Origin of the sequence: Pseudomonas sp. A-RE-22, assembly GCF_019956035.1 — a bacterium.
GTDB classification, from domain to species: domain Bacteria; phylum Pseudomonadota; class Gammaproteobacteria; order Pseudomonadales; family Pseudomonadaceae; genus Aquipseudomonas; species Aquipseudomonas brassicacearum.
This window is the reverse complement of sequence record NZ_JAHBCZ010000046.1, coordinates 1-43216: the sequence shown is the minus strand read 5'-3', so window position 1 is coordinate 43216 and position 43216 is coordinate 1. Positions and strand designations below refer to the sequence as shown.

38 protein-coding genes and 1 pseudogene are annotated in these 43216 nt (G+C 57.6%); 16 read left to right on the top strand and 23 right to left on the bottom strand.

The genetic code is table 11. The features are described from left to right. Positions 1 to 34: 34 nt before the first annotated feature. Together KGA89_RS22065 and KGA89_RS22060 are read left to right on the top strand one after the other, a co-directional pair. Complete coding sequence (locus KGA89_RS22065; protein WP_223472537.1) at positions 35 to 364, top strand: hypothetical protein; 330 nt, start codon at positions 35 to 37, stop codon at positions 362 to 364. Positions 365 to 449: 85 nt separating this feature from the next. Beyond that, complete coding sequence (locus KGA89_RS22060) at positions 450 to 1499, top strand: hypothetical protein (protein WP_148262329.1); 1050 nt, start codon at positions 450 to 452, stop codon at positions 1497 to 1499. Between the two features lie 25 nt (positions 1500 to 1524). Here KGA89_RS22060 and KGA89_RS22055 read toward each other — a convergent pair whose 3' ends face one another. Together KGA89_RS22055 and KGA89_RS22050 are read right to left on the bottom strand one after the other, a co-directional pair. Further along, positions 1525 to 1860, bottom strand: a complete 336-nt coding sequence (locus tag KGA89_RS22055) for a low molecular weight protein tyrosine phosphatase family protein (protein ID WP_223472536.1) — start codon at positions 1858 to 1860, stop codon at positions 1525 to 1527. Then, positions 1857 to 2051 (bottom strand): hypothetical protein, encoded by a 195-nt coding sequence (locus tag KGA89_RS22050; RefSeq protein WP_123351256.1) that lies wholly within the window; start codon positions 2049 to 2051, stop codon positions 1857 to 1859. The genes KGA89_RS22055 and KGA89_RS22050 overlap by 4 nt, the downstream gene beginning before the upstream one ends. Before the next feature lie 338 nt (positions 2052 to 2389). Here KGA89_RS22050 and KGA89_RS22045 point away from each other — a divergent pair, with 338 nt between their 5' ends. The 3 genes from KGA89_RS22045 (at position 2390) to KGA89_RS22035 (ending at position 5673) form a co-directional block, all read left to right on the top strand. Further along, positions 2390 to 3535, top strand: coding sequence for a ComEC/Rec2 family competence protein (locus KGA89_RS22045; RefSeq protein WP_200967987.1), 1146 nt, complete (start codon positions 2390 to 2392; stop codon positions 3533 to 3535). After that, the gene (locus KGA89_RS22040) at positions 3532 to 4356 is read left to right on the top strand and encodes a hypothetical protein (RefSeq protein ID WP_060613391.1); all 825 of its coding nucleotides are present in this window, start codon (positions 3532 to 3534) and stop codon (positions 4354 to 4356) included. The genes KGA89_RS22045 and KGA89_RS22040 overlap by 4 nt, the downstream gene beginning before the upstream one ends. Before the next feature lie 255 nt (positions 4357 to 4611). Continuing rightward, a complete protein-coding gene (locus KGA89_RS22035; protein WP_060613389.1) occupies positions 4612 to 5673 on the top strand; it encodes a ComEC/Rec2 family competence protein in 1062 nt (353 codons plus the stop codon). Between the two features lie 260 nt (positions 5674 to 5933). Here KGA89_RS22035 and KGA89_RS22030 read toward each other — a convergent pair whose 3' ends face one another. The 5 genes from KGA89_RS22030 to KGA89_RS22010 form a co-directional block, all read right to left on the bottom strand. After that, a complete protein-coding gene (locus tag KGA89_RS22030) occupies positions 5934 to 6605 on the bottom strand; it encodes a uracil-DNA glycosylase (protein WP_060613387.1) in 672 nt (223 codons plus the stop codon). Continuing rightward, the gene (locus KGA89_RS22025; RefSeq protein WP_060613386.1) at positions 6602 to 7816 is read right to left on the bottom strand and encodes a nucleoside triphosphate pyrophosphohydrolase family protein; all 1215 of its coding nucleotides are present in this window, start codon (positions 7814 to 7816) and stop codon (positions 6602 to 6604) included. Before KGA89_RS22025 ends, KGA89_RS22030 begins: the two co-directional genes overlap by 4 nt. Before the next feature lie 61 nt (positions 7817 to 7877). Then, on the bottom strand, positions 7878 to 8489 hold the full coding sequence (locus KGA89_RS30880; RefSeq protein ID WP_158510920.1) for a hypothetical protein: 612 nt from the start codon (positions 8487 to 8489) through the stop codon (positions 7878 to 7880). After that, positions 8486 to 8932: a hypothetical protein gene (locus tag KGA89_RS22015; protein WP_223472535.1), complete on the bottom strand. Its 447-nt coding sequence runs from the start codon at positions 8930 to 8932 to the stop codon at positions 8486 to 8488. The genes KGA89_RS30880 and KGA89_RS22015 overlap by 4 nt, the downstream gene beginning before the upstream one ends. 334 nt (positions 8933 to 9266) lie before the next feature. After that, positions 9267 to 9626, bottom strand: coding sequence for a DUF6124 family protein (locus KGA89_RS22010; RefSeq protein WP_223472534.1), 360 nt, complete (start codon positions 9624 to 9626; stop codon positions 9267 to 9269). A gap of 492 nt (positions 9627 to 10118) precedes the next feature. Between KGA89_RS22010 and KGA89_RS22005 the strand changes: the two genes are divergently transcribed. Together KGA89_RS22005 and KGA89_RS22000 are read left to right on the top strand one after the other, a co-directional pair. Beyond that, the gene (locus KGA89_RS22005) at positions 10119 to 11348 is read left to right on the top strand and encodes a colicin E3/pyocin S6 family cytotoxin (RefSeq protein WP_223472533.1); all 1230 of its coding nucleotides are present in this window, start codon (positions 10119 to 10121) and stop codon (positions 11346 to 11348) included. Positions 11349 to 11355: 7 nt separating this feature from the next. Beyond that, positions 11356 to 11610 carry a colicin E3-like toxin immunity protein gene (locus KGA89_RS22000; RefSeq protein ID WP_223472532.1) on the top strand — a complete coding sequence of 85 codons (255 nt, stop codon included), beginning with the start codon at positions 11356 to 11358 and terminating at the stop codon, positions 11608 to 11610. A gap of 37 nt (positions 11611 to 11647) precedes the next feature. Here KGA89_RS22000 and KGA89_RS21995 read toward each other — a convergent pair whose 3' ends face one another. The 4 genes from KGA89_RS21995 to KGA89_RS21980 form a co-directional block, all read right to left on the bottom strand. After that, positions 11648 to 11881: a hypothetical protein gene (locus tag KGA89_RS21995; protein ID WP_003197955.1), complete on the bottom strand. Its 234-nt coding sequence runs from the start codon at positions 11879 to 11881 to the stop codon at positions 11648 to 11650. A 4-nt stretch (positions 11882 to 11885) separates the two neighbouring features. Then, entirely contained in the window at positions 11886 to 12368 is a 483-nt protein-coding gene (locus KGA89_RS21990; protein WP_003197952.1) for a hypothetical protein, read from the bottom strand. A gap of 72 nt (positions 12369 to 12440) precedes the next feature. Beyond that, entirely contained in the window at positions 12441 to 13043 is a 603-nt protein-coding gene (locus KGA89_RS21985) for a hypothetical protein (RefSeq protein WP_003197950.1), read from the bottom strand. Between the two features lie 68 nt (positions 13044 to 13111). Beyond that, positions 13112 to 13597 (bottom strand): DUF3592 domain-containing protein, encoded by a 486-nt coding sequence (locus KGA89_RS21980; protein ID WP_043043070.1) that lies wholly within the window; start codon positions 13595 to 13597, stop codon positions 13112 to 13114. 356 nt (positions 13598 to 13953) lie between these two features. Between KGA89_RS21980 and KGA89_RS21975 the strand changes: the two genes are divergently transcribed. After that, a complete protein-coding gene (locus tag KGA89_RS21975; RefSeq protein ID WP_223472531.1) occupies positions 13954 to 15597 on the top strand; it encodes an alkaline phosphatase D family protein in 1644 nt (547 codons plus the stop codon). A gap of 199 nt (positions 15598 to 15796) precedes the next feature. Then, positions 15797 to 16882: a sensor domain-containing diguanylate cyclase gene (locus KGA89_RS21970; protein WP_223472530.1), complete on the top strand. Its 1086-nt coding sequence runs from the start codon at positions 15797 to 15799 to the stop codon at positions 16880 to 16882. Here KGA89_RS21970 and KGA89_RS21965 read toward each other — a convergent pair. The 5 genes from KGA89_RS21965 to KGA89_RS21945 form a co-directional block, all read right to left on the bottom strand. Next, entirely contained in the window at positions 16866 to 19214 is a 2349-nt protein-coding gene (locus tag KGA89_RS21965; RefSeq protein WP_223472529.1) for a TonB-dependent receptor, read from the bottom strand. The two genes, KGA89_RS21970 and KGA89_RS21965, sit on opposite strands and share 17 nt — an antisense overlap. A 1-nt stretch (position 19215) precedes the next feature. Next, positions 19216 to 21606: a hybrid sensor histidine kinase/response regulator gene (locus KGA89_RS21960; RefSeq protein ID WP_223472528.1), complete on the bottom strand. Its 2391-nt coding sequence runs from the start codon at positions 21604 to 21606 to the stop codon at positions 19216 to 19218. Beyond that, the gene (locus KGA89_RS21955; RefSeq protein ID WP_223472527.1) at positions 21606 to 22442 is read right to left on the bottom strand and encodes a DNA-binding response regulator; all 837 of its coding nucleotides are present in this window, start codon (positions 22440 to 22442) and stop codon (positions 21606 to 21608) included. The genes KGA89_RS21960 and KGA89_RS21955 overlap by 1 nt, the downstream gene beginning before the upstream one ends. A 351-nt stretch (positions 22443 to 22793) precedes the next feature. Further along, complete coding sequence (locus KGA89_RS21950) at positions 22794 to 24458, bottom strand: ShlB/FhaC/HecB family hemolysin secretion/activation protein (RefSeq protein ID WP_223472526.1); 1665 nt, start codon at positions 24456 to 24458, stop codon at positions 22794 to 22796. Between the two features lie 97 nt (positions 24459 to 24555). Continuing rightward, a complete protein-coding gene (locus KGA89_RS21945) occupies positions 24556 to 30675 on the bottom strand; it encodes a filamentous hemagglutinin N-terminal domain-containing protein (protein ID WP_223472525.1) in 6120 nt (2039 codons plus the stop codon). Positions 30676 to 30974: 299 nt separating this feature from the next. On the opposite strand from KGA89_RS21945, the gene KGA89_RS21940 reads away from it, so the two are divergent. Next, positions 30975 to 31379 (top strand): DUF488 domain-containing protein, encoded by a 405-nt coding sequence (locus KGA89_RS21940; RefSeq protein ID WP_223472524.1) that lies wholly within the window; start codon positions 30975 to 30977, stop codon positions 31377 to 31379. Positions 31380 to 31704: 325 nt separating this feature from the next. After that, on the top strand, positions 31705 to 33213 hold the full coding sequence (locus KGA89_RS21935; RefSeq protein WP_223472523.1) for a hypothetical protein: 1509 nt from the start codon (positions 31705 to 31707) through the stop codon (positions 33211 to 33213). 92 nt (positions 33214 to 33305) lie between these two features. Here KGA89_RS21935 and KGA89_RS21930 read toward each other — a convergent pair whose 3' ends face one another. Next, complete coding sequence (locus KGA89_RS21930; protein WP_223472522.1) at positions 33306 to 33851, bottom strand: DUF4256 domain-containing protein; 546 nt, start codon at positions 33849 to 33851, stop codon at positions 33306 to 33308. A 165-nt stretch (positions 33852 to 34016) separates the two neighbouring features. Between KGA89_RS21930 and KGA89_RS21925 the strand changes: the two genes are divergently transcribed. Together KGA89_RS21925 and KGA89_RS21920 are read left to right on the top strand one after the other, a co-directional pair. Next, on the top strand, positions 34017 to 35162 hold the full coding sequence (locus tag KGA89_RS21925) for a hypothetical protein (protein WP_223472521.1): 1146 nt from the start codon (positions 34017 to 34019) through the stop codon (positions 35160 to 35162). After that, complete coding sequence (locus tag KGA89_RS21920) at positions 35156 to 35917, top strand: hypothetical protein (RefSeq protein WP_053118569.1); 762 nt, start codon at positions 35156 to 35158, stop codon at positions 35915 to 35917. The genes KGA89_RS21925 and KGA89_RS21920 overlap by 7 nt, the downstream gene beginning before the upstream one ends. 82 nt (positions 35918 to 35999) lie before the next feature. On the opposite strand, the gene KGA89_RS21915 is transcribed toward KGA89_RS21920, so the two are convergent. The 4 genes and pseudogenes from KGA89_RS21915 to KGA89_RS21900 all read right to left on the bottom strand — a co-directional run bounded on the left by KGA89_RS21915 (position 36000) and on the right by KGA89_RS21900 (position 38766). Continuing rightward, a complete protein-coding gene (locus tag KGA89_RS21915) occupies positions 36000 to 36593 on the bottom strand; it encodes a DUF1353 domain-containing protein (protein WP_069971153.1) in 594 nt (197 codons plus the stop codon). Between the two features lie 101 nt (positions 36594 to 36694). Next, a pseudogene (locus KGA89_RS30875) lies at positions 36695 to 36850 on the bottom strand (isomerase); the annotation flags it as partial. Positions 36851 to 37042: 192 nt separating this feature from the next. Beyond that, on the bottom strand, positions 37043 to 37522 hold the full coding sequence (locus KGA89_RS21905; protein ID WP_069971155.1) for a DUF6998 domain-containing protein: 480 nt from the start codon (positions 37520 to 37522) through the stop codon (positions 37043 to 37045). 83 nt (positions 37523 to 37605) lie between these two features. Next, positions 37606 to 38766: a hypothetical protein gene (locus KGA89_RS21900; protein WP_223472520.1), complete on the bottom strand. Its 1161-nt coding sequence runs from the start codon at positions 38764 to 38766 to the stop codon at positions 37606 to 37608. A 217-nt stretch (positions 38767 to 38983) separates the two neighbouring features. Between KGA89_RS21900 and KGA89_RS21895 the strand changes: the two genes are divergently transcribed. Next, positions 38984 to 39400: a VOC family protein gene (locus KGA89_RS21895; protein WP_003197916.1), complete on the top strand. Its 417-nt coding sequence runs from the start codon at positions 38984 to 38986 to the stop codon at positions 39398 to 39400. A 55-nt stretch (positions 39401 to 39455) separates the two neighbouring features. Here KGA89_RS21895 and KGA89_RS21890 read toward each other — a convergent pair whose 3' ends face one another. After that, entirely contained in the window at positions 39456 to 39827 is a 372-nt protein-coding gene (locus tag KGA89_RS21890; RefSeq protein ID WP_013692294.1) for a PH domain-containing protein, read from the bottom strand. A gap of 117 nt (positions 39828 to 39944) precedes the next feature. Between KGA89_RS21890 and KGA89_RS21885 the strand changes: the two genes are divergently transcribed. Then, on the top strand, positions 39945 to 40994 hold the full coding sequence (locus KGA89_RS21885; protein WP_013692293.1) for a hypothetical protein: 1050 nt from the start codon (positions 39945 to 39947) through the stop codon (positions 40992 to 40994). Positions 40995 to 41056: 62 nt separating this feature from the next. Here KGA89_RS21885 and KGA89_RS21880 read toward each other — a convergent pair whose 3' ends face one another. Next, a complete protein-coding gene (locus KGA89_RS21880) occupies positions 41057 to 41770 on the bottom strand; it encodes a FadR/GntR family transcriptional regulator (protein ID WP_223472519.1) in 714 nt (237 codons plus the stop codon). Positions 41771 to 41867: 97 nt separating this feature from the next. Between KGA89_RS21880 and KGA89_RS21875 the strand changes: the two genes are divergently transcribed. Further along, positions 41868 to 42611: a FadR/GntR family transcriptional regulator gene (locus tag KGA89_RS21875; RefSeq protein ID WP_013692291.1), complete on the top strand. Its 744-nt coding sequence runs from the start codon at positions 41868 to 41870 to the stop codon at positions 42609 to 42611. The last annotated feature ends 605 nt before the right edge of the window (positions 42612 to 43216 follow it).

Below are 43216 nucleotides of genomic sequence, written 5' to 3'. Positions count from 1 at the left end.
ACCCTCCCCACCCAGTCACAAAGGACTTCACCCCATGGAATTGCTGCTGGAAACGGTCGCTCTTTACTCCCTCAAGCTGGCTTATGAGACAGAGGGTCACAGCCCGATTCTGCGGGATGATACGTTGATGGGGGGTTGTGATCGGGAGGTTTTTGGGTTGTTGGTGCGTAGGGAGGATATTCAAGGTATTCAGGCGAAAGTGCAGCGCTGCCTGGATTTGGCACTGGAGGCAATTGGGGGCAGGAATACGATTTTGGGGCGGGAACTGGGGCGGTTGGCGACTGAATTTGGCGCTACCCAGACGATGGAGGAGCTTCAGGGTCCGCTTCTCAAACTTAGGGATTACCTGAAAGATATCCAGTGAACCTGTGGGGCGTTGGGGGAAAAGTCAGTTTCTTCTCCCACATAATGCGCGCCTGGCGCAACCGAACATATTGGAGAAGAACGCTTTGCTGAAATGGATCTCTGCACTGTTTGATAGAAGCAAAGAGTACGACACTCTGGGTGAGTTAGTGATGGAGAATCGACGCTGGCGCATGTTCGCCAAGGTCGGGTTCACGATACTGACGTTGATGCCCATACTCACATACTGCTCATGGATAGCCCCTCGCTTTGAGGACTCGGGCGTTACCAATCCCGCAGTACTTGAGGTGATCAATAGCGAGGAGTATCAGCAGGCAACCCAGGAGATTTTTGCTCTGCTCGATCTTTATAACCGGGGGGAGATTGGCCTGGATTCGCTACATGGTTTACAGGGCGTTCACCGAATTGGCGGGGTGATGGTCACTTTTAACCTGAAACTGGTACCACGAGACGAGCCTAGGCAGGGAGGAGGCAGTAAATACAAGCTTGATGGCCAGTACAAAGTTACAGTCGCCATAGGCTATCTGGTTTTGTTTCTGACCATCGAATTGCTTCTGATCGGGATAGCAACCTGCGCAATTTTCCAAGGACCACCAAAAGCGCAACGCCGGCTTGAAGAACAGATATTACAAGATCACTTCTCCCTCGATACGCCTGTGCTACCCGCAACCGTAGAGCAAGCCGATCAGATCATCGAGCGCATGCTGCTGCGTTTTCATCGTTTTGCGAAAGATCTGGAACACCGCCCACGCGGCCGAAAGGGAATTCAGCTCGACGATGAATACGACGTCCAGTTCCTGGTCAATGCATTGCTAAGATTGCAGTTTGACAATGTAAAACCTGAAGAGCCGTCCCCGAGCATGGCAGCAGGCGCCACCCGCGCAGACTTCCTCCTGCCTGAACATGGGCTCTTTCTGGAGCTCAAGATGACGCGCGATGGTATGACTGCAAGATCGCTAGCCGACGAGCTTATTCTGGATATCGCACGCTACCGGGCCCATCCCGAATGCCATGCAATCATTTTCTTCGTTTATGACCCTCGCGGCCTTGTTAAAAACTCTGTGGCATTGCAAACGGAGCTATCGGAAATTGCAGGTGAGTTACCTGTCAGCCTGATCGTTTCGCCTAGCCATTAGGAGAGGGCCGCTCGTGGAGATTGGCCTAAATGCTCAAATTACACAGGTACGACGTCACCGCTCGCTCAAGCATGTCCACCAGCCCAGGATCCATGAAGCGATAGTCATCGGGAATATCCAGAACATACAGCCGCTTGTGTTCAAGCAGCCGGGCGTACTCTGCCCGCAGACGATGCTCGTGCTTGCGCTCCATTACAAAAATGACATCGGCCCAACGGATATCCGCTGGGCCGATAGGCTTGCGTGCATTGGGGCTGGTGCCCGCCGAACGAGCCCCGAAACCAGGACGCCGACGCCAGATCGCCTCCCCGGTAGGACTACGCCATTGGTTACGACTGCAAACGAACAGGAGATTGGTCACTCTTGATCCAACAGTTGGCGAGTCGTGCAAATGGGATAACTCATACCGAGCTGACGCGCCCGGTGCAGCTTATCGGCACGGGTGTAGATCAGCTTCCAGTTCTTTTCTGGCTTGAAGTCCTGCGGACTAATCGCTTCGCGCCCACCATGTTTGCGGGACTGTGCGCGTCTCCAGCTACGGGTTCTTTTCATGGTCATTTCCTCGTGAGTACCGGGTTCAGCAGCCGCGGTAATACGAGTTGGAGAAATGGTAAGCGTGAATTGGGGTTGTGGCTAGTGTGGGCGGTGTTGGATAGCTGCGGAGGGAGGTCCGTATTGGCTATCGATTCGGGATGCAGACGCAAAAAGAAGGGACGGATTACTCCCGGCCAAGGCTAAAGTAAATAAATCCGTCCACTTACTGGCCCCCTTATTTGCTTTTTCAAAATAAATTACTCGCCTCCCCTTGAAGAAATTGGATCCATCCCAAAATTGCCTGATCAGTACTGGCAAATGGCTGCTTTTTTTGCTCTTGCAGCACCGGAGTTCCGGTGGACACCTACGACAATTTTGGGCTGCGAACGCTTAATGAAACAATACTCGGGGAGCGCGGCATGGCAGAGAGCATTGAGATTGACTTTCTCGCGGTGGGAAAGGGAGAGCATAGCGGGGATGCGATCGCGATTCGCTGGCGAGAAAACGGCGAATACAAGGTGATGATTTATGACGGCGGTACGCAAGCTTATGGTGCAAAGCTAGTCAAGCATGTCCAAGAGCATTTCGAAACCAGCTACGTCGACTATGTCGTCAATTCCCACCCCGATAATGACCATGCTGGGGGGTTGCTGCATATCTTGGAAACCCTCACGGTTGGAGAGCTGTGGATGCATCGCCCTTGGGAATACAGCGATCAGATTCGAGAGTATTTCCACGACGGCAGAATGACCGATGAAAGCCTGGCACAGCGACTGAAACAGAAAATGTCGGCTGCCTACGCGTTGGAAGAGGCCGCATTGAAACGGGATATTACGATCCGGGAGCCGTTTGCGGGAGACCAGATCGGGATCTTCACAGTCCTGTCACCTGGGACGTACCGATACGTGCATGACTTGGTTCCGGCATTCGAGAAGTCTCCTGAGCTAAAAGAAAACCAGAGTGCTATGGCTTCTGTGCTCGACGCCGTCAAAGGCGCTGCTGGTTATGTAGCTGCGAAATGGGGTATCGAATATCTGCCTGAAACGGTGATCACTTCAGCAGAAAACGAAAGTAGTGCGATCCTATTCGCGGCGATCGGTGAAAAGGGGTACCTGCTTACTGGGGACGCAGGCATTGAATCGCTACGGGCCGCTGCAACCTTTGCCTCTGAAATTGGCATTGATCTGCCCACACGCGTGACCTTCGCCCAGATTCCTCACCATGGAGGTCGCCATAATGTATCGACTGAAACGTTGAACCTGCTGGTAGGCAAGCCGCTAGAAACAGCACCTGAAAAACCTGTTCGTAGGGCGTTTGTATCGGCGGGAGCTTTGGCACCACGTCACCCCAAGAAAGCCGTGACAAATGCATTTGTTAGTCGGGGTTTCAAGGTAGTTAAGACAAAAGGCCAGAATATTTGTCACCGCTCTCATGGCGCGGTTAATCGTCAGGGGTGGGGGCCGGTTACCTACGAGCCGTTCTATGAGGAAATCGAAGAATGAGTGAAGGAGCCAGCGTCTCAGCCGTTGCCAAAGCCATCAATCAGTTTTCTGACCCTTATGAACGCCAAGCCCGTCTTTACCCCGCTCTGCTGGCGCTGTCACCCATTATCGTGACGGCGATGGCACTGTACGGAGATAAGCTCGGACTGATTTCAGGAGTCGTATCGCTGCTGGTTGCGTTCGGACTGCTTCACCTGCTTTCCGACTATGCCAGAAGCAGGGGAAAGGAAAAAGAGCAAGCGTTGTGGGGAAAATGGGGCGGGGCGCCCAGCACCCAAGTACTGCGCCATCGCGATGGGACGTTCGAACTTGGTGAGCTACGAGGTTATCACGGCAAACTTGCCACACTGATGGGTAAATCCTTCCCCTCAAGTGCTGATGAAACATCAGACCCGCAAGGAGCAGATGCGGTATACGCAGAGGCATGCGGGATGTTGCGTGGTGCCACGCGGGATACCAAAAAATTCAATCTATTGTTCAAGGACAACATCTCTTACGGGTTCCGAAGAAATGCTTTAGGACTTCGAAATATTGCCGTCGCTTCGTGTATCGCCAGTTTGCTCTGGGTAGCTATTCGCCAAGGCCCTTCGATGTGGATATCTCGTTATCAAGCAGCAACGACCCCTGAATCGTTTTTTTTGGTTAGCGAAGTCACAGCCATTGGGGCGTCGCTAGTCATGCTGCTGATCTGGACGACATTTATCACGGAAAAGTCGGTACAAGCGGCAGCATTTTCCTATGCCCGAATGCTTGTTTCGGCTTGCGAGGTTTTGGCTGTAAAGCCAAAAGCCGGTAGCGCGAAGAAAGAAAAGGTCAAGTGAGTCACCCTGCTCCGTCTTTGGCGCATGGAAATGCTTCGAGCTGTGAAAGAGTCGATGCCTTCCGAGGCACCTTGGCAGCCATGTCTGGCCTGGTGGCATTGGTAGATATGGCGGCCATGCGAAGTGCCTTCGATCGTTCCTTTTTCGCGAACGTTTTGAGCACCGATCTCCGATTGGCCTTTAAAAAAACACCCCACAACGGCGTCATTCGCAGACGTACCTATAACTGCATACATCACAAAGCAGGAAGCTACCATGTCGCACATAGAGATCGATTTCATCGGTGTAGAAACCGCGAAAAGTGGTGACGCAATCACAATACGTTACGAGAAAGATGGAGTTGCCGGCGTTCACGTAGTGGATGGTGGCTACATTGATACTGGCGCTCAGGTCATTGAGCAGCTCCGCCAATTTTACGGTACTACTCAGATTGAAAACGTAGTTCTCACACACCCAGACCTTGACCATGCAAACGGTCTGCGGGCAGTGCTGGAAGAGTGCGATGTCGGTACGCTCTGGCTCAATCGACCTTGGCTCTACGCTAGCGAATTGATAGACAGATTTGCCACTTATACGTCCGTAGATGCGCTTGAGCGCAAGCTTCGATCAGTGTACAGCGCTAGTGCAGCGTTAGAAGAGATCGCAATTCGCAAAGGAATACCTATTCAAAGTCCCTTTCAGGGAAGCACGATCGGAATTTTCCAAGTCTTAGCACCGAGCAAAGCTCGTTATCTCGACCTGATCGTGGAATCGGATAAAACACCCGAAGCGGAAACTTCTATTGCTGCAGAATCATTTGAGGCCGTCGCCAAGGCGTTCCGGGCAGTCGCAAATCTAGTTAAATCTGCGTGGGGCGACGAGTATTTTCCTTCTTCTGGAACAAGCACCGAAAATGAGATGAGTGTTGTTCAGTATGCGCAGGTGAATGGGAAGACCATCGTCCTGACAGGTGACGCCGGACGTGAAGCTCTGACCGAAGCGGCAGCCTATGCGCCTTATGCTGGCCTGAGTCTTCCTGGTATCGATATGTTCCAAGTCCCTCACCACGGGGGGCGACATAATGTCTCTACTGAGTTGCTGGATAGTTGGCTCGGCACCAGACAGGACTCCCCTGGAGCATACACTTGGGCTGCACTATGCAGCTCCGCTAAAGCAGATGAAGATCACCCCAGAAAATCGGTTATGCGAGCGATGATGCATCGGGGCGGAAGTTTTGCTGCCACCGAAGGGCAAAACATTGCTTGGATGGAAGGTATTAGTCGTGAGGGCTGGGGCCCTGTGCCGCAGATTCCATACCCCGAAGAGCAAGAGGATTAGAACTGATCAGAAATAAGCCTGAGGATCGCTTTTTATCTTCTTGATTTGTCCGAAGCTTTTGCGTCCTAGATTGATCTAATGGACCAAAGCTTCACGACAAGAACCGATCAGCGTTGGTGAAAAGAGGACGGATTTATTTTCAGCATGATAATAAATCTGCCCGCTTTTCTTCATCAGTCTTATTTCAGATACTGAGATATTGAAGCTGTCGGCGGCACTCGTGCCGCGAAAGAGATGCTTAACTCCGTTACAGATCAATCTTAGAACAATGAATGCTGATACTTTGGGTTGAGTACCTCTACTGGGATGTCGTATAGAGCGCTCATCCCATTGCGGAAATCCTTGACTCCACCATAGCTAGGGTGACGGATCGCAACCACCTCGACGCCGAACCGGCTGGCGTAGCTGAACGCGTCCTGCCCAATCGCAACTACCCGACGAACCTTCAGCCACTTGATCAGCGTCTCGTTCAGCATGTCTACCTGCTGAAGCTCGCGGGCCGTAAACTTTCGATTGGTGAACGGATTCCCAGGCTCATGTGGATGAAATGGAAACACGTTCCATAGCAGGGGCGGCAGATCAACCGCGCGCAACACCGACCAGATTTCAGAGGCTGTACGCTCCGCTAGTGCTGGGCCATTGGTGGCCTGTTTGAAGTTCGAGCCTGGGTATCTCTGGGTCATTTCGGAGAGATGATACTCATCAGTAAGCGCGAGGCCCGTTCGACGGCCACCGCGGTAACCTAGATCGCGCCCCATCCAAATCGTATCTACGCCGATCTCAGCGGCCGCTTTGAGATAACCACGTAGATTGCGACGGCGCGCCGATACAGCATCCGAGCGGTCGTGGACGGGGCATGTGTCAGCGTATGGGTTGAACACGTTGTCCAGTTTTAACTCAGACAGTGCATTCACGAAGGCTGTGGGGGTCATTGCTGCTCATTTTTTACAGGAGGTTCAAATTGCATGGAGTGCGCACGCACGTTGACAATTACGGTACCGCCGCGGTGCGTCTGCAATTCTCGGAATATCTGAAAGCCGGTCAGTATGGCTTTTTCCCACTGCCATAACTTGCATTTTTCAACCTCGTAGCCCTCGACCATGCTCTTGATCTGTTTCAGGACCCCGTAATCGAGGGCTCCTGGCTTGGCTCCGACGTAGAAGTTATGGCCTTTGGCGTGGTTGAATATCCAGGTTGCAATGCCTTCTTCGATGATCATCGCCCGAGCGCCGTCCTCGTTCTCATCCTTCTTCGCATCGGATTTACGTTTACGTTTGAGCAAGGCTCGGAGCACTGGGGACCATCCTAGAAAGGCAACGTATGCTAAGTGGAACACGTCATGAAAGCGGTAGTCATCAGGTTCGTTGCTGTTATCCGTCAGACGGTCGCCGATGAAAACTCCTCTTAGGCTCTGGACCACATATCCGTTGGCCGAGGTTCCGCGCTCAATGAACTCCACGGCTAGGTCGGACGGAAATTGCTCGTGCTCCGGAGCATCGCTGTCAAAGGCAGGGGGATAGACAGTGTCATCTTCCGGCCACCTACTGTGAATTTTTTCTAAGTTCGCCCGAGCTATATCTTCCAGTTTCAGATTGAAGCTCGCACATACAATTGAAAGCTCTGCGAGGTGCATGCCAAGATTTTCGCCTCGACTGTGCGGAGGCATGGAGATGTAATTCTGATAATTCATCTCAGCCATTGAGCCGGCGTGGTTTGCTAGTTTTCCAAGCTGCACCGATCGATCTATCGATTCGGGGCTTCGGCGAATTTCCATTAAGCTGTCGATATGACGGAATGTCACAGGAGTAACGGGGTCCTGCTCCTTCTCTCCGTAGCGAGAACGCAAAATCGCAATGCAGCACTCCCCAATTTGGTTGGGTTCGACGTCAACCAAAGCCGCGATATTTATCAGATACCAAAGAGCATCTCCCAGCTCTTCAGCTGCCAGCTCAGTAACCGTCGTCGCCAAATTGTCACGACGTACTTTTTTGACTGCCGATAACAGGCCGCCAACTTCACCAAAATAGCCGAACTTGAGCTGCTGAAAGCCTTCAGCGTCCCGATCGAACTGGTTTGTCTCGGAGGCCTTTAGCCTGTAATCAAGGATAGGTAGCGGTACGATCTGCGGCATAGGTTTGGGCATGGAAAGTCCCTTCGTCCATTGTGTTCCTTTGCATAAGCGACGCTTCCCGCAAGAACCCATTTCAGGGCCAAGAAGCCGGTCGACTCCGATAGCCACGTATAGAAAGTGATTCGAACCAACTAACCACTTCGATCCTAAAATTTTCCGAAAACTTACTCCGACAGCCGCGGGGCGGCGGATAAAGATCTTCTCCCTCGAAGTTACGTAGCTGATCAGGTATCGCTACCGCATTGCTTCCCCAATAGACGAAATCGTTTCCGACAAGGACATTGTTCGAACTGGTGTCTCTCCCAAGGTTAGCTTGGTTGATCCGACCGTCGGCATGGCTGTGATGGGAGTCTTCTTGCACCCACGCATCATCCACATGGTGATAAATATTGTCTCCGTACGCCATGCTCTCGCTGCTGTAGAGGTCCGGCCGTTTTACTCTGAATCTCTCGTCTTCCCAATATTGCTGGAACGAGAGTTTCTCCGAGACCCTCATTGCAAAAATGAGTCTTTCAGGACGTTTAAGGCCAACGCTACCACAACCGACGATAATATCGCCCACCTGAGCCGCTTTCCTAATTTGCGGTTTGCATGTTCCTAGTGTGCAAATTCCGTGAAAGGGATTCGGGGCGAAACCATAATCTCGTACGAGTCTGTAGGAAAACACCCTCGGCACCCGATTCATTGGCACTCGATCCGCTTGATCTTACGCTTCGGGCTTAAACTGCCATCCGCACACTCCCAGACCTGTTGACCCTTAATTACATCTCTCAAGCGTGGACTATCTACGATGAGCACAGAACTGGCGAGGTCATTGAAAATTTGCGGTAGAGATTCAACGCTCTGCGCAACTGCGACAATCCTTTTCCCCGATGTCCCAGCGTGCCCTGCCGCACCGGTTAGACACTCATTTACATCTTCAGGAATCAGGAATATGCAGATGACCGCATTATCAATGCAGCTTTTGATTTCTTCTGGTACAGCGCCTGATTGTGCGGCTTCTACGATTTCGCGGTCAGCTTCGGCCGTGCAAACGTCAAAGCCTTCTTCTACAAGCTGCCCGGAGACTGACTTCACCTCTGCGTCCATACCTGTCGCGAAAACGACACATGCTTTTTCATTGCCCATGGCTCAATTCCTTTCAACTGCCTGCTATTAACAAAGCAACAAAAGCAACGGATTTATTTAAAAGCCCCGCTGCGAATCCATTCCTGAAAGAATTTTTATCCTGAAATTTTCCGTCGCGCCGAATATGCTCGAATCAGGTATAGCATCAAAACGCCACTGCCGCCCTGCGAAAATTGGTCACACCTCATCTTGCTGAAAAAAAGCTCACATGCGTAAAGAATGCGGACCTTTGGGGGCTTAGGGTTTGCTATAGCGCTAAGCCTTCGGGTGAACAAAAAAGGCCTTGCTGGGCAAGACCTTTTTTCCAATCCAGGCTGCGCGTAGCGTTGCTGCCCTACCTCACCTCAACAATATCCAAAGCCCGATTCGCCAACAGCTCACTCACCTCAATCACCTGCAAAATCCCCATCGCAACACGCCGCCTCGACCCATCCAGATCAAACGCCAAATCACTGATCATGGCATTCGCCGAAGCCAGGTTCTCACTGAGATTCGCAAGCAAACACTCCGAATCCACACCCGGATCAATCCGAAAAATGGAGTCAGACTTGTCAGACGTTTCGCCCTTAGGCTTGGGTTTCAGGTAGTAATCCAGGGCACGAGTGGCCGCGTCGTCGAGCTTTTTGTTACGGGCAGACTGGGCACGGGATGTGGGTTCGTCTGTTACTGGAGGATTCGGTGTAATTTTGACCATAGCCTTAGCTCTCTTTGGTTGAGGCTACTTCCCGTTCGCGACTAAACGATTGGGAGGCAGCTGTACGCAGGTTAGTCGACCGACGAGCTAAGATATCGGCGCGCCCGGAGGCGCCCTGCGCACAGCCACCATCGAGTGCAGGGATGGGGATTCCTGACTGATGGACGCTTGAGCGACTTAGCAACGACGGGCGACTAAACCCGATCACTGATGAGCAGTGACAGGTCCCAAACTACCGACGCAACCCAAGGCGAACAAGCCGGCGGATTCTGGCGTAGTTGTAGGCAAAGGCGCAAGGCGACGTCGGCTGACGAGTTGCGCGCGCCCAATGACTGACAGCCCCATCTGACACTTCACATTGTTCCGGCCCAACATAGCCAGCCCTACCTGTTTTGAGGAAACCGGAACGACCACTTCAAGAAACCTCCTACATCGCGCCCCTCTCTTCCCGCGTTAGCGTCTGTGCTGCATTTAGCGGACGAGATTCACTACGTGGCGACACGCAAAAAAGACATCCCCCAGGTTCGAAACCCGCCCGGCGGCGACGGGCATCACGTCACCTATCGGGACATGACTGCCAGCGAACTGGCCGAGCGCGAAGCCCGGCAGTTGGCTTACGAAGCCATGCTTGCCCGGCAGGCAGCCTATGAACGAGAGCGCTGGGCCACGGTGGATAAAAAGCCCGTATTCAGCGTGACCGGAAGTGTGTTTGCCAAGAGCTGCAAGCTCCCCAACGGCATCGTCGATTACAGCAACCCCAACGGCTACGTCCCGGCAGACCTGGTCAAGCAGTACGGCGAACTCATGTGGCTCGGCGGTCGCAGCGCCGATCCATCCGGCACGATCCCCCTCAAGCGGATCGGTGCGGGTACGGCTCCCGTTACTTTGGGCAGGCTCGCGCTGGGTGGTTCGGCGACTTCCTCGGCTGCAGTTGCCGGTGGCACCGTCGGCGCTGCCCTGCTGACAGGCATCGTCGCCCTGCTCTGGCCTTCCAACCTGGGCGACAGCGCGCTTTATAGCGAAGACCAGCTACGCGACCTCAAGCAGGCCCGCAGCCGCATGCGCCTGAGCGTCGAACAACAGGCCGACGGCAGTCTCAAGGGGTATGGCTTCTATACCGGTCAGCATCCCGATTGGGAGATGGTTGATGTTGTTCAGTTCACGTCGCGAGCCGATCAGTTCATCGCCGACCTGGGGGATGGCATCGAGCTGATCTGGACGCCGGCTACCAATCCGGCTGACACCCCCGGCATTCCCGCTCTGGAAGCAGCACCCCAGGCACCGCCTATTTGGATCTACCCGCCGACGCCGATGGCCGACAGCATCATCGTCGACCCGATCTATCCGCCGGAGTACAGAGATTTCATTCTGGTGTTTCCGGCGGATTCGGGGGTTCGGCCGGTTTATGTGGTTTTAAGTGTTCGTCGAAAGGGTTTGGCCGAGACCGGCCACGACTATCATCCTGCTCCGAAAACCCATGAAATTGTTGGCTTCCCTGGATTGAAAAGAGGCAAGAAAAAAACACCTGTACAAGGAGGTGGCGGCCTACGGGATCGCTGGTTTGATGCGAAGGGCAGAACCATTTATGAATGGGATTCTTCACATGGTGAATTGGAAGCCTATCGTGCGAGTGATGGAAGCCACCTAGGAGCCCTCGATCATATTACGGGCGAGCAGACAGACGGTCCCAAGAAAAACCGTAATATCAAAAAATATTTGTGAGGATCAAATGGGACTCAAACTCAGACTTGAGTGGTATAGCAAACAAACCGAATCCTACGAGGGGGAGGAGTATTCCGAAGACTTGGGCGATGACGGCTCTGTCATTGAAGCCCTAGGGATTCCAGTCAAAAACAATGTAAATAACGGAGGGTTTGATGTCCCCCAAGAATGGGTAAAAACCCTCCAACCTCACTTTCAACACTCAATTGATTCGAGCCGCTACGACTATCAGATTGCTTTCGACTATCGAGACAGCTGGTAGCCACGGAGTGAGTGGTCAATCAAAGAGAAATACAGACTCACGCCACATACCGTGCCCGGCTAAAAAACAGTGCCGCACCGATAGCAATAGCACTGGTTGAAGCGATACCCACATCAAAGCCCGAGATGAAGGATGGCAGCGCAAAAATACTCGCGAATCCCAGCGCAAGCAGGGTTATGCCGAGCCATTTCCTGAGGTCGTAGGATTTCATATAGAAGAACAGCAGCAGGAACACCGCGTATGCCAAGGCGTACAGGCCATATTCGCTCATAGTCCTAACCTCCTTGAGCCTTGATGATCATGGAGGATCCGGAGCGTTGCGGACCTATGCCACCGCTAACTTGTGCATCCAAGCTAACGATGACATCACCGGCGTGATAGGTCGGCAACTTGCCCAGTGTGAACTCGCGGACCGCCCATCCCACAGGGAGGGCTGCGCCGGGCATTAATTTGCCGGCCGCCGTGGCGAAAACGCCAGTAGTTAGGTTGGCGATACTCATTCGTTGGGCGTTGAGTAAATCACCTTGTTGCCGGGTCAGGGGTTTTGAAATCCCGATCATCATTTGGCAGGGTAAATCCTTGGCGAGCATTTTGTCGTAGAGCTCCACCACCTGGTTGCTCACTTCATAGTGGGCGGATTTCGCTTCGCCAAAGTGCAGTGTTCTGAGGCTACCCCGTTCATCGGCTGACAGGGTGAAGCGCGATACGCTGAAGATAATTCCATGGTTGCCAGAAAATTGGCCTGTTTCAAACTTCAATGCTCGCATCCTTATCGAGTCTGTGAAGGCGGGATTCTGTCTTAGCCGGTGTGCTTTTCGCAAATGGTAAAGCTACGGCTCGGATTGCCCTGCTACCTGACGATCCGCAGTCACGATAAAGGGCCTGCCCTCAAGATCCATTTGCTCCAGGACCATCCTGTTCTTATCCACCTCCTTGATGCGCGCCTGCCCCGATCCCCCTTCGGGGTAGATATCACTGAGGTTGGGCATGCTGGGGCCGATAAATTGCGCCACTGTCAAAGGCGAAATATCTTGGCCGTCAACCGAGTAGGTCTTGGGTAACGTCTTCATCTGCTGCAGCGTGAACGACAGGTTTTCGCTGTCTGCGCTCCAGGTGCCGGCGCCATTGGCACTGTATTCGAGCCTGAACGGCTTCGAAGGCTCTGTCCCAACCAGCGCGACGACGCCGCTGACGTTGTAATGATTGTTGGCGAAGTATTCGATGGTGCCCTTGAACTCGAACTTCATGCCGTCGCCGTTGGGATAGCTGAACGCTTCGGTCCAACGACCAATGAAGTGGCTTTTGTAGTAGTCGGCCCTCATTTCGGCCAACCAGGATGAAATGCTGGGGAACCCGGCCAACAAGCCAACAATCGCCACGATCGCGGCCCAGCTTTTTAGCGAGTACTGCTTGAGTGTCGAGACAGCGGTCATCCATAACTCCTTATCCATGAGGAGGCGCGCAGCACTCCGGTTTGCCTGAGCGGTTGTTGCCAGACCGCTCAATAGAAGCGGTCTTCTTCTTTCATGCGGTAAATGCGACCGAACGTCATGAAGGAAATTCCGAAGAACACCAATGTCAGCAATACCCCGCCAGCCATGACGAAGAAGCTGGCGCGATAAGTGTGTAGCTCGGTGGCGATGCTGCTGATTTGGGGAAACCAACGTGAATACAGCAGGGGAACGTCACCCCCTACCTCGTACTGATCATGTTCGTTATAGCGTTGGTCCACGTATTCGTCTTCATGGACTTGCTGATCACCGTCGGTATATCGGTAACGAATGATGATGCCATTTTCATTCATCGGGATGCTTTCCAGTTGCGTCACGGTGCCGTTTACCTCGACAGCGCTCCACCGAATGGCCCCATAAATGGACCCTGAGTGTTTTGCCAGGGAGGCTAGAAATAGCAGTACACAGCAAGCAACGGTAAGCAGGACGATTCGGTTATACAGGTGGTCTTTTTCAGCTTCGCGTGGGTAAAACATGCTCCGGTCCTTCGAATGGGATTGCTGCGCAACCTATTGGCGAGCGACAGGGCAACTTGAGTTTTTATTGAGGCCACGGCCCGTTCGTTGCTGTCGGCCTGTCGATAAGCAGGGTTCAACGGATTGTTATCCTGCCAAGTGTTTCATTTACTTAACAGCACGCCGTCAACACTTTCAATTATCGCCAAAAACAGGCGAGTCGATTCGACAAGCGAAGCGGTACGGCTATATTCACAATGCCTCCATCCTGATTGGATTTGAATCCTTCGCTGTAGATCCTGCCGGAGGGACGTAAGCATCCGAACCGGACTCATCTCCTGTTCTGAGATAACTATGCTCGGACAAAGGAATTCCCCATGGCCTTGGTCGACCCTAGAAATAATGAGTACGACGTTTCCAAACTACAAAGTGCAAGTATTATCGGACACGTCACCACCCAGTCTGCACGCATTTGGATTCGCGTCTATACACCAGGAAACTGGAGTTTGGTTTGGTCAAAAAATGCAATCGAAGGCGATTTGGTAAAGCTGGATGGCAAACCGCTGGCCGAGTTTTTGAAACCGTATAACTGTGCTCATGACTCATATGCATTCAGTTGGGAAGATGATCTGACCCATACCTTCGACCTTCAGGGCCTGGATCAAGACACGACTTATTTCTACTATTTAATGACCGACGAGACAGACGGTACGGACACATTCCGCAGGACCGAAATCGGTTGTCATAAGTCACTCGCCTTCCGGACCATGGCAGACGAGATGCTTGATTTCAGCTTTGGATTCTATAGTTGCCATGATCCGTTCAACGCAAATGGAAGTTATGGCGCCTGGCCTCTTTTTCTGGAAAAAATGGATGTTTCAAACGCCAGATTCGCTATAGGGGGTGGCGATCAGGTGTATGTTGATTGCCAGGAAAGCAAGCACTTTCCTGACATCTGGGAGTGGTTGAAAGACAACAAGGACGACTTGATCGCAGAGTGTTCTACAAAAGGTAAGCTTGACCTTAAAAAGCTCGACGCGTACCTGCTCAATCTGTATCGCTGGTACTATCGAGTGTATTGGAAATTTCCACACCTCCAGGAAGCGTTCTCCAAGTACCCGCAATACATGATCTGGGACGATCATGAAATCATGGATGGCTGGGGTTCTCGTACCGACGAAGAGCGAATCGCAATAATTTCCAGGTATTTCGAACGCGATGACAAGGTAATAGATAGAAAATTGGTTAATTCAATGTGGACGGCTGCGCGGACGGCTTACTTTGAATATGCGCACAGCCACAATCCCGAGACTGGCGTTTCCAAAGGCTCCTTGAAAAAACCAGAGACCTGTATCTGGGATTACGGTTTTGAAAAAGGCGGCATTCCATTTTATATGCTTGACATGCGTGGACATCACGACGTCGAAACCCCGGAAAAGAAGAACTTTCTTCTCGGTACAAAACAAATCGAACGATTCCAAGGATGGTTGAAAAGTAGCGCGAACTCATCCTCTCCCTTGTTATTTGTGGTTAGCCCGGTGCCATTCGTTCACTGGAAATCGGTGCTCTTGACGGCTGGTTCCTGGCTTGACTCCGCCAAAGATGATTGCATGGATGAGTGGGACCATAGCAGCAACCATGCAGAGCGAAACATCCTGCTGGATTCCATCTTTCCAGCGCTGGACAAAAGCGGCAAGACATTGGTGTTCATCAGTGGCGACGTTCACTGTGCCGCTGCGTTTCGACTGAGCCATGATAAATATCGTAAAGCCAGTATTTATCAGGTGACCTCCAGCGCTATTTCCCGAATGCCCGCCGGGCAGTTCGCCGGAACCGGGATCGCAAATTCTGGAAAGATCAACGGTCATGATTCCATCTATTTCGAGCACCTTTTCAGTCACTCGGAAGACAAGAACTTTGCAATATTCCACGTAGCGGGTGGAGCCTCGGCATCTGTCGATCTCTGTTGGCCTGGTGGCTCACAAGGCGAAGCCGTGGTGAAAACCCTACGACTTCGCTGACTCCCGCTTGACGCAAGGCCTTGATAAAACCTGCGCACTGTAAGCCACTATGGTGCGCAGTCATGTCCCGAAAATCTTTCCACTCCATCCCTTCCCGCAAAGCTCCCATCCGCTCCAGCAAACGCCCCTCCAATCCCCCCGCGTCGATAATCCCCGCTTCACACACCCCAGCGTTGCAACCGAGCACCGTGTACCCCCCATGACCCTACGCACCTTCATCCGGAGCTATTGCCTCAACTCCAGGCTCGCCACGCATGCCCTGACCCGGCTGCACCGAGCGCTGTCATCCCTGGCCGCCTACCTGGCCCAGCAAGGCTTCGATTCCAACATATGGCCGGCCACCCGTGACGAAGCCACGCTGGACCGTCGCCTCAACACCGTGTGCCCAGAACTGGCCGCCACCGTGTTCAGCCACGCCCGCGAAGGCATCATCCTTGTCGACCCCTTCGGCCGGGTCATCACCGTGAACGAGGCCTTCACCCGCCTCACCGGCTACGGACAAGAAGAGATAGAAGGCCGCGAGTTGAACTCCCACCGCATGGTCCGCCGCCTCACCGCTTTTTACGCGCCAATGAAAAACGCATTGGATTTCCACGGGCATTGGTCCGGTGAGATTCAGAGCAACCACAAGGATGGCCGGGAGATGACGTCGCGGATCAGCATCAGTGCGGTGCATGACCGTCACGGCAATGTTCAGCACTACGTGGCGCTGTTCAGCGACATGACGCAGATGAAGCAGCGTCTGCAGTTGCTGGAGCGCGATGCCCGGTATGACGCGCTCACGCAGTTGCCCAATCGGTTGTTGTTGGCCGAGCGGATGCGTCAGGCGTTGGGCAAGGCGCGTATTTATCAGCAGAAGGTGGCGATTGCGTTTATTGATCTGGATGGGTTCAAGGCGCTGAACGACAGCTACGGGCATGACTGGGGGGACCGGGTGTTGCAGATTGTCGCGGCGCGGATCAATGCGACGTTGCATGAAGGGGATACGTTGGCGCGGCTGGGTGGGGATGAGTTTGTCGCGGGGCTGGTGGGGTTGCAGGCGGTGGAGGACAGCGAGCCGTTGCTCAAGCGGATGCTGGCGGCGGCGAATGCGCCGATTTTGATTGGCGCGCAAACGGTGGAGATCGCGGCGAGTATCGGGGTGGCGTTTTACCCTGAGCATGGGCATGAGGTGGATGGGCTGATCAGTAAGGCGGATCAGGCCATGTACCTGTCGAAAAAGGCTGGCGGTAATCGTTTGGCGTTTTGTCCGACGCGGTTTATTTCGGTCAATAACGAAGTCTGACGGTGGTGCCGAGGGTGCGTTCGCTGCCGGTTATGACGCCGTAGTCGCCGGTGCCGAGCAGTGAATAGACGGCGGTGATGTAGTTTCGGTCGAAGACGTTGCGCACCCAGCCTTCGACTTCCCAGGCGCGGTCCTGGCTGCGCAGGCCCAGGCGCAAATTGGTGAGGCCGTAGCTGGGTTGATCGCTGCCTTCGCCGCCTTCGAGGGTGCCGGAGTAGCCGGTGCGAAAGCTGTAGTCGATGCCGCTGAAGGCTTCCAATCCGTAGGGCAGCGGGTGGGTGTGGTCGAGGCCGCTGCTGAGGGTCCATTCCGGCGCGTTGTAGAGGCGCTCGCCGCTGAGGTCGCAGGTCCATTGGCCCGAGGCCGGTGGGCACGGGGCGTTGGGGAAGCTGCGGTAGCGCGCATCGCTCCAGGCCACACCCAGGCGCCCGGTGAGTTGGGGGGTGAGTTGCCAGGCGGAATCGAGTTCGATGCCGCGCAGACGGACTTTGCCGACGTTGATCAGGTTGTCCCGCAGCGGTGGTGCGAACAGCGACGTCGGCGGGCTGTAGGTGAGCGCTTGGTAGTTGTCGACGTCGGTCTGGTAGACGGCGAGGTCGAGCAGCGCGCGTTCATCCCAGAACCGCGTTTTCATGCCCAGTTCCAACGACGTAGCGCGCTCCGGTTCGAAGGTGGGCGCGGTGAACGGACCGACCACGTCGAAGTTGATGCCGCCGGCCTTGTAGCCCCGCGACCAGCTGACGTAGCCCATCACCGCCTCGCTGAAACGGTAGCTGGCGCTGAGGAGGCTGGAGACGTTGTGTTCTTCAATCGAATCTTCGCGGTAATAAGCACCACCGAGGGCAATGTCGCGCAGCAATTGTCCACCGGCCTGGAACACCGGGGGCAAGCCGGTCAGCGGGGCGAGGTTGCTGACGTCGCGGGAGATCCAGCCGTCCTTGCGCTCCTGGCTGTAGCGCACGCCGCCGGTGAGTTCCAGCGGGTCAATCGGGCGCCAGGAGAGCTGGCCGAAAATCGCTCGGCTGTCGCCCTTCTGCTCGCCGTCATAACGTTGTTGGGCGCCGTCCAGCAGCATGGCCGGCACCTGGCTCGGATCGGTGATGGTGATGCCCAGTTTCTTCAGTTGCTCCAGTTGATCGCCGACGAACCAGGGCGCGGCGTCCTTGCCATATTCGGCGTCGATCTGCCGGTCGAGCTGCTGGCGCAGGTAGTAAAGGCCGGCGACATAGTCGACGGACGAGCCGGCTGTGCCGGACAGGCGCCATTCCTGGCTGAACTGCCGGTGGCCCAGCTCGGTTTCGGACTGGATCACCGACAGCGCGGTGCTGTCGCTGTCGCGGGTGGCGCGGTAGTCCCAATCGCGGTAGGCGGTGATGCTGGTGAAGCGCATCGCCTCGTCGAGGTCCCAGTTCAACTCCAGTGAGACGCCGTTCTGCAGGGTTTGCGGATGGCCCGGCGCGTCGATGCGGGACTCGCGTTTGTAGGGGTCGGGCTCGGTCAGTGGATAGCCGAGGAATTTGGCGCGTTTGCGGGTTTGCTCGCCGTAATGATTGACCAGCAGGACGTTGCCGGCTTCGTTTTGCTCGGCGTAGTCGGCGATCAGGCGGGCGCTGAAGTCCGGGTTCGGCGTCCACAGCAATTGGCCGCGCAGGCCCTGGCTGTCGGCGTCGCCGAGGCGGCTGCCGTCTTGCAGGTTTTCCACGGCGCCATCGGAGGCGCTGTCGAAAACGTTGAGGCGGCCGGCCAGCACGTCGTCCTGCAGCGGCCCGGAAATCGTCCCGCGATATTCCCGCAAACCGCGCTCGCCATAGCTGGCTTCGAGGTTGGCTTCGGGCTGGAACGTCGGTTGTTTGGTGATGATGTTCAGCGCGCCGGCGGTGGTGTTCTTGCCGAACAAGGTGCCTTGGGGCCCGCGCAAAACTTCGATGCGTTCGATGTCCATCAACTCGGTGAAGGCCATGCCCTGGCGCGCCTGATAGACGCCATCGACGTAGGTGCCGACGCTGCCTTCCAGGCCATCGTTGTAGGCGGTCGCGCCGAAGCCGCGCAGGCCGAAGCCGGCGTAGCGGGCATCGTGGCCGGACACTATCAGGCCCGGCACGCGTTGTTGGATGTCTTGCAGCCGGTGCAGGCCGGCCTCGTCCAGTTGATCGCCGTAGAGGACGTTGATCGGGATCGGTACGTTTTGCGGATCTTCTTCGCGGCGGCGGGCGGTGACGGTGGTTTCGTCGAGCGTGAGGGTGCTGGGGGCCGCTTGTTCGGCATGGGCTGACGCCCAAGGCAACGCACAAAGGCTGCCGAGCAAGAGCAGCCGATAACCCAAACCCGACATGCTAGAACTCCCGAGCCATTTCGCGACGCACCGTGTCCGGGCAACAGGCCAGTGTCTTGACGCAGGCCAGCAATTCGCGGCTGTCGGCGGGCTTGAGCAGTATCGCGTCGAACGCCAGGTCCTTTGGGTAGTTCTCCGGTCTGCGTGGCGGGACCGCGGAGTAAAGCACCACGGGCAGATGATCCCAACGCTCGCGCACCTGGCGCAGCAGTGCCCAGCCGTCCATGCCCGGCATCATCTGGTCGCTGATCAGCAGGTCGATTGGCTGTTCAGCCAGGCAGGCCAAGGCGTCTTCGCCGTTCGCCGCCAGGCTCACGTCAAAACCGTAGCCGGCCAGCAGGTCGTAGAGCCATTCGCTGTTTTGTTCGACATCGTCCACCAGCAGAACGTGTTTGCCCTGGCCGTCGAGCGGCGTGACGTTGTTGTCGACGAGGCCGTTTTCCAGGTCGTCTTCGTGGGCGCATTTGAGTTGCAGGCGAAAACTGAAGTGGCTGCCCTGCCCCGTGGCCTGGGGTTCGAGGCGGCTGTCCATGCGTTCCAGCAGTTGCGTGACGATGGACAGGCCCAGCCCGCTGCCCTCGAAGCGCTGGGCATTGCGGCCGCGGCGGAACGGTTGCAGCAGGTGTTCGAACTCTTGCGGGTCGATGCCGATGCCGGTGTCGATCACGCTGAAGCGCAGCTCCACGGTGTCGGCGGTGGCGCCTGGACACGAGCTCACTTCGAAACGGATCTGGCCATTGCGGGTGAATTTTGCCGCGTTCGCCAGGAGGTTCATGAGGATCTGTCGAAGGCGCTTGAAATCGGCCTCTACCAATGGCGGCAGGTCATCGGCCAGCACGGCCTCGAAAGTGTTGCCTTGGCGGGCGGCGAGAAAGCCCGCCTCGTCTGCGATCTCTTGCAGGAAGCCGTACAGATAGTCCGGTGCGAGGGTCAGTTGCATCTGCTCCAGCTCGCCACGGGAGAACTCGAGCATCTCGTCGATCAGTTCCAGTTGCTGGCGGGCGTTGCGCTCGATGGTGGCTTGATAGTCGCGGTTGGGGCCGGCGTGCAACAGGCGCGCGTAGTCGATGATGCGCACCAGCGGCGAGCGCAGGTCGTGGCTGATGCGCGCCATCAACGCACTGCGCGCCGCTAGGGATTCGCGCAGCTGCGAGGTGCGCAGGGCCACGGTGCTTTCCAGGCGTTCGTGCTCGGCTTGGCGTTGCTGTTCGAGGGTGGACAGGGCGTGTTTTTCGCGGTGGCGGCTGCGGGCGACTTCCATGATCAAGGTGCAGACCAGCAACACCACGCCCGGGAGTGTGGACGATAAGCTGTATTTGCTTTGGGGCGACTGCCAGGGCAAGTATTCCTGGGGGAAAAGCGTCCGCATCAGCAATTGTGCAAGCAAGAGCCCCGACACCAGCCAGGCCATCCAGCTGTAGTTCAGTCGTCTGCGCCAAGCCATGAACAGCGTGGCGAGCAGCGCGCCGTAGAAACTCAGGAGGGCGATCTGGACGATCTGCGCACCCTGGACGGGATCGATTTTTAGCCACCAGAGTCGGCCGAGAATACAACCCAACAGCGGCACCCAGTAGCTCCAGCCAATGACTCTGGGCAGCACGGAGACCTGCAACAGCACGCGGAAGTAGCCAAGGAACAGGACGAACGCGATGGCGCTGGCGCAGGTCAGCAGCTCCCGTGTCCAGCCCAGTGCGGTGGGCCAGTAGATCAGGTAGCCGTTGAGGATGCAGGTCAGCAGGATGTAGCTCAGGACCGCACCCGCGTTCACGGCCAGCAGTCGGGAACGCAGGATCACACTGACGATCAGACCGAACGGGACGACCAGCAGGACGATGCCTAGGGTGAGTCCGTCGCTGAGGTAGGTCTGTTGCTGACTGCGCAGCAGTGCCGGTTCGGACCAGAGTTCCGGTTCCAGCAACATCTGGAAGTTGCTCGTCACGCGGACGAACACCGTGACGCTCTCCCCCGCCGCCACCGACACTGGAAACGCCGGCTGACGCGCCACTGGCTGGAGCCACTCAACCAAGGGATAGGCGCCTCCGCCGTAGGCAACACGCCCCGGTTGGTAGACACGGATGTCTTCCAGGCGCGGCGCGCCGACCTCCAGCAAACGCGAACACGCCACAGCGCTTGAGTTGGTGAGCGGCACTTTCAACCAGAAGGCGGAGCGGCTGTAGCCTTGGGTCGGCCAGCTTGGGGTGGCGGGGTTGAAGCGTGTTTCGGGCAATTGCGCGACGTCTTCCAGGCTCAAGCTGGCCTGGGGGTCTTCGAAAATCTGTATCGCGGGCATCAGGTCCAGGTGGTCAGCCCGGCAGATATCCACAGGCGCGGCGTGCAGCAAGCCTGTGGATAACAACGCTGTCGCCAGCAATAAAACCTGTAGGAGCCGCATCAGGCGCGCCCGGCCAACTCGGTTTCGGTGATGCCCAGGGCTTGCTGGCGAAACTGGCTGGGCGTCATGCCGATTCGCTGGCGGAAGGCCGTGGTGAAGTTGCAGGCGTTGCGAAAGCCCACCAGTTCGGCGACGTCCTGCACGCTCATGGCGCTTTCGGAAAGCAGATCCTGGCCGCGCCGCAGTCGTGCGTCGCGAATGTAGGCGAACACGGTCAGCCCCAGATGCTCGCGAAAGATCGCGGTGAGGCGTTTTTCATGGGTGCCGACTTTTTGCGCGAGCAGGCCCAGGGACGGCATGTCGTCCAGGTGGTTTTCGATCAGTCGCATCGCCGCGCGCAGCACGATCTCATCGCCTTGCGGCTCCGGATCGGCCGGGCGTTCCTGGACGGCCGGTGGCGCGCGCCAGGTCAATTGCAGGTGGATCCTGATACGCGCCAGCACTTCTTCGGGGGCGCAGGACTTGGGGATGTAGTCCACCGCGCCCACGGTCAGCCCTTCCAGGCGCTCCAACGAAGTGTTGGCCGACGACAGGAACAGGATCGGGACATGCCGGGTGGCCGGTGCCTCGCGCAATAGCCGGCACAGGCTGAAACCGTCCATTTGCGGCATGTGCACATCCAGGACGATAAGGTCCGGGCGCAGGGCAAGAGCCCGTTGATAACCTTGATAGGCGTCGCTGGCCAGGGAAATGCGCCAGGGCTGTGTCTTCAACAGGATGAGCGTCGCGCGGATATCTTCGGGGACATCGTCGATCAGCAGAATATGCGGCAACAGCTCGGACGCCGCCACGCCCCCCGCCGGCGCTGCCTGCCTTTCGTATCGTCCGTTGTCCATTCGCCAGGTCTCTCGTTGTGTTTAGCCACGTCACTGTCGCGAAATTGCCCGGCAAGGAATCACGTATCGGGCCGGCAACAAGCCGATATAACGGCAGATCAGGCGAGAACTGAAGCTATCAAATTTTTAATGGGCGATAAACGGTCGTCCCGGCCGTGACGTCCACTGAATGCGGGGCGTCTTGGGGGCACAGGAGCGTGTGGCGAGGGGGATTGGACAAGAAGAAGTGACTGCGCCTGGAAAGGCCCAGGCGAGCCCATTGATAGCGGATCGTTCACTTAAACCGTGGCGAGGGAGCTTGCTCCCTCGCCACGGGTTTGTTGAACGCCTAAGCAAGGTGGCCTGGAACGATTAGAACTGGTAACCGATCTGAGCGAGCAGTTGAGGATTTTCCTGGCGGGTATCGCTCTGCGCTTCACCGCCGGAGTGGCGCCACGCGACCGTTGCATCGAACGAAATCTGGCCGTATTGAGCGCGTAACCCCACACCGCCACCGGAGATGCTGCGGGTGTTTTTCTCATCGGCCCACTCGTTGTGGTTGATGCGCACTTTACCGGCATCCCAGAACAGGTAAGGCGTGAGCTTGTCGATCGGATAGCGAAGTTCGATCTGGGTCAGCAGGCCTTCGTCGCCCGAGCCTTCGCTTTGGGGATAAGCCCGCACACCATCGATGCCGCCGAGGCTGAAATCTTCGGAAGAGTCCAGGTTGTCATTGCTCCATTGGCCGAGGACGCGGGCGAAGAGCGTGAAGTTGGCGGGCAGCGCTTGCAGACGGGCGAGGTCGACGTTCACTTTACTGAAGTGGCCCTCGGTCTGGGCGGTCTGACGGTCGCCTTCGCGCAGGGCCGAATCCAGTTTCAGGTCACCGTAGGTCAGCGTCGCGCCGCCGTAGGTGATACCGCCGCCGAACAAGGTGTCCCTCACGTCGAATTGCAAGCTGATGGGCAGCGTGTTGCTGCTTTTTTCAAAGCTCAGCCCCAGCGCTTCGTACTTATCCTCAAGGTCCTTGTGCTGGTATTGCCCGGCCAACATGACGTTCGCCTGGTTGCTGCGCAGGAGCGGGTAACTCAGGCCGATGCTGCTGACCTCGGCGGTACCGGTCGCCCCCAGGTCGGCGAATTCGGCGCCCAGGTCGTAACTGCTCTGGGCGTAACCCACGTTGCCGCGCAGGCCGGACGTTCCCAATGGCATCGAGTAGCCGAGGCTACCGAAATACAGGTCCTCATCGGTCGCCATCACGGCGGCGCTGAGCCTGTCGCCCAGCATCAACGGGCTGTTCCAGTCACCTTGTACCGTCAGGCGGTTGCGCCCCGAGTATCGGTTGCCGTGGTTATCCAGCGTGGCCTTGCCCTCGAAGGCCTCGGTTCTGCTCACTTTGGCATCCAGATCGCCCGTACCGAGCGCCTCGCCCGGCCGGATGACCGGGCGAACAGCCACGCCCGGCAAGTCAGACAGGACCAAGATGCTGCGCTCCAGGCGGTCACGCTCGATCACGTCGCCCGGCTGCAAATCGTTCAGGAAAGGCTGCGCCTGGGCGGCCAGTTTCCCATCGTCGTTGGTGGCGGTGACTTTCCCATAGCGGCCTTCGATCACCGCAATGGTCAGCTCGCCGTTGGCCATGCGTTGTGCCGGCAGATAGGCACGGGCAAACGGGTAGCCCTGCTCGCGGTAGTAAAGCGTGACCTGCCGGGCCACTTCCCGCAGCTCGTCCAGGTCAAGGGCCTGGCCGATGACCGGCGCGACGACGTGCTGCAGGCTTGCCCCGTCAATGTGGGTGTTGTCGGTGAAATGCACGGCGTTGAGCTGGACTTTGGCGCCGCCGACTTTTTCCTGGACCGGTTGCGGCGGTTCTACATCCAGGCGAATGCTTTGTGGCAATTCCTGCTGCGGAATCGGCAGTTCCTGCAGGATACGACCGGCGTCGGGGATTGGGCGGGTCGGCAGGGTCGCCGCCCAGGCCTGGGAGGTGGATAACAACGCCAGACCAGCAGCGCAGGACATCAGTTTGTTATGCATTGGATAAGTCTCGAATAATCCGGGTTGCCTGAGCCCATGACCGCGTCCGGGGACGCGGCCAAGGGGCTCCTTCAAAGGAAAAGGTGGGAGTCAGGGATCAGGGACGCATGGCCAGACTCGGCAAGCGCACACCGCCGCGCACAACGAAAACGGTCTGTGGCGGGTAAGCCGCACAAGCGCCTCCGCCGGATACACCGCCGTCGGCGCAGACGTTCCCGGCCAGTTCCCGCTCGCTGTCGGCGCTCTCGGCCTGGGTAGCCGAATCGCCGTCGCCATTGCCAGCACCGTTCGCACGAGTGCCACCCTGGTCCACCAGCAGCAGACCGCCGTCCTCGATGCCACGATCAGACCAGTCGGCCTGGTTCGGCTGGGTCGGATTGAGATCCGGATCATGCGGCGAACCCACCTGCGCACCGACGCGTGTCGCATCGGCGACGCTCTGCCGGACGGCGTCGTAATCAACGGACGCTGTCACGGTCAGATTGGCATTGGCCGGGTTGCTCACGATCAGGTAACCGAGGTCAGCCAGCCCGCCAATGTTGATCAGGTGCGAGCCCGGGCCTTGCGTCCCTACCGAATACAGTGGGTTGCCGAGCATCGGCTTGGTGTCGCCGTTCCACAGACCGTTGGCGTCGTAGCCGCCGATGCCGCCACCGTTGAACGTGGTTTGGCCATCAAACACCTTGGTCTGGGTGGTCGTACCGTTGGTGGACACCACCAGGACGGGTTGCTCGCGGTACACGGCATGAACGCCGGTGTTGCCCAACACCCTGCCGAAATTGCTCTGCTGCTCGTCACTGTTGTAGCGGAAGTTGCCGCTGCCACTGCCGACCACATCCACCACGCGGGTGCTGCCAGCGAGGCTACCGGTGTAGATCAGCGCCCGGCCGCCAACGCCGGTGGACACCGTCACGCCCGCGTCGGCCTTCACATCGCCACCCGCGGCCACGCCCGCCGAAGCGGATTGACCGGCGTTGAGCACGATCGCATCGGAGGCATTGCTGGTGGTGCTGACGTTCTCGGCCAGGGTGATATTGCCGGAGGTCGTCACCACCTGGGCTTTGCCGGTGTTGCCGATGCCGACGATCTGATCCAGCTGGGTGCCGTCCAGTGCCGTCTCGGTCAGCCTGCCGACGGTGACGTCGCTGCGGTTAACGAAGCTGACATCCTTCGCGCGGCTGGCGATGTCGCCGACCCAGTTGCTGGCGTTGCGCAGGTCGAAATCGCCGCCCTTGAGGGCCAGGCCATCAGCGGTGATGTTGCCCTTGGCATTTTGGGTGGTCTTGCCATCGACGTTGAGGAACACGTTGCCGCTGGTGACCAGTGCTTCGTTGATCGCCAAATTGCCTTGGGTGCCGATGCTCACATCGCCAGTGTTTTTCACCCCGGTGGTGGTCTTGATCAGGTTACCGTTGCCATCGGTTTCGGTCAGCGTGCCGACCTTCAGGTTGCCGGTGTTGTTGAAGGCGACCTTGCCCGCCTCGCTGGCAATATCACCCACGACGTTGCCGTTGTTACGCAACTCGAAGTCACCGCCGTTGAGGGCCAGGCCGTCGGCGGTGATGTTGCCCTTGGCGTTCTGGGTGGTCTTGCCATCGATGTTGAGGAACACGTTGCCGCTGGTGACCAGCGCTTCGTTGATCGCCAGATTGCCTTGGGTGCCGATGCTGACGTCGCCGGTGTTGTTCACACCGGTGGTGGTCTTGATCAGGTTGCCGTTGCCATCGGTTTCGGTCAGCGTGCCGACCTTCAGGTCGCCGGTGTTGTTGAAGGCGACTTTGCCCGCCTCGCTGGCGATGTCGCCCACCACATTACCGTTGTTGCGCAGCTCGAAGTCGCCGCCGTTGAGGGCCAGGCCGTCGGCGGTGATGTTGCCCTTGGCGTTTTGGGTGGTCTTGCCGTCGACATTGAGGAACACGTTGCCGCTGGTGACCAGCGCTTCGTTGATCGCCAGATTGCCTTGGGTGCCGATGCTCACATCGCCGGTGTTGTTCACGCCGGTGATGGTGGTCTGGGTGCCGTCGGCATGGGTCGCGGTCAGCGAACCCACCTTGAGGTTCCCGCTGTTGTTGAATTGGACCTTGCCCGCCTCGCTGGCGATATCGCCGATCACGTTGCCGGTGTTGCCCAGTGCGTAATTGCCCCCTAGCAGCACCAGACCGCTGGCATCGAGCTTGGCCCCGGCGTCGCCGGACTGAGTCGTGTTGCCCGCCACTTCCAGCGTGATGATGTCGTCGGCCCGGGCCTGGCCCTGGCTGGTGTCATCGCGTGGGCCATTTTCGATGGTGATGCCTTTTACCAGCGTCAGGTCGTGATCGGTTTTCAGGGTGACCGCCTCATCGGACGTGATCCCCACGGTGCCGTCCACGGTGCCCACTGTCAGGTTGCCGTTGCCAGCGAATTTCAGGCTGCCGACATCGGCGGCGATGACACCCACGTCATGCCCGCCCTTGCCCAGTTGGAAGTCACCTTCGCCGCGCAAGGCCAATTCGTCTGCGGTGATGGTCGCGCCCGTTGCCTGGGTCGCACCTTTGCCCGCGTCGACGCTCAGCGTCAGGCCCTTGCCAGTGGTGCCGTCTTCGTCGGTGCCTTCAGGATCCTTGAGCATCAGATCGCCCAGCAGGTCCAGGACGCCATTTGCGACCAGGGCCAGATCGTCCTTGAACGTTGCGCCTTCATCATCGACGGTGATGTTGCGCGTCTTGTCGTTACCGATGGCGACCTTGTCGAAGCCATCCTGGATATTCGCCAGGTCAGCGTCAGACAGCACCAACGGATCGTTAGGCCCGGTCACTTCCGGGTCATCGCCGCCGCCCAGGTGAATATCCAGGCCATCGGTCTTCTGTTGCAAGGTGAGACTGCCGCTACCGGCAACGCTCGCGGCGAGGTCGATTTCGTCGGCGGTCAGGCTGGTATCGCCTTGGGTGAGCAGGGCCTGGCCGACCGTGAGTTTATCAGCGACAAGGTTCAGGTCGCCGGTCTGGGTCATGCCGGCGACCGGCACGCCTTGGGGGTTTGTCGGGGTCTGGCTGTCGGGAATGGTCACCACGCCAACGGTCAGGTCATCGACATCGGCAAAGCTTACCGTGCCGGTGTCGCTGGCGATCGTGTTGACGTCGTTGGCCGCGTTGTCGAGGTCATGAACGGCGCCATCCCCCAGCAGCACCAGGCCATCGGCGACGATGGCACCGCCAGCGGTCTGGTCGATCTTGCCGCCATTGCTTTGCAACGCCAGGACCGGCGCCGGTTTGTTGTCGTCGTTACCGGTGCCCGGTGCGTCCGCCACGGTCAGTTGGTCATTGATGTGGATGTTGCCGGTACCGGCATCGAGGATAAGGTTGTCGTTGATCCGGGTCGCTTCGATGATGCTGATGTCACCGGTCATGTCCGCGCCGCCAATCTTGACGGAGGTAAACCCGTCGCCCAAGGCGCTGATGTCGGTGCCGGTCAGTTCCAACGAACCGGGGGCATCGCCGGTGCTGCCGCCCACGGCAATGTTTTTGCTCGGGGTGTTGGTCTCGAGTGCGATCTTGCCGTTGCCGGTGACGCTGCCGGCGCCGCCGTTGAAGTTGATATCGTCGGCCTTGATGGCCAGGTTGTTGTCAGTGCTGTTGAGGCTGCCGTTGAACGTGATGGAACTGCCTTGCAGGCCCTTGCTGCCCGAGGTGTTGGTCTTGATGTTGTCGACGTACAGCGAGCCGCCGACCTGCTTGCCCGCGGTCTGGTCGAAACTGCCCGAGACGAACACGAACTTGTACGTGCCGGCCCTATCAGCCGTTGCCGTGCGGGTTTGCCAATTCACCGCGCCCGTACCGTTACCCGTTTCGTTCAGGATGATCTGGTATTCGCCGGTGTTGACGTTCAGCAGATAGCCGAAGACATCGTAGGTATCGCCGCCCGCGACCGGTTTGTAATCGAAACTGACCGATTCCCCCGCCGCCAGGGAGACCGTGCCCTCACTTACCACCGAAGGGCCGCGCATGATGCAGCCGGCGGGGGCGTTGAGGCAGTTGGAATTGTTCTCGGTACCCAGCAGCAGCGCAGCGCCGCCGTCCTTGCCCTGGCCAGCAGCGGCGACCGGGGTGAGGGGTTTGTAGTTCATGTCGCCCTGGTCGCCAGGGGAAACGCTCGGCGCATTACCATTGGTTGGCGAGGTTGTCGGCAACGTCGGGTCATCCGGCGACACCACGCCATCGACCACGGTGACGCCGGTGAAGAACTGGGCGATGGACGTCTTCCACCCGACCAGGCCGTTTTCGAAGTCGGCGTTCAGGAACTGTGAAGTGCCCAGCTCAACGGCACCTGTGTAGACCTGCTCACCACTGGTGAAGACTTTCGCGCCGTTGATGAACGTCTTGCCGGTGCCACTGGTGGTCGCGTACAGAGCACCCAGCGCGCTGTTACCGCCGACCATGTCGCTGAAGATGATCGAGCCCGAGCCGGCGTCGACACGCAGTTGGCGGTTGTTGGCCACCGCATCGGAATCCACCACGCCGGCAAACACGACGTTGCCACCGTTGCTCTTCAAACTGACGTCGGTGTTCAGGGCGATCTTGCCGTTGAGGATCAAGGCCAGGCTGTTGCCATTGCCTGCGCCACTGGCGTCGATGTCGCCGTTGAGGAAAATATTGCCAAAGACGTAGCGGCCTGTTCCGCCGTCGTTGTGTCCGGACTGCAACGTCAGCGTCCGGTCGCCGCTGATGCTCGACGGGGTGTAGTCGCCATTCCAGTGGATGCTGTTGTCGGCCTTGATCGCCACATCGGTGCCGCCGGCCAGGGCGGTGTCGATTGCGTTGAAGCCAACCGTGGCGTCTGTCCCGTTGGCGCCGCCGGTCAAGCCTCCGTTACCTGGAGCCACCGTGACGCTGTCCGGATCGAGCAACCACAAGCCACCCTTGCCTTTTTTAGCCGAAGCATCGGCGGCTTTGCTCACCGCCAGCTTGGCGCCGCTGGTTTCGATCTTGCCGCCGTCGCCGCCCTTGGCGCCGCCAGTGGCTTTCAGTGTGCCGTCCACGCGGGTCACGCTGCCCGGTTTCTTGACATCGGACCAGGCCACCACGGTGCCGCCCTTGCCGTTGTCGGTCGCCGATGCATCGAGCACGGCACCGGCGGCAATGGTGGTCTGGCTGGCCTGTTTGATCGCAGGGTCCTTGCCTTGCCAGCTACCGCCTACATAAATGTCGCCGCCGCCCTTGGCCCCGGTGGCGTCGAGCTCGGCACCGCCGTTGATCGCCAGACGGTCCCCGGTCACGACGATCTTGCCGCCCTTGCCGGTGTCGGAGGACACATCGATACGTCCGGCGACTTGCACACCGCCCTGGTCGCCCATCAGCGTGACCAGACCGTTTTCGCCGATATCCAGGGACCGGGCTTCGATCAGCCCGGTGTTGTTGATGACGGTGCTCGCCAGGGTTTCCGCGGCACGGGCGGTCAGCAGGATTTTCCCGGCATCGGCACGAATGGCGCCGCCGTTTTCGATCAACGCTTGAAGCGCGCCTTCTTTGACTTCCAATTGCACCGGCCCGCCCAAGTCGAGCGTCACGACACGGCCAGCGCCCAGCAGCACATTGCCCTTGTTCGCGGTGATGTTGCCTTCGTTGACGATTTTTGCGGCGATCAGGGCAATGGTGCCGCCTTGTGCGGCATTGATGTTGCCCTGGTTGACCACCGATGCGGCGCTGTCACCACTGAAACGGTAATTGCCGGCGAGGAAATCTTCTGTGGATAAGTTGAGCGTGGAGGCCACCAGGCCGCCGACATCAACCTGTGCGCTGGGCGTGAACAGGACGCCGTTGGGGTTGACCAGGAACACTTGGCCGTTGGCTTTCAGTGCGCCCTGGATCACCGACACATCCGAGCCCAACACGCGGTTCAATGCGACAGACGCCGCGCCAGGCTGGACGAACTGGACGGTGTTGCCTTTGCCGATGGAAAAGCTCTGCCAGTCAATGGCGAGCTTGTCGCTGCCCTGATGAATGGCCATGTTGTTGCCATTTTGTTGAATGTTGCCGTTACCCGCCACGATATTGCCGCCGGAAGGCAACCCTCCCGCCGCGGCGACCGAGGCGAAGACACCGCCGCCCACGCCGATGACGAGGCTGAGCCCGAGGTTGAGGGATTGCCGGCTTTTGTCTTTGCCTTGGCTCTTGACCAACTCGGATGCCACCTGCCACGCGCCCATCACGGCATTCCAGACGACTCGGTAAGCTCTATTCATTTTTGTTCACTCATCCTTAATGCGGCGGATCGTGCCATGACGACCAGGCGGTTCGCTGTCGACAAATCAAATGGAAAACCGTATCCGGACGGATTGCGGCTCAGAATCCCAAACTGCTCTGGTCCATCATGTCTGCGGCCTGAGGGGTAGCGCCTTTGCTTGAGCGCCCATGGCTTTTGATTGAGCGGATTGGATGGGATTTTTTTACGAGAGATGGATGAAGTGCGGCGGATGAATCCTGGTCGCCTCGTAATGGGCGACCTATGCTGAGGCGGTCTCACTTCGACAGGCAGGCTGTGATGATCCAATGCAAACGCGCCTATGAAACAACGAGCGCCGAGGATGGCGTACGGGTTCTGGTGGACCGCTTGTGGCCGCGTAATCGCCGCAAGGACGAACTCGCCATAGCCGAGTGGCTGCCGGAGGTCGGGCCTTCCCATGAGTTGCGCAAGGCGTTCAAGGCGGGGGCGGTTTCGTTTGCCGAGTTCAGCGTGGCGTATCGGCGTGAGCTGGCGGCGCGGCCAGAGCATTGGTGGAAGCTGGTGGATATTGCGCGGGATGGGACGCTGACGTTGGTGTATGCGGCCAAGTCGACGGTTGAGAATAATGCGGTGGTGTTGGCGCAGTGGTTGGAGGATGAGGTGGAGAAACGGGCGGAGGGGAGTTCGCCGGTTTGTTATTTTTCTGAGTTTCCGGAGCTTTGAGTTGATCGTTCCCCCGCTCCCGCATGGGAACGCCGCCAGGGACGCTCCGCGTTCCGCTTCTGCGAGGTGACGCAGAGCGTCACGGGATGCATGCCCACGCAGAGCGTGGGCATGATCAGGGTGCGGCGGCGGTGGAAGATCGTTCCTCACGCTCCGCGTGGGAACGCCGCCAGGGACGCTCCGCGTTCCGCTTCTGCGAGGTGACGCAGAGTGTGGGAACAATCAATGCACTGCACAGAGCTCTCCACGGGGTAATTGGTTTGCTTAAGTTCGGCGGCGTGCGGCTAAGATGGCGCGCAGAGAAACCACAAGGAAGACAGCCGCGATGCAATCGCCATTTGATCCGTTGGTTCATATCGATTGGAAAACACCGGGCAGCGACTTGCTCGGGCTGTTGCAGCATTACTATCCCGACATCGGTGTGTTTGCCGGCCCGGGGTTCGAGGCGTTGTTGGATGAGCTGTCCAACGAGATGCCCGAGGTCTGCTTCGAGGCGCTGGCGCCGGTGTTGGCGGCTCAGGGGTATGACTTGTGGAACCTGGATGCCGGTGGCGATGATTATCGGCCGGTGATTGTCCGGACCGATCAGCGTGAGGCGTTTGCCAAGCACTGGCAAGGCCAGCGCGGCGAGGTGGGGTTCACGGCGAGTTTGATCGCTTCGCCGGAGCCCGCCGCCGTCGAACGCAAACAGGTCAAACCCAAGCGCGGCAAGGTGAAGTGGCTGCAGGAAGTCCATGACTATCCCGGCGCCACCTATGTGCATGAATACAACTACCGCAACGGTTGGGCCGCCATCACCGAGCAGGACGAAGACCAGTGGTTGTGCTTCCTGATCGATTACAACCAGTGGCCGCCCACCGAGCAGGACATGCTCGAACACCGGACCGATGGCGTGGACGGCGCGGACTTGCAGCTCATCGATGCCGATGCCCAGCGCAGCCTGTGGAAACGTCGGGTCGTACGCGGCGATTACAGTGCGGATGACCGTTATCAATACGAAGTTCGGCAAGGTGATGAGATCGCGACGTTCGGACCTGCCGGGGTGCAGTGGCCGGAGGTTGAACAGCCCTGCGTGGTGGTGGGCTCGGAGATATTCGAACGCCAGCGTATTTACGAACCCGAGCATTTGACGCGGATCTGGCGGATCACGGCGGACAGCAGCGAGGTGATTTTCGAGTACGCGGATGAACTGACGGTCCTGCCCATCGGCCCTCGCCGTTTACTGTTCATGCAGCACAACGGCCCGAAGTGCTGGGTCTGGAATCAAGACCCGCCGCACCAGGCCATCGTCGCCAAACCGATGCCCGCTGAGGCCTATAAGCTGCGGGCCTCAACCGCGTACCTGGGGGGTGACGAGATCCTGCTGTTCAGCGAAGGCGCGCGGCAGAACGTCGAGCACTCGGGTTATCAGGAGACGGTGCTGTTGGCGTGGCGCCTCAACTTCATGACTGGCACTGCGACAAAGGCGACACTGGATGGTTTCGGCAGCGAACTGCGCCAGGACACGCGCCTGCTCGTCACGCAGCCCAAGCAGGTCATTACCTTGCGCACGTTTCACGGGCAGCTTCATGTGTCCCGGGGGCATGGGGATTGGTGGGTGTGGAATTACAGCAGCAATACGTTTGGCACACACACCCTGGCCTGGTTCTGGAATCAGCGCAGCCATGAGGTGGTGAAGCTGTCTTCCAAGGATATTGCGCGGGTGAAGCCGGAGATTCGTTACTTGGCGGCGCAGGATCGGTATCTGGCGTTCGAGACGGAGTTTGTCGCGCGGTTGCCGGTGTTCAGTGAGATGGTTGAGGCCAAGGGGGGTGAGGTTTTGGTTTTTGAGTGAGGGGCTTCTGCCGCATTTCCTTCGACCGTACGCTATCACCGTGGCGAGGGAGCTTGCTCCCTCGCCACGGGGTTAGCGGTGTTTTTGAGGGCTCAAACCCGCAGCAACCCGCGAAACCCTCGCGCCGCGTAATACGACTGCACGCCATTGTGGTAAACGAACACCCGGCCATAACGAAAGTCACCGAAAATCGCCCCGCCGAGGGCGCGAAGCTCAGGGGGGGTTGCCAGCCAGCTGGAAGTCTTGGCATCGAATTCCCCCAGTTCCTGCAGCGCTCGGTACTGGTCTTCCGTCAACAGGGCGATGCCCATCGCTTCGGCCATTTCAACCGCGCTGCCCGTTGGCTTGTTCTCCTTGCGAGCGTCCAGGGCCGCGCGGTCGTAGCAGAGGCTTCTGCGACCGGTCGGGCTTTCTTTGGCGCAATCGCAGAAGGTGACAACGCCGGTCTTCGGGTCGAGACCGATCACGTCTGGCTCGCCGCCGGTGGCTTCCATGGCCTGAAGGGATTTCAGGACGTTAAGGTTGCCTTCCAACCTGGCCTGGACGTCGGCCCATGGGATACCTGGGTGGCGATGGGGGTTTTGTTCGAAGCGGGCTTTCAAAGTTTGGAGAAGGTTTTCCTGGTGTTGTTTTTTCATGGTTTTGGGTCCGTTGGTGGCCGGTTCCAAATCTTGGCAGTACCAGCGTAGCAACCCCATTGAGGCGTGAGGTCAGAAACCAATATCCATCTAGAAAGATCAAGAATTTTGCACGCTATCAAAACCTCTGATACCGTGCTGAAATCCTGATACGGAAGAATGGCTATGCCCGCCTCCCACCAAGACCACGATCTCCCCGAAAGGCGTGATCTGATCGAGCTCAAAGTCTACGTAGAGAACGTGCTGGGCCTGAAGCTGCGCTTAAAACCGTGGGAGCACGTCAAGATCCTTCCGTATGCGTTGCGTGACCGCTACGAATTTTTCGTCACGGAAATCTTCGGGTCCGGCTGCCTCATTCTCAAGGAACGTCCACAGCGTGAAGCCAGCGTTGCGGATGTCGCCAAGCATATTCAGGCCATCCACAACTTTCAGGCATATAAAAAGCTGCCCGAGACCGGCGACTTGATGATTTTCGTCACAGACACGCTTCCGAGTTATGACCGCAAGCGGCTGGTGGAGAAAGGCGTCCAGTTCATCGTGCCGGGCAATCAGCTTTTCCTTCCGGCCTTTGGCATGGACTTGCGTGAGTATTACCGCCAGCGCCTGGAAAAACCTCAGGTCCTGAGCCCCGCCACCCAAGCCATGCTGATTCAATTCCTGATCAAGGGATGGCACCACCAGCTCCTGACCTCTCGCGCTACCTTCGAGAAGTCCTTTACCTACGCGAAAATGACCGTCAGCAGAGCAATCAAGGAACTGACCGACTTGGACATTGTTAAGCCTGGAAAGGAAATGGGTGAGGCCGCGATCCTGTTTCACTTGTCCCCCAAGCAGACTTGGGAGATGGCCAAGGAATCCATGCGCACGCCGGTCAAAAAAACACTTTGGCTCAATGCAATTCCCCAGGTTTTTGACGACACCCCAATGTTGCTGGCCGGAGAAACGGCCCTGGCTGAAATGAGTCTTCTCGCCGGCCCAAAAGTCCCTTGCTTTGCAATGACCGCAGCGCAGTTCGAGCATGTCCGGGAGCTTGCTCAAACTGAAAAGAATGCAGCCTACGGGGAAGAATTCGGTGCTTGGGGCTCAACGTCGAAAACAGCCAAGTCGAAACTCGAGACCACCGCGCCCTACCTCGAAGTACCGCCAAACCACGCCGCATGCTGCATTCAGTTTTGGAGTTATGAACCACCACGCAGCAACATCGCCACGAGGACGGTAGACCCCTTTTCGCTCTATCTGAGCCTCAAGGATGACCATGACGAGCGCGTGCAAATGTGTCTCGATGAAATGATGGAGAACGTGAAATGGTAGTGGGTGTAGACCGGTTTCGAGAATATTTCAGGGACTTCCAGGACAGCTACGTTCTGATCGGCGGGGTGGCCGCTTCAATTGCCATGGAGGAACTGGGCGCAGAGTTTCGACTGACCAAGGATCTGGATATCGTCCTGGTCGTCGAGGCACTGGATCGTGCGTTCGTCGGGCAGTTCTGGAAGTTCATCAAGGACGGCGGCTATGCCATCCGCCAGAATGGTGACAGCAGTGGGGACTCGCCGGTTTTTTATCGTTTCCAGAATCCTGAGGACAAATCCTTTCCCGTTCAGGTCGAGCTGTTTTCCCGAGTGCCGGATGGCCTGGAGCATGAAGAAGCGGCCAGAATGACCAAGGTCCCCGTTGAGGAGCAAGCCGCCAGCCTGTCTGCGATCATTCTTGATGATGAGTACTACGCCTTTCTCCTGGCCGGCGTCGATCACACCCAGGAGATCAGCCACATCGGTGCTGATCGGCTCGTTCCCCTCAAGGCCCATGCGTGGCTGAACAAGAAGGCGCTGCTTGAACAAGGCATTGCCGTGGACAGTCGCGATATCAAAAAGCACTTCAGGGATGTGATCGTACTGGCTGTCGGTCTGACTGAAGGAATGGCCCAGCTACCTGAACGATTGGCGCTCGATTTGAAGGCGTTTCTAAATCAAGTACCCGCTGAGCTCGCGTCAAATCCCCAAGCCTACAAAGGTGTGAACGGCGACCGTTTGATCAAGACCATTCAAGAAGCTTTCAGTCTCGCTTGAATCAGATTTTTCGCACGCTATCAGACATATTGATAGTGTGTAAAAAACCTGTTAGAAGCCATTAAATACTGACGTTAGCCCTTTATGGCACCTTGGTGGAGTCGCCGTATCTGCAATATGAAGGGTCTTGTTTAAATGAGGGGTCTTTCACACCTTGCTCCACGAGCATGGCTCTATACGTTGGCCAAGTTACGTTCGGATCCGACGGTTTCAAGTACCGTTCAGGTACCACCCGTGGCAGGTTCGCCTTTCGCTCTTTCGCATTGTCATTCCAGGGGCCACCCCCACCAAGGTTGACCCCTTGATAGACCAGAAACTCATCGAACTGTCCGACCTTACTTTCCTTCATGGCGAGAACCAGTAACCTGTCAGCTTGTTCGCGCTTGCAGCCTTGAGACCAATAAAGATAATCATGGATCAGAGCCGCACGGCTGTATTGACCATGTTGCGAGAGCCCTAATGACCACAGCGTTTGCGGGATTGACGCATAGTCAGTGACGAAGCCCTTGGGCACGACAATGCGCTCCTTCGTACTCCCGATGACGTAAGGCATGTCCTCGAGCGTCATCCAAAACTTGTTGTCACCAAAGGCCCGAACGGCGGGTGAAGGAGGCGCTACACACCCAGCGACCATGCACGTGACAAGACCGACCAGAAGAACTCGCTTTTTGGGCATGGTGCTGACTCCAAACCTGATGAAACGCTGAACATCTACGTCAGAGGGCAAAACGCCATCTCGTGGACGGAAAGTAGACGCTCCTCCCCATCTGTGCACGTTCCGACTGAAATTAACGTGCGATACCCTGCCCTAGCGAACACTCTGGAGCAGTCCGTTGCGAACTCGTCTTCCTTGCCCTGTAAAGCAGCAATGCCTTTGGTGACGCCAGCCGGTGCCGCGAATTGAATCAACGGCAGGCTGTGTTGAGCCAGATGGTGGCATCATCGAAGTAATGGCGGGCTCGAACATCGCGAGCACGGCAATGCTCGATGCCTGCTTGAGCGCCAGGTCGATCATGGCTTCGTTCGGCTTGAGTGCGGGGATGGCAACCTCAGGTTTAACCAGATCGATGACCTCGCCAAACGCCGTGAGCTTCTGTGACAAATCAGCTCTGCGGGAAGGCGTGATCACCTCCCGGATCCCCCTTCTTCCACCGTTGTTCCTGAATGGGTGATAAGCACTCGGTGAGCCTGGGGCAGATTGCCAATGCTGAAGCGAATCTTGCCATCACCATGCGGCACACGCTGACGCACCACTTCGCCAGGTATCCGGTAATAAAGGTATGGGTCGGTCATCCCTTCGGGACGCAGCACACTTCCAGGGCCAAGAATGATGATGAGTTCATCGTAGGTACCGGGATCACCGCAATCGACGGTTGTGCTGCGACCACCGCTATATTTGACTTGGACTTTCTTGTTGCCGATGTAACCATCGTAACCTTCTTGACGCTGGCTTTCAGCGAGCGCCATACCAAATGCTGACATAGCCAGGAACTCGGCGATGTCGCCGAGATACTTGTCCGAGCGCACGATGTTCTGGTTTTTCAGCTCGTCAACCGACGCATAAAATCGCCCGATTGCATTTGCCTGTTCTTCGGTAATTGGCATCTCTACGTCCTTGATTGGCAACTCTGCCTAACCAACCCACTGGAGATTCGGCCGGGCGCTTTATTCTGAAGTGCTTGTCGACCCTACGCTTGCTTAGGCACAACTACCGCATCAGGCAGTATCACGACATCACTGCGCTGGGTGAGGATGCAGGCATGTGAATGTTCCGGCCATTCGCCCAATCGTTTGCCACTCAAACCACTGGGGCAAAGCAGCAGGACGTCACCAAGCGAGAAGAGCGGGAAGGCTTTCACAACCGGAAGATCCCGGCTCACCTCCACCTCTCCCCAGCTCGCCAGATCAAAGTCTTTGGCCTCGAAGTTCTTCAACAACCGATATTTGACCGGGTTCGTCTCGCGCACGCCCATCATCCCGGCGGCCTTGAACACTACGGTAGAACTTGCGCCCGGATACGTGGCGACAACGGCCAAGGTCACCAGCAACGCCGATCCGACCGACAATAGTCCCCGCGTAACGATGTGTTTTTTGCTCACAAAAAAGATCAGGGCCGGCAAGAACAAGAGGACCACCGCCACCATGGAAATGATCATCAGTGTCGTGATGGCTTCCGGGGTGTCTTTGCCGGTGTAGGACTTCAGCAAGATCAACATCGGGTAGACGGCAGCGAAAACGGCAACCATCAAAACGAAGTAGGCAAACAGGAACACGCCAGCCTGATGCCACCAAACCCCAAGCCCTTTCAGGTTATTGAAGAGGGACACCAATTCCAGGGCCATTCGGAATTTTTTCGATTTCAACGACACCCCCATGACAGCGCTCATGCCTAGAACAATCACGCAAGCGACAATGCGATGGTCAACCTTGGGGCCCTGAAACGCGAAGGTGACGATGATCAATGATCCAACCACCGCCGCCCAGAAAAAGAACCTGGCAACCGTCGGTCTGAGGTTCGGCGTTTGGTTGAACATAGACACGGCTAATGCGTAAAACATCGTGGTGACGCCCATCACCACCATGTAAAGAAACAGGACAAAGGCCACCATCCCCATCCACGGAAGCAATGCGGAGAGCTGTTTGTCGAACACCAAGGGTAAAAGGTCGATGCGGTTGATCGCCTTTGCATAGGTCATCAAGATCCCGAAGCTGACCACCGCACTGAGTAAGGCCCCCAAACTTCCTATCAGACCCCAGTGCTCGGCCATCAATTTGAGAGCCGCGTAGATATCCTGTTGGAATGAGACAGGTTTCTGTTTCCCTTCCGTTGTACCGACTCCTTGCTCCATTGCCCTATCCCTGTCATTCCAAATTAAACAATAACGAGAGGCACTGATGGGTGCGCACTCTTCCAGAAAGACACTATCGACTTCATGTCGGTTAACTTTAACCAGCAGGATACCGACCACGGGTCGACAGGCGCGGTGAATTCTGCGATGACATTCCAGCACGGTTAGCTAAGGTGAAGTAACCCGTAGCGTCCATCACTGAGCACATGAGGCCCGTATGAAGAACTTCACGATTCAACGTATTGACCACATCGTCCTGCGCGTAAAAGACATCGAGCGCAGCCTCGCTTTCTACACGTCGGTGCTTGGTTGCGAGCTCAAGAAGCGCCGGGACGATCTTGGCATGATTCATCTGGGCACCGGTGTTTCGATGATTGACCTGGTAGCCGTCGACGGGCCTCTCGGTCGCCAGGGCGGGCCGGCGGCCGGGAAGCAAGGGCACAACGTCGATCACCTCTGCCTGCGTATCGAGCCGTTTGATGAACAAGCCCTCCTCGCGCATCTGGCTTCAGCTGGCCTGGAGGTTGAGAAAGCGCAGAAGCGCTATGGCGCGGAGGGCAAGGGTTGGTCGATCTACTGCTTCGATCCGGACGGCAACCAGATCGAGTTGAAGGGGCCGGCGTTGGAGCCTTGAGCAGCAACTGGCGAGCGTTCCACAGGGGGTTGGCGGTGGATACTGAGTTTGCCGATCAGGTCAGGAGGTGTTTGGAGATTACCTTGGATATTTCCACAATGCCGGTCTTGCCGGTGAATTCGAATTTCACTTTGCCCAGGGATGAAAAGTAGATCTCCAGTTCAGAGTCCAGGTCGAAGGTGCCGGAGGTTTCGACCGAGTAGGCGACGATGTTTTTGTAGGGTAAGGAAGTGAAGTCTTTTTTGCTGCCGGTGATGCCTTGCACGTTCACCGCGATGATGCGTTTGTTGGTGAAGACCACACCGTCGCGCATCGATTTGTAAGCGTCGATGACCTGTTCACCGTCCAGCAGCAGCGCCGTGACGCGCTCGGCATATTCGTCGTTTTGCTTGAGCTTGAAGAAGCCTTTGTTGTTGAAGTCGATCATCGATAAGTCCTTGTCGAGAAGAAAATAGTATTGCCTACAGCCCTGCGGCAGGTGATGGACGCAATAGTGGCACTTCAGTAGCATTCGCCAACTTTATCGATCCTTCAAGGATGACCCATGCTCGCCCTGCCTCGCCGTCCTGCCCCGTTATTAGCATTGTCCGCGTTGTTTGTATTGCTCGGCGGTTGCAGCGTCAATGGCAGTTACCCCGATGCCATCGAACCGGACGCCGCCAAGTTGCGGTTCGTCGCCAATACCAGCAACGCCACGCTGGATTATTTCGACGCGGCCCATTGCGACGGGCAAACCACCGGCATTCTCAACAATATGCTGCTGAGCGATACCGCGCGGCGGGTGGGGATGAGCGTTCCGGCGCCCAAGGATGCCAGGGGTTATTTGGAGGTCAAGCTCAAGCCGGGTGAGCAGATTCACCTGCGCACCAACATGAACAGCGGTTATGCCGTGTGCGGCAAGGGCTTCAACTTTACGCCCGAGGCCAATGCCGAATACGAGGTGACGTTCAAGTCCGAGAAGAACTTCTGCCTGACTCAGTTGCAACGCTTGCAACGGGTCGACGGCAAGGACGTGCGCACACCGATCCCGATCCTGAAAAAAGACTTTCCCGCCTGCGCCGGTCGCAATGCGCTGTTCCCCAAGACCTACCCGGACACGCCCCATCGCCTGGAGCTGATGAGCCGGGTCATCGATAAAAGCCTGGTCGTCACGGTGAAGACCGATCCGGCCAAGGAAAAAGTCGAGAGTTATTCGCCAGAGAAGCTGGACACCCTGATCAGCGAACGCAAGGCCAAGCTCGGCTTCGACCTGCCGGCTGACTACTGGACGCTGTACCGGGAAAACCTGAAGACGTTTGGCGATGATATGGCGCAGAACAAGGCGCACTCGATGGAACGCTTCAAGGACGAATACCAGACGCGCCTGCGGCAGTTGAAGGACGAGCAGTTGGAACAGTGGGCGTTGCCCAAAACCGCCAATGCCAAGCCGGAAAAAGCCGAGATCGACCTGGACGTCGCGATGATGGTGGAGTACTTCCGGATCGGGAATGGGGTGACGGTCGAAGCGGTAGGTCATCACCTGGAGAGGATGGCGCAGATGGATGAGCGTTACGGGGTATGTGCGCGGTTTGCGGAGTGCTGGAAGCGCAACTAGCAAGCGAATGGGCCACCGTCATCGCGAGCAGGCTCGCTCCCACAGGGTTCTGCGGTGGGAGGTTATTGCGCCGTCGACTCGACCACACCCCGAACCCGCTGCAGCATATTGATCAAGTGCAAACGCATCGACGCCCGCGCCGCTTCGGCATCACGCCGCGCCAACGCCGCGTAGACCTGCTCGCGCTCACGCACCACCGACGCCCGATTTTCACCCGTCACCGCCGGCCCGGCCTGTTGCACGACCGCGATCAGGCTATTGCCCACATGGGCCATGGCGTCGATGAAAAAACTGTTGCCTGTGCACTGGGCAATCTGCAGATGAAACGCGAAATCGACCCGCGCGCTTTCGTCATCCGTTGCGCTAAAGGCACTCGCTGCATCCAGCGCTTCACGCATCGCCACCAGTTGCTCCGGCGTGGCCCGTTGCGCGGCAATGCCGGCCGCTTCAACTTCCAGGCTCAGGCGCAGTTCGATGACGGCCAACGCATCGTAGGCGCCGCCCTTGACGTGCTTGCTGCCCTGGAAATCCCCCGGGCGAGCGGTGTCGACCACGAAGGTGCCAATGCCGTGGCGGGTCTCCACCAAGCCTTCGGCCTGGAGCCGCGACATGGCTTCGCGAACCACCGTCCGACTGACGCCGCGTTCCTTGATGATGACCTGTTCGGTCGGCAGTTTGCTGCCCGCGGGCAGTTCGCCGGCCAGTATCTGCTGCGTCAGGTCGACCACCAGTTGCTGAGTCATGCTCAGGCGTCGATCGGGTGTGACACGGTCCATTGCACCTATCCATTAAAGCCAGACGATCGCGGCATTATAGCCGCGACCTCGCGGCGAAACGCACTATAATGCCCGCTGATCACTCAAGAGCAAGCCGATGACGGATCAAGCGTTATCTCCACTGAACAAGCCGCGCCGCCTCGCCGAAACCCTGGTCGACCGCTTTGCCCAGCGCATGCGCGACGGCATTCTCAAGTGCGGCGAAAAGCTCCCCACCGAAGTGCACATCATGGAGGCCGAAGGCGTCAGTCGTTCGGTGGTGCGTGAGGCGCTGTCGCGCTTGCAGGCGGCGGGGCTGGTGGAGACGCGGCATGGCGTCGGCACCTTTGTCCTCGACATGCCGGCGCCGGAGGGCTTCACCTTGGGGCCGGCGACGATTGCGACGTTGTCGGATGTGCTCAACCTGTTGGAGTTTCGCCTGAGCCTGGAAGTCCAGGCCGCTGGCATGGCCGCCGAGCGCGCAACGCCTGAAGCCCTGGCCGAACTGGCCCAGGCCCTGGAGGCGTTGCTGCAAGGCCCGGAAAAATCCGGCACCACCATCAATGCCGATTTCCAGTTCCATCTGAAAATCGCCAAGGCCGCCGGCAATTACTACCTGATCGACATCATGAAGCACCTGGGCACGAAGCTGATCCCGCGTACGCGCATGAACTCTGCCTACTCCGGGCAAAGTGATCGAAGTGCTTATCTTCAGGGGATCAACGCCGAACACCAGCAGATTTTCGACGCGATCGTCAGTGGGAACGTCGATGCAGCGCGGGCGGCCATGTACCTGCATTTGAGCAACAGTCGCATGCGCCTGTGTGAAACCCAACAACGCCAGGCGTTCTACAACGAATAACCCACACTCCTTCTGTGGGAGCCGAGCTTGCTCGCGATGACGGCGGTACATCCAACATCATTGGCACAGGCAGGCCGCTATCGCGAGCAAGCTCAGCTCCCACAGGGGAGCTATGGTGAACGCCTGATCTGTGAACGCTCGAAAACCAGTGTGGGAGCCGAGCTTGCTCGCGATGACGGCGATACATCCAACATCATCGGCACAGGCAGACCGCTATCGCGAGCGAGCTCAGCTCCCACAGAGGAGCTATGGTGAGCGCCTGATCTGTGAACGCTCGAAAACCAGTGTGGGAGCCGAGCTTGCTCGCGATGACGGCGAGACATTCAACATCATCGGCACAGGCAGACCGCTATCGCGAGCGAGCTCAGCTCCCACAGAGGAGCTATGGTGAGCGCCTGATCTGTGAACGCTCGAAAACCAGTGTGGGAGCCGAGCTTGCTCGCGATGACGGCGATACATCCAACATCATCGGCACAGACAGACCGCTATCGCGAGCGAGCTCAGCTCCCACAGAGGAGCTATGGTGAGCGCCTGATCTGTGAACGCTCGAAAACCAGTGTGGGAGCCGAGCTTGCTCGCGATGACGGCGATACATTCAACATCAT

What these genes read in the sequence shown, in the direction of transcription:
- KGA89_RS21895 (WP_003197916.1), top strand. Translation starts at nt 38,984, where the DNA reads ATGAAGAACTTCACGATTCAACGTATTGACCACATCGTCCTGCGCGTA.
- KGA89_RS21915 (WP_069971153.1), bottom strand. Translation starts at nt 36,593, where the DNA reads ATGCCCAAAAAGCGAGTTCTTCTGGTCGGTCTTGTCACGTGCATGGTC.
- KGA89_RS21905 (WP_069971155.1), bottom strand. Translation starts at nt 37,522, where the DNA reads ATGCCAATTACCGAAGAACAGGCAAATGCAATCGGGCGATTTTATGCG.
- KGA89_RS21885 (WP_013692293.1), top strand. Translation starts at nt 39,945, where the DNA reads ATGCTCGCCCTGCCTCGCCGTCCTGCCCCGTTATTAGCATTGTCCGCG.
- KGA89_RS21930 (WP_223472522.1), bottom strand. Translation starts at nt 33,851, where the DNA reads ATGAAAAAACAACACCAGGAAAACCTTCTCCAAACTTTGAAAGCCCGC.
- KGA89_RS21970 (WP_223472530.1), top strand. Translation starts at nt 15,797, where the DNA reads ATGACCCTACGCACCTTCATCCGGAGCTATTGCCTCAACTCCAGGCTC.
- KGA89_RS22065 (WP_223472537.1), top strand. Translation starts at nt 35, where the DNA reads ATGGAATTGCTGCTGGAAACGGTCGCTCTTTACTCCCTCAAGCTGGCT.
- KGA89_RS21900 (WP_223472520.1), bottom strand. Translation starts at nt 38,766, where the DNA reads ATGGAGCAAGGAGTCGGTACAACGGAAGGGAAACAGAAACCTGTCTCA.
- KGA89_RS21945 (WP_223472525.1), bottom strand. Translation starts at nt 30,675, where the DNA reads ATGAATAGAGCTTACCGAGTCGTCTGGAATGCCGTGATGGGCGCGTGG.
- KGA89_RS22000 (WP_223472532.1), top strand. Translation starts at nt 11,356, where the DNA reads ATGGGACTCAAACTCAGACTTGAGTGGTATAGCAAACAAACCGAATCC.
- KGA89_RS21985 (WP_003197950.1), bottom strand. Translation starts at nt 13,043, where the DNA reads ATGACCGCTGTCTCGACACTCAAGCAGTACTCGCTAAAAAGCTGGGCC.
- KGA89_RS21890 (WP_013692294.1), bottom strand. Translation starts at nt 39,827, where the DNA reads ATGATCGACTTCAACAACAAAGGCTTCTTCAAGCTCAAGCAAAACGAC.
- KGA89_RS22030 (WP_060613387.1), bottom strand. Translation starts at nt 6,605, where the DNA reads ATGACCCCCACAGCCTTCGTGAATGCACTGTCTGAGTTAAAACTGGAC.
- KGA89_RS21995 (WP_003197955.1), bottom strand. Translation starts at nt 11,881, where the DNA reads ATGAGCGAATATGGCCTGTACGCCTTGGCATACGCGGTGTTCCTGCTG.
- KGA89_RS21960 (WP_223472528.1), bottom strand. Translation starts at nt 21,606, where the DNA reads ATGCGGCTCCTACAGGTTTTATTGCTGGCGACAGCGTTGTTATCCACA.
- KGA89_RS21950 (WP_223472526.1), bottom strand. Translation starts at nt 24,458, where the DNA reads ATGCATAACAAACTGATGTCCTGCGCTGCTGGTCTGGCGTTGTTATCC.
- KGA89_RS22040 (WP_060613391.1), top strand. Translation starts at nt 3,532, where the DNA reads ATGAGTGAAGGAGCCAGCGTCTCAGCCGTTGCCAAAGCCATCAATCAG.
- KGA89_RS21975 (WP_223472531.1), top strand. Translation starts at nt 13,954, where the DNA reads ATGGCCTTGGTCGACCCTAGAAATAATGAGTACGACGTTTCCAAACTA.
- KGA89_RS21875 (WP_013692291.1), top strand. Translation starts at nt 41,868, where the DNA reads ATGACGGATCAAGCGTTATCTCCACTGAACAAGCCGCGCCGCCTCGCC.
- KGA89_RS21880 (WP_223472519.1), bottom strand. Translation starts at nt 41,770, where the DNA reads ATGGACCGTGTCACACCCGATCGACGCCTGAGCATGACTCAGCAACTG.
- KGA89_RS22015 (WP_223472535.1), bottom strand. Translation starts at nt 8,932, where the DNA reads ATGGGCAATGAAAAAGCATGTGTCGTTTTCGCGACAGGTATGGACGCA.
- KGA89_RS21965 (WP_223472529.1), bottom strand. Translation starts at nt 19,214, where the DNA reads ATGTCGGGTTTGGGTTATCGGCTGCTCTTGCTCGGCAGCCTTTGTGCG.
- KGA89_RS22050 (WP_123351256.1), bottom strand. Translation starts at nt 2,051, where the DNA reads ATGAAAAGAACCCGTAGCTGGAGACGCGCACAGTCCCGCAAACATGGT.
- KGA89_RS21940 (WP_223472524.1), top strand. Translation starts at nt 30,975, where the DNA reads ATGATCCAATGCAAACGCGCCTATGAAACAACGAGCGCCGAGGATGGC.
- KGA89_RS21935 (WP_223472523.1), top strand. Translation starts at nt 31,705, where the DNA reads ATGCAATCGCCATTTGATCCGTTGGTTCATATCGATTGGAAAACACCG.
- KGA89_RS22025 (WP_060613386.1), bottom strand. Translation starts at nt 7,816, where the DNA reads ATGCCCAAACCTATGCCGCAGATCGTACCGCTACCTATCCTTGATTAC.
- KGA89_RS21920 (WP_053118569.1), top strand. Translation starts at nt 35,156, where the DNA reads ATGGTAGTGGGTGTAGACCGGTTTCGAGAATATTTCAGGGACTTCCAG.
- KGA89_RS22035 (WP_060613389.1), top strand. Translation starts at nt 4,612, where the DNA reads ATGTCGCACATAGAGATCGATTTCATCGGTGTAGAAACCGCGAAAAGT.
- KGA89_RS21925 (WP_223472521.1), top strand. Translation starts at nt 34,017, where the DNA reads ATGCCCGCCTCCCACCAAGACCACGATCTCCCCGAAAGGCGTGATCTG.
- KGA89_RS30880 (WP_158510920.1), bottom strand. Translation starts at nt 8,489, where the DNA reads ATGAATCGGGTGCCGAGGGTGTTTTCCTACAGACTCGTACGAGATTAT.
- KGA89_RS22010 (WP_223472534.1), bottom strand. Translation starts at nt 9,626, where the DNA reads ATGGTCAAAATTACACCGAATCCTCCAGTAACAGACGAACCCACATCC.
- KGA89_RS21980 (WP_043043070.1), bottom strand. Translation starts at nt 13,597, where the DNA reads ATGTTTTACCCACGCGAAGCTGAAAAAGACCACCTGTATAACCGAATC.
- KGA89_RS21955 (WP_223472527.1), bottom strand. Translation starts at nt 22,442, where the DNA reads ATGGACAACGGACGATACGAAAGGCAGGCAGCGCCGGCGGGGGGCGTG.